This window comes from Metabacillus idriensis (assembly GCF_009674765.1).
Classification (GTDB): domain Bacteria; phylum Bacillota; class Bacilli; order Bacillales; family Bacillaceae; genus Bacillus_P; species Bacillus_P idriensis.
The window spans coordinates 57,672-115,342 of sequence record NZ_WKKF01000001.1 but is presented as its reverse complement, the minus strand read 5'-3'; the positions used below and the strand labels follow the sequence as shown (position 1 = coordinate 115,342).

56 protein-coding genes (2 of these 56 cut by a window edge) are annotated in these 57,671 nt (G+C 41.5%); 15 read left to right on the top strand and 41 right to left on the bottom strand.

Going from position 1 to position 57,671, the window contains the following annotated elements; all coding sequences use genetic code 11:
• Both GJU41_RS00640 and GJU41_RS00635 read right to left on the bottom strand, forming a co-directional pair.
• Positions 1-1,058: the 5' portion of an NAD(P)-binding domain-containing protein gene (locus GJU41_RS00640; RefSeq protein ID WP_154317826.1), read on the bottom strand. Its footprint begins 301 nt before the window's first position; the window shows 1,058 of its 1,359 coding nt (coding positions 1-1,058); its start codon is at positions 1,056-1,058; its stop codon lies off the left edge, out of view.
• A 69-nt stretch (positions 1,059-1,127) separates the two neighbouring features.
• Positions 1,128-1,574: a MarR family winged helix-turn-helix transcriptional regulator gene (locus tag GJU41_RS00635; protein WP_070877147.1), complete on the bottom strand. Its 447-nt coding sequence runs from the start codon at positions 1,572-1,574 to the stop codon at positions 1,128-1,130.
• Positions 1,575-1,904: 330 nt separating this feature from the next.
• On the opposite strand from GJU41_RS00635, the gene GJU41_RS00630 reads away from it, so the two are divergent.
• Both GJU41_RS00630 and GJU41_RS00625 read left to right on the top strand, forming a co-directional pair.
• Positions 1,905-2,228: a four-helix bundle copper-binding protein gene (locus tag GJU41_RS00630; RefSeq protein WP_070877148.1), complete on the top strand. Its 324-nt coding sequence runs from the start codon at positions 1,905-1,907 to the stop codon at positions 2,226-2,228.
• A gap of 35 nt (positions 2,229-2,263) precedes the next feature.
• A complete protein-coding gene (locus tag GJU41_RS00625) occupies positions 2,264-2,647 on the top strand; it encodes a DUF302 domain-containing protein (RefSeq protein WP_070877149.1) in 384 nt (127 codons plus the stop codon).
• 502 nt (positions 2,648-3,149) lie between these two features.
• Here GJU41_RS00625 and GJU41_RS00620 read toward each other — a convergent pair.
• From GJU41_RS00620 to hmpA, 3 genes are all read right to left on the bottom strand, one after another.
• Complete coding sequence (locus tag GJU41_RS00620) at positions 3,150-4,559, bottom strand: SpoVR family protein (RefSeq protein WP_170292686.1); 1,410 nt, start codon at positions 4,557-4,559, stop codon at positions 3,150-3,152.
• A gap of 347 nt (positions 4,560-4,906) precedes the next feature.
• Entirely contained in the window at positions 4,907-6,109 is a 1,203-nt protein-coding gene (locus GJU41_RS00615; RefSeq protein ID WP_070877151.1) for an MFS transporter, read from the bottom strand.
• A 119-nt stretch (positions 6,110-6,228) separates the two neighbouring features.
• Positions 6,229-7,443 carry an NO-inducible flavohemoprotein gene (gene hmpA, locus GJU41_RS00610; RefSeq protein ID WP_070877152.1) on the bottom strand — a complete coding sequence of 405 codons (1,215 nt, stop codon included), beginning with the start codon at positions 7,441-7,443 and terminating at the stop codon, positions 6,229-6,231.
• 188 nt (positions 7,444-7,631) lie between these two features.
• On the opposite strand from hmpA, the gene GJU41_RS00605 reads away from it, so the two are divergent.
• From GJU41_RS00605 to GJU41_RS00595, 3 genes are all read left to right on the top strand, one after another.
• A complete protein-coding gene (locus GJU41_RS00605) occupies positions 7,632-8,069 on the top strand; it encodes an Rrf2 family transcriptional regulator (RefSeq protein ID WP_070877153.1) in 438 nt (145 codons plus the stop codon).
• Between the two features lie 837 nt (positions 8,070-8,906).
• Entirely contained in the window at positions 8,907-10,826 is a 1,920-nt protein-coding gene (locus GJU41_RS00600) for an alpha/beta hydrolase (protein ID WP_154317825.1), read from the top strand.
• 91 nt (positions 10,827-10,917) lie between these two features.
• Positions 10,918-11,067, top strand: coding sequence for an STAS domain-containing protein (locus tag GJU41_RS00595; protein WP_154317824.1), 150 nt, complete (start codon positions 10,918-10,920; stop codon positions 11,065-11,067).
• A 44-nt stretch (positions 11,068-11,111) separates the two neighbouring features.
• Here the strand turns inward: GJU41_RS00595 and GJU41_RS00590 are convergent, their stop codons facing one another.
• The 11 genes from GJU41_RS00590 to GJU41_RS00540 form a co-directional block, all read right to left on the bottom strand.
• Positions 11,112-11,570 carry an arsenate reductase/protein-tyrosine-phosphatase family protein gene (locus GJU41_RS00590; RefSeq protein ID WP_070877155.1) on the bottom strand — a complete coding sequence of 153 codons (459 nt, stop codon included), beginning with the start codon at positions 11,568-11,570 and terminating at the stop codon, positions 11,112-11,114.
• A 154-nt stretch (positions 11,571-11,724) separates the two neighbouring features.
• Positions 11,725-12,861 carry an ADP-ribosylglycohydrolase family protein gene (locus GJU41_RS00585; protein ID WP_083328245.1) on the bottom strand — a complete coding sequence of 379 codons (1,137 nt, stop codon included), beginning with the start codon at positions 12,859-12,861 and terminating at the stop codon, positions 11,725-11,727.
• Entirely contained in the window at positions 12,842-13,900 is a 1,059-nt protein-coding gene (locus GJU41_RS00580) for a LacI family DNA-binding transcriptional regulator (protein WP_154317823.1), read from the bottom strand. The genes GJU41_RS00585 and GJU41_RS00580 overlap by 20 nt, the downstream gene beginning before the upstream one ends.
• Positions 13,901-13,920: 20 nt before the next feature.
• Positions 13,921-16,023 carry an ADP-ribosylglycohydrolase family protein gene (locus tag GJU41_RS00575; protein WP_083328247.1) on the bottom strand — a complete coding sequence of 701 codons (2,103 nt, stop codon included), beginning with the start codon at positions 16,021-16,023 and terminating at the stop codon, positions 13,921-13,923.
• A gap of 284 nt (positions 16,024-16,307) precedes the next feature.
• Positions 16,308-17,765 carry an extracellular solute-binding protein gene (locus tag GJU41_RS00570; protein WP_070877157.1) on the bottom strand — a complete coding sequence of 486 codons (1,458 nt, stop codon included), beginning with the start codon at positions 17,763-17,765 and terminating at the stop codon, positions 16,308-16,310.
• Positions 17,766-17,795: 30 nt separating this feature from the next.
• On the bottom strand, positions 17,796-18,674 hold the full coding sequence (locus GJU41_RS00565; protein ID WP_070877158.1) for a carbohydrate ABC transporter permease: 879 nt from the start codon (positions 18,672-18,674) through the stop codon (positions 17,796-17,798).
• A gap of 8 nt (positions 18,675-18,682) precedes the next feature.
• Positions 18,683-19,582 carry an ABC transporter permease gene (locus tag GJU41_RS00560; protein ID WP_070877159.1) on the bottom strand — a complete coding sequence of 300 codons (900 nt, stop codon included), beginning with the start codon at positions 19,580-19,582 and terminating at the stop codon, positions 18,683-18,685.
• Positions 19,575-20,477 (bottom strand): ribokinase, encoded by a 903-nt coding sequence (rbsK, locus tag GJU41_RS00555; protein ID WP_070877160.1) that lies wholly within the window; start codon positions 20,475-20,477, stop codon positions 19,575-19,577. The genes GJU41_RS00560 and rbsK overlap by 8 nt, the downstream gene beginning before the upstream one ends.
• Before the next feature lie 11 nt (positions 20,478-20,488).
• Positions 20,489-20,800 (bottom strand): DUF4387 domain-containing protein, encoded by a 312-nt coding sequence (locus GJU41_RS00550; protein WP_070877161.1) that lies wholly within the window; start codon positions 20,798-20,800, stop codon positions 20,489-20,491.
• Positions 20,797-22,152, bottom strand: coding sequence for an acyclic terpene utilization AtuA family protein (locus GJU41_RS00545; protein ID WP_070877162.1), 1,356 nt, complete (start codon positions 22,150-22,152; stop codon positions 20,797-20,799). Before GJU41_RS00545 ends, GJU41_RS00550 begins: the two co-directional genes overlap by 4 nt.
• A 348-nt stretch (positions 22,153-22,500) precedes the next feature.
• Positions 22,501-23,205 (bottom strand): DUF421 domain-containing protein, encoded by a 705-nt coding sequence (locus tag GJU41_RS00540; RefSeq protein WP_070877163.1) that lies wholly within the window; start codon positions 23,203-23,205, stop codon positions 22,501-22,503.
• 192 nt (positions 23,206-23,397) lie between these two features.
• Here GJU41_RS00540 and GJU41_RS00535 point away from each other — a divergent pair, with 192 nt between their 5' ends.
• Positions 23,398-23,649 carry a YhdB family protein gene (locus GJU41_RS00535; RefSeq protein WP_070877164.1) on the top strand — a complete coding sequence of 84 codons (252 nt, stop codon included), beginning with the start codon at positions 23,398-23,400 and terminating at the stop codon, positions 23,647-23,649.
• A gap of 52 nt (positions 23,650-23,701) precedes the next feature.
• Here GJU41_RS00535 and GJU41_RS00530 read toward each other — a convergent pair whose 3' ends face one another.
• From GJU41_RS00530 to GJU41_RS00480, 11 genes are all read right to left on the bottom strand, one after another.
• A complete protein-coding gene (locus GJU41_RS00530; RefSeq protein WP_070877165.1) occupies positions 23,702-24,229 on the bottom strand; it encodes an NADPH-dependent FMN reductase in 528 nt (175 codons plus the stop codon).
• 16 nt (positions 24,230-24,245) lie between these two features.
• The gene (locus GJU41_RS00525) at positions 24,246-24,887 is read right to left on the bottom strand and encodes a response regulator (RefSeq protein ID WP_070877166.1); all 642 of its coding nucleotides are present in this window, start codon (positions 24,885-24,887) and stop codon (positions 24,246-24,248) included.
• Between the two features lie 15 nt (positions 24,888-24,902).
• Positions 24,903-26,024, bottom strand: a complete 1,122-nt coding sequence (locus GJU41_RS00520; protein ID WP_154317821.1) for a GAF domain-containing sensor histidine kinase — start codon at positions 26,022-26,024, stop codon at positions 24,903-24,905.
• A gap of 304 nt (positions 26,025-26,328) precedes the next feature.
• Positions 26,329-28,059: a phospho-sugar mutase gene (locus tag GJU41_RS00515; protein WP_154317820.1), complete on the bottom strand. Its 1,731-nt coding sequence runs from the start codon at positions 28,057-28,059 to the stop codon at positions 26,329-26,331.
• Positions 28,060-28,304: 245 nt separating this feature from the next.
• The gene (locus GJU41_RS00510; protein ID WP_154317819.1) at positions 28,305-29,975 is read right to left on the bottom strand and encodes a glycerol-3-phosphate dehydrogenase/oxidase; all 1,671 of its coding nucleotides are present in this window, start codon (positions 29,973-29,975) and stop codon (positions 28,305-28,307) included.
• A 147-nt stretch (positions 29,976-30,122) separates the two neighbouring features.
• Positions 30,123-31,613: a glycerol kinase GlpK gene (glpK, locus tag GJU41_RS00505; RefSeq protein WP_070877170.1), complete on the bottom strand. Its 1,491-nt coding sequence runs from the start codon at positions 31,611-31,613 to the stop codon at positions 30,123-30,125.
• A 34-nt stretch (positions 31,614-31,647) separates the two neighbouring features.
• Positions 31,648-32,463 (bottom strand): MIP/aquaporin family protein, encoded by an 816-nt coding sequence (locus GJU41_RS00500; RefSeq protein WP_070877171.1) that lies wholly within the window; start codon positions 32,461-32,463, stop codon positions 31,648-31,650.
• Positions 32,464-32,634: 171 nt separating this feature from the next.
• Positions 32,635-33,195 (bottom strand): glycerol-3-phosphate responsive antiterminator, encoded by a 561-nt coding sequence (locus GJU41_RS00495; protein ID WP_154317818.1) that lies wholly within the window; start codon positions 33,193-33,195, stop codon positions 32,635-32,637.
• A 380-nt stretch (positions 33,196-33,575) separates the two neighbouring features.
• Positions 33,576-35,081, bottom strand: coding sequence for a GNAT family N-acetyltransferase (locus tag GJU41_RS00490; RefSeq protein ID WP_396653195.1), 1,506 nt, complete (start codon positions 35,079-35,081; stop codon positions 33,576-33,578).
• Between the two features lie 102 nt (positions 35,082-35,183).
• On the bottom strand, positions 35,184-35,846 hold the full coding sequence (locus GJU41_RS00485; RefSeq protein WP_070877174.1) for an HAD family hydrolase: 663 nt from the start codon (positions 35,844-35,846) through the stop codon (positions 35,184-35,186).
• 878 nt (positions 35,847-36,724) lie between these two features.
• Complete coding sequence (locus GJU41_RS00480; protein WP_070877220.1) at positions 36,725-37,120, bottom strand: CBS domain-containing protein; 396 nt, start codon at positions 37,118-37,120, stop codon at positions 36,725-36,727.
• A gap of 185 nt (positions 37,121-37,305) precedes the next feature.
• Between GJU41_RS00480 and GJU41_RS00475 the strand changes: the two genes are divergently transcribed.
• From GJU41_RS00475 to GJU41_RS00465, 3 genes are all read left to right on the top strand, one after another.
• Positions 37,306-37,896 (top strand): TetR/AcrR family transcriptional regulator, encoded by a 591-nt coding sequence (locus GJU41_RS00475; RefSeq protein ID WP_070877175.1) that lies wholly within the window; start codon positions 37,306-37,308, stop codon positions 37,894-37,896.
• A gap of 127 nt (positions 37,897-38,023) precedes the next feature.
• Positions 38,024-38,461 carry a disulfide oxidoreductase gene (locus GJU41_RS00470; RefSeq protein WP_170292685.1) on the top strand — a complete coding sequence of 146 codons (438 nt, stop codon included), beginning with the start codon at positions 38,024-38,026 and terminating at the stop codon, positions 38,459-38,461.
• A gap of 1 nt (position 38,462) precedes the next feature.
• On the top strand, positions 38,463-38,927 hold the full coding sequence (locus GJU41_RS00465; protein WP_154317817.1) for a thioredoxin family protein: 465 nt from the start codon (positions 38,463-38,465) through the stop codon (positions 38,925-38,927).
• Between the two features lie 149 nt (positions 38,928-39,076).
• On the opposite strand, the gene GJU41_RS00460 is transcribed toward GJU41_RS00465, so the two are convergent.
• Positions 39,077-39,478 carry a DUF5365 family protein gene (locus tag GJU41_RS00460; RefSeq protein WP_154317816.1) on the bottom strand — a complete coding sequence of 134 codons (402 nt, stop codon included), beginning with the start codon at positions 39,476-39,478 and terminating at the stop codon, positions 39,077-39,079.
• 158 nt (positions 39,479-39,636) lie between these two features.
• Here GJU41_RS00460 and GJU41_RS00455 point away from each other — a divergent pair, with 158 nt between their 5' ends.
• Positions 39,637-40,545: an RluA family pseudouridine synthase gene (locus GJU41_RS00455; protein ID WP_154317815.1), complete on the top strand. Its 909-nt coding sequence runs from the start codon at positions 39,637-39,639 to the stop codon at positions 40,543-40,545.
• A 175-nt stretch (positions 40,546-40,720) separates the two neighbouring features.
• On the opposite strand, the gene GJU41_RS00450 is transcribed toward GJU41_RS00455, so the two are convergent.
• The 3 genes from GJU41_RS00450 to GJU41_RS00440 all read right to left on the bottom strand — a co-directional run bounded on the left by GJU41_RS00450 (position 40,721) and on the right by GJU41_RS00440 (position 42,742).
• The gene (locus tag GJU41_RS00450) at positions 40,721-41,146 is read right to left on the bottom strand and encodes a GNAT family N-acetyltransferase (RefSeq protein ID WP_070877181.1); all 426 of its coding nucleotides are present in this window, start codon (positions 41,144-41,146) and stop codon (positions 40,721-40,723) included.
• Between the two features lie 20 nt (positions 41,147-41,166).
• Complete coding sequence (locus tag GJU41_RS00445) at positions 41,167-41,754, bottom strand: class D sortase (RefSeq protein ID WP_070877182.1); 588 nt, start codon at positions 41,752-41,754, stop codon at positions 41,167-41,169.
• A gap of 157 nt (positions 41,755-41,911) precedes the next feature.
• Positions 41,912-42,742: an aldo/keto reductase gene (locus tag GJU41_RS00440; protein WP_154317814.1), complete on the bottom strand. Its 831-nt coding sequence runs from the start codon at positions 42,740-42,742 to the stop codon at positions 41,912-41,914.
• 147 nt (positions 42,743-42,889) lie between these two features.
• Here GJU41_RS00440 and GJU41_RS00435 point away from each other — a divergent pair, with 147 nt between their 5' ends.
• The gene (locus GJU41_RS00435; protein WP_154317813.1) at positions 42,890-43,726 is read left to right on the top strand and encodes an EcsC family protein; all 837 of its coding nucleotides are present in this window, start codon (positions 42,890-42,892) and stop codon (positions 43,724-43,726) included.
• Between the two features lie 14 nt (positions 43,727-43,740).
• On the opposite strand, the gene GJU41_RS00430 is transcribed toward GJU41_RS00435, so the two are convergent.
• From GJU41_RS00430 to GJU41_RS00420, 3 genes are all read right to left on the bottom strand, one after another.
• Positions 43,741-44,142: a DoxX family protein gene (locus GJU41_RS00430; RefSeq protein WP_070877185.1), complete on the bottom strand. Its 402-nt coding sequence runs from the start codon at positions 44,140-44,142 to the stop codon at positions 43,741-43,743.
• Positions 44,143-44,544: 402 nt separating this feature from the next.
• Complete coding sequence (locus GJU41_RS00425; protein ID WP_154317812.1) at positions 44,545-46,467, bottom strand: S8 family serine peptidase; 1,923 nt, start codon at positions 46,465-46,467, stop codon at positions 44,545-44,547.
• 532 nt (positions 46,468-46,999) lie between these two features.
• Positions 47,000-47,590 (bottom strand): NAD(P)H-dependent oxidoreductase, encoded by a 591-nt coding sequence (locus GJU41_RS00420; RefSeq protein ID WP_070877187.1) that lies wholly within the window; start codon positions 47,588-47,590, stop codon positions 47,000-47,002.
• A gap of 172 nt (positions 47,591-47,762) precedes the next feature.
• Here GJU41_RS00420 and GJU41_RS00415 point away from each other — a divergent pair, with 172 nt between their 5' ends.
• Positions 47,763-48,530, top strand: coding sequence for an alpha/beta hydrolase (locus GJU41_RS00415; RefSeq protein WP_154317811.1), 768 nt, complete (start codon positions 47,763-47,765; stop codon positions 48,528-48,530).
• A gap of 175 nt (positions 48,531-48,705) precedes the next feature.
• Positions 48,706-48,882, top strand: a complete 177-nt coding sequence (locus GJU41_RS24560; protein ID WP_170292684.1) for a hypothetical protein — start codon at positions 48,706-48,708, stop codon at positions 48,880-48,882.
• Between the two features lie 165 nt (positions 48,883-49,047).
• Here GJU41_RS24560 and GJU41_RS00410 read toward each other — a convergent pair whose 3' ends face one another.
• The 5 genes from GJU41_RS00410 to GJU41_RS00390 form a co-directional block, all read right to left on the bottom strand.
• Entirely contained in the window at positions 49,048-49,599 is a 552-nt protein-coding gene (locus GJU41_RS00410) for a nitroreductase family protein (RefSeq protein ID WP_154317810.1), read from the bottom strand.
• A gap of 203 nt (positions 49,600-49,802) precedes the next feature.
• A complete protein-coding gene (locus GJU41_RS00405) occupies positions 49,803-50,801 on the bottom strand; it encodes an inorganic phosphate transporter (protein WP_070877190.1) in 999 nt (332 codons plus the stop codon).
• Between the two features lie 11 nt (positions 50,802-50,812).
• A complete protein-coding gene (locus GJU41_RS00400; RefSeq protein WP_070877191.1) occupies positions 50,813-51,433 on the bottom strand; it encodes a DUF47 domain-containing protein in 621 nt (206 codons plus the stop codon).
• 220 nt (positions 51,434-51,653) lie between these two features.
• On the bottom strand, positions 51,654-52,916 hold the full coding sequence (locus tag GJU41_RS00395) for a dicarboxylate/amino acid:cation symporter (RefSeq protein ID WP_070877192.1): 1,263 nt from the start codon (positions 52,914-52,916) through the stop codon (positions 51,654-51,656).
• A 189-nt stretch (positions 52,917-53,105) separates the two neighbouring features.
• Positions 53,106-54,134 carry a DctP family TRAP transporter solute-binding subunit gene (locus tag GJU41_RS00390; RefSeq protein WP_070877193.1) on the bottom strand — a complete coding sequence of 343 codons (1,029 nt, stop codon included), beginning with the start codon at positions 54,132-54,134 and terminating at the stop codon, positions 53,106-53,108.
• 106 nt (positions 54,135-54,240) lie between these two features.
• Between GJU41_RS00390 and GJU41_RS00385 the strand changes: the two genes are divergently transcribed.
• Complete coding sequence (locus tag GJU41_RS00385) at positions 54,241-55,818, top strand: ATP-binding protein (RefSeq protein WP_070877194.1); 1,578 nt, start codon at positions 54,241-54,243, stop codon at positions 55,816-55,818.
• The gene (locus GJU41_RS00380) at positions 55,818-56,510 is read left to right on the top strand and encodes a response regulator (RefSeq protein WP_154317809.1); all 693 of its coding nucleotides are present in this window, start codon (positions 55,818-55,820) and stop codon (positions 56,508-56,510) included. The genes GJU41_RS00385 and GJU41_RS00380 overlap by 1 nt, the downstream gene beginning before the upstream one ends.
• Before the next feature lie 229 nt (positions 56,511-56,739).
• Here the strand turns inward: GJU41_RS00380 and GJU41_RS00375 are convergent, their stop codons facing one another.
• Positions 56,740-57,462 (bottom strand): ThuA domain-containing protein, encoded by a 723-nt coding sequence (locus GJU41_RS00375; RefSeq protein WP_070877196.1) that lies wholly within the window; start codon positions 57,460-57,462, stop codon positions 56,740-56,742.
• Positions 57,463-57,553: 91 nt separating this feature from the next.
• On the bottom strand, positions 57,554-57,671 hold the 3' portion of the coding sequence (locus GJU41_RS00370) for a carbohydrate ABC transporter permease (protein WP_154317808.1). It continues 704 nt past the right edge of the window; the window shows 118 of its 822 coding nt (coding positions 705-822); its start codon lies off the right edge, out of view; its stop codon occupies positions 57,554-57,556.

Genomic DNA, 57,671 nt, shown 5'->3' with positions numbered 1-57,671 from the left:
GTACTCTCGGTTGAAGGATCGATTGATGTACGCAGTTCACTGACCATTGTAAAATCTGGACGGCTGCCTGTATTGACAATGACTTCATCTATTCCTGAAAGAGTCCGAATTTCCCCATTTTGTGTACCAATCATATCTATACCGTTTTCAGACCTTTTAAGGTTCTGAATCAAAAATGGCGTTTCTACTTTTATCATCTTTTGATCAACTAGCTGATGGATACGGCTGCCGAGTTCACCTCTTGCTGCCAGCGCATCTTTTTCTTCCCCGCCATAGGCATCTTCAACCCTTTTCCTTCTCATCACCCATATGATTTCTGTATCAGGATGAGATTCTTTCAGTTTTGCAAGTTCCAATAAAGCATTAATGGCTGAATGGCCCCCGCCAACAACTGCTGCTCTTTTATTTGCATACCGCTCTTTTTCTTTTCCAAGAATATCAGGAATGCCGTAAAAAATGTGATGGCGAAGGGATTTTTCATCATTCAGCCATATACCATTTGAAGTTGATGGATTTGGGTTGCCCCATGTTCCTGTTGCATCCAATACCGCTCTTGCCTCAAACGTTTGAAACTCGCCATTTTTTTCTGAGTAAATGATAAACGGGACCTTTTCACGATTTGTCGTTTTCATTTTATCGGCATCTTTTTTGCCGATGGATAAAACCTTTGTATTCAAATGGAAAAATGGCTGAATTTCAGGAAGGTTTGAGAGCGGCTGCAAATATTGTTCCACGAGATCCTTTCCGGTTGGCAGAGCAGCTGGATCAGGCTGAATCCAGTCATGTTTTTCAAGTAATGCTAAAGCCGCTTTATCAATGTTATATTGCCATGGTGAAAATAAGCGAACGTGTTCCCAGGTTAAAATATTTTCTCCGGCCTGCTGACCCGCTTCCAATAAGATAAAGGATTCTCCCCTGCTGACTAAATGAGCAGCTGCCGCAAGGCCTACAGGACCAGCTCCAATAATGGCGACTGGTAGTTTAGAGAGTGAATTCCCCTCAAGTTTTGCCGGAGTACAGCACTCGTTTACTTTCAGTGAAAACGTTAAATTTTTCATTAAAAATCCTCCTCAATAAATAATTATTTTAAAATTACTTGCATTATGCAAGTATTAATCAAAAAGAAATCACCCCATCGGAGTGCAGCATACGCTCGATTTTGCCATGGATGCGTTCAATAGCTTGATTGAGCGAATGACTGTTTCTTTTTCAAACTCATTCATGTGTGAAAAGACCTCATCCAAATAAGCATTCATCTGATGATCAATCGTTGCAGCAGCAAATTTCCCTTCAGTCGTAAGTGAAAGCACATGAACTCTTCGATCATCAGGATGCGGTGTCTTTTTAATTAAGTTCATCTTCACCAAAGATTGGATTTGACGGCTGAAAGTCGTTATATCTGTACCGAGAACGTCAGCTACTTGCTGAACGGACGGCTGATGCAGATGTTCAATTTCATAAAGAATGTGGCTCTGTATTAAAGAAATATCAATTCCCCCTGCAGTGCAGCAGTTTTTATTCAGTAAGCCAAAGCGGCGGGTCATGATCTGAAATAGTTCTCGAGTGTTTTCCATCTAATCACCTCATACTTTAGTTATACGCTTATTATTTGTAATTTGCAACTAATTTATTTGATATTTTTCAGTTTTTTTAAAAAATAATAAAGGCTACCCTTTCAAGGTTAACTTCATATAGACGGCGAGTTTCCATAGTTGATGAATATATGGAAGCACTTTTCGACATGGTTATATAACCTTATCGGAGTACTAAATAGCAATAATAACAATAAAATGTGCAGAATTCGTGCAGAATTAATAAGGTTTTTCAATAGTCCCATTTTTAAGTTTTATATAATTTTGAAAGGGAAAATAGTTTGCGTAAACAAATTTAAAGGAGATGGTTATATGCAAAAACACTATGAATGTATTAAAGCCTGTTTAGAATGTGTAGAAGCCTGTAACGTTTGTTTTGACAAGTGCCTATCAGAAGAAGATGTAAATATGATGAAAGAGTGCATTCGTCTAGATCGTGAGTGTGCAGACATTTGTGCTTTTGCAGCCCAAGCTATGATGCGAAACAGTCAATTCGCTCAGCAAATATGTCAATTGTGTGCAGATATATGTGAATCATGCGGAAATGAATGTCAGAAACATGATCATGATCATTGTCAAAAATGTGCAGAAGCATGTTTTAAATGTGCTGATGAATGCCGGAGAATGGCAGCATAATAATAACACCTATCAACTTTTTAGGGAGCGAGAGAATGTTTCATTATACTAAAACATTAAATGGCAGTGTCAATGATAATGTAAATGCGATTACTGAGCTGTTAGCAGATGAAGGCTTTGGAGTGTTGTGGAAGCTTGATTTAAAAGACAAGTTAAACGATAAAGGAGTTAATTTTTCTGAGGAAATTGCCATCTTAGAGGTTTGTAATCCTTTTGAAGCTAAAAAGGTATTAGAGGAAACGATACTGGCAAGTTATTTTCTGCCGTGTAAATTAATTGTTTATAGTGATGAAGGTTCTACAAAGATCGGAATGCCAAAGCCTACTTCACTTATTCAGCTGTTAGAGGATAAGAACCTTGAAGAGATAGCTTCAGATATCGAAGTGCGGTTAATTAAATGTATAGATCAGCTTTCTTAAGATCTGAACTTCTGCAGGTTCTCTTCTTATATCCAACCGTATGACACGCTGATTTAATTAGAAAAGACAAAAAGCTGCAAATATGCAGCTTTTATCTTTTCTAAAATACCAATGTATAGTAGATTGATTATGTTTTTTACTTAGGTTCTTTTCGTAAACTTTGTTGCTTTTAGACTAAATGATTAAAACCTAAAGTGGATTGTAGTGGAAGGCACTTGACCCCTGCGGGAAATAGAGGGAAATGGGAGACCCCACAGGCAGAGCCGTGGAGGCTCCCACCCTCCCCGCGGAAAGCAAGTGACTGGAACGGAAAGGAACGGACCACATTTACAATTAAAAAACAACAATCTATGCGAAAACAGACTTTACTTATTAGGATCTGAAAATAATCTTAAGGTCTTTGGCATTTCATATAGTCAAAAAAATGATATGCCATGATTTGTTTTTTCTAATGAATCCAAAACTGTGCATGAAAAAAAAAGCAGCGAAAGGCTGCTTTTTTTTACAAATACTTACGGTGAATCGCCTTCCCATCATAAGTAAACAAAACAGGCTTCCCTTCTAGAATCGACTCCATGTGCACGGTGCGTCCCCACAGCTGATGAATATACGGCAGCACTTTTTCAAGATATTTCAAATCCAGTTCAATATCTTCATACCAGTGCTTCAAGTACAATTCATTGTTTTTCAGGTAATCCCCATCATTCACTGTAATGTAAGGGAATCCTCCGTTTACACGCATATTGATTAACTGGTCACGGACATGTTCCCACTCTTTATCCACAACCTTGTAATCTCTTCCCTGCTTTTGGAACAGATACATGTCTTCTCTAGTAACGAGATCCTTCGTCATATAATTTCGGATGAACGATAAGTCAGATTCCACTTCACGCACTTCAAACATTTTTTCCCGGCCCGAGTTAGGCTCTACGCCGCGTCTTATCATGTCTTCTGTGGGATTGTTGTAGCGTTCTTCGATGTCTTCAAAGATTTTAAGTCCTAAATAATAAGGATTAATGCCGGTTCGTGACGGCTGCACTACACCTGCATTCAGCTTGGCAAATTCTATCGATTCATCTGTGGTGAGGTCAAGCTCTCTCAGGATGCGCTGATGCCAGAAGGATGCCCAGCCTTCGTTCATGATTTTTGTTTCGAGCTGCGGCCAGAAATAGAGCATTTCCTCGCGCATCATAGTTAAGATATCGCGCTGCCAGTCTTCCAGGTCTCTGCTGTATTCTTCTATAAACAGCAGGATGTCCTTTTCGGGGGATGGCGGAAACTTCTTATTCTTTTTTGGAGGAGCCCCTTTTGGTTTTTCCTTATCATCCAGTTTCCATAAATCATCATACGGAGAAGCCTTTTTAACATCCTCTTCCTCAGCATCTCCCATTGTCCAGGAAAGCTTTGGCCGCATGAGGGATGGATCAATATGCTCCTGAATCGCAAGCACGGCATCCAAGAATGTCTCTACCTCTGCCCTGCCATGATCAATTTCATATTGCTTAATCCGGTCGGCTGTGGCGGCCATGCTTTCTACCATATCGCGCTTCGTATTTTGAAACCGGCTGTTATTTTTGAAGAAATCACAGTGGGCCAGCACGTGGGCAACAATTAATTTATTTTGAATAAGAGAGTTGGTATCGAGCAAAAAAGCGTAGCATGGATCCGAATTGATGACCAATTCGTAGATTTTGCTTAATCCAAGGTCATAGTGAAGCTTCATTTTAAAGAATTGTTTTCCGAAGCTCCAGTGTGAAAAACGGGTTGGCATTCCGTAAGCACCAAATGTATAAATGATATCTGCAGGACAAATTTCATACCGCATCGGATAATAATCAAGTCCAAATCCATCGGCAATTTCCGTGATTTCCGCAATCGCATATTCCAGTGATTTCCGGTAAGCTTCGTTCACGCGTTTTCCCCCTATCTCGTCTTTAAGACAATGTATGAATGGCAGGCGGAAAAGATGAAGGAAATCCGTTCGGAAAGAGATGTTATCAATTTAATTTCCTGCAAAATAAAAAGGCATTCATAATCTTTGTAGCATTTAGATGGATCTGCGCTGCAGGCAATTGACTTCTGCGGGAAGATAGAGGGAAATGGAAGACCATGCAGGCATAGCGGAGGAGGATCCCAGCCGGACCGCGGAAAGCAAGTGACTGGAGCGGAAAGGAACGGGTACCCCAAAAAAACAACTATGCTAAAAAAAACATAAAAAAACATGAATCCTTATGCTGGATTCATGCTTTTCCTTCTATATTAAACCTGTTCAGGCTTCACATACATATTTTGTTTCAGCGTGCGTTTTTGCCAAATGATCGTCATAACAAACGTCACAACAAGAAAAGCAAGCCCGAGCACAAAAGGATACGTGATTTGTACATCATAAAGCATACCGGCAAGCGTTGGTCCAAGTATATTTCCGATGCTCATATAAGCATTATTCATTCCCATTGCAAATCCCTGTTCGTCTCCCGCCATTTTTGAGATCAGCGTATTAAGGACAGGACGCAGGATTGACGTTGCAAGGAAAATAAGCAGTGTAACACCAAAGAATAGAACATAGCTTGAAGCAAACAGCGAAAGGAAAAAACCAATTGCTGCTACGGCAAGGAATATGTTCAGAACCATTCCTTCACCAAATCGTCTTACAACACGATCTACTACAAATAGCTGGACAATCACACTGATGATGCCCGTAGATGTAATCATAAGAGCAATTTCCTGAGGCGTTGCATCGAATTGATTGTCTACAAAAAGGCCGAGCACTGATTCGTAAGCCATCAGGCCGAAGCTCATGACAAGAGTAATCACAAGAGGTACAAAATACGGCATGCGCACTGAGCGCACCATTTTCTTAGCCATTGATTCAGTATCTTCCGGCATAGCCACAGATGCATCCTTTGTTTCGCTTTCTTCAAGCACAACGATCGAGAAAATCACAGCTGCCAATGATACGATTGCTGAGATTAAAAACGGCATTTTCAGGCCGAAGTCTGCAAGAAATCCGCCGATTCCCGGGCCAATAACAATCCCGAGTGACATGGCGGCAGAAACAAAGCTGTTTCCTTTAGCCCGCTGATCCATCGATGTAATATCTGCTACATATGCAAAGATTGCTGGAACCAGCAAGGCTGCCCCAATTCCGCCAATCACACGGGAAGCATAAAGCCACCAAATCGAATCAACCGCGTAAAAAACAAACATGGACAGGGTTAATCCAATTAACCCGTAAATGATCATTTTTCTGCGGCCGTATTGATCTGCCCATTTTCCGGCTATTGGGGAAAAAATAAGCTGTGCTCCCGCAAAAATAGCGATCATTAATCCCGCTGCAGTACCGCCCTGATTAATGGATTCCAGGTAGGCCGGCAGAATGGGAATAATTATCCCAAAGCTTCCAATCGCAATAAACATGTTGATCATCAAAATAAACATTTTTTTCTTTTGTTCTGCTGACAAAATGACAGCCCCTCTTTCTATGGTTAACTATTGCGTGATTATATTTTTCAAATACTTAACCATGTTAAGTTGTTTGGCATCATTCTGTCAACGAGAAAGGATTGGAACTTTTTATGAACTTAAGAAACGGTTTGAGCGTCTGTTTTTAAGTCCATTGCCGGCCCAAAGAATTCATAATGAATCTTTTCTTTTTCCACTCCGAGAGAAAGCAGATTCTGAATCATGGCTTTCATGAACAGAACGGGTCCGCATACATAGAAATCTCCTTCTTTGTTCTCCAGAATACGATCCAAATCATCCTTTGAGATTAAGCCTTCTTTATAAAAACTTTGATCCGTGCAGTCCTGATTTGACGGGCTGCTGTAGAAGACAAACATTCTGCAGTTAGGCAGCTTCGCACATAATGAGGCTGTTTCTTTTACAAATGCATGTGTGCTGCTGTTTTGTGTTGCATGAATAAACGTTACTTCCCGCTCTGTCTGCTGGGTTGTAATCGTGCGCAGCATGCTCATAAATGGAGTGAGTCCTACTCCTCCGCTAATAAATGTGACAGGTGTTTGGGCAGCCTCATTTAATGTAAATTCACCGGCAGGAGCACTGATTTCGATCATATCTCCGACTGATAAATGATCATGAAGGTAGTTTGAGACCTTTCCTGCTTCCGTTTCGGGTCCGCGTTCCCGTTTTACTGAAATTCTTAGATGAGGCATCTCTTTGCTGCCTGACAAACTATATTGTCTGTTCATCGTATACTTTTCTCCAGGAATATTGACTCTTACGGAAATGTACTGGCCCGGTTTAAAAGCTGGAATTCCTTCAGGCGACTCTAAATAGAAAGAAGAAATCAATTCACTTTCCTTTTCAATGCGGACGACTTTGAAAGGCTTGAATCCAGTCCAATCTGCGCCATCATATAATTCTTTTTCCGCTTCGATAAATACTTCTGCAATGACGCCGTATGCTTCTGCCCAGGCATTTATGATTTCAGGCGTTGCGGCCTCTCCAAGAACTTGTTTGATGGCCTGAAGCAGATGTTCTCCAACGATTGGATAGTGTTCCGCTTTTACACCTAGACTTCTATGCTTATGAGCAATTTGTTTCACTGCCGGCAGAATCATATGAAGCTGATGAATGTGTTTTGCTGCTGCATATACCGTATTTGCAAGCGCCGTCTGCTGTCTTCCTTTTTTCTGATTGGCATGATTGAAAATATTAAGCAGCTCTGGATGGCTTTCAAATAGATTTTTGTAAAAACGCGATGTGATTTCTACACCTTTTTCTTCTAAAACTGGAACAGTAGATTGAATAATTTCGATTGTTTTTTGAGTAAGCATTTGGATGCTCCCCTTCTTTTTTAAAGTAGTATTTTAAATACATCTTTATCTTAAATCCAAAAATACTTTAAAGCAATATTTCAAATACATCTTTAAGAAATCTGACACAATTGAAATTTAACTTTTATTAAAATTTCAATTGCTGTGGTAAGATAGACGTACTTCATGTAGTGGGGCGATGGACGTTTATGAGATTAACCAACTATACAGATTATTCTTTGCGGGTGCTGATCTATCTGGCAACAAAGGAAAAAGATAATCTATCCAATATAAAAGAAATAGCAGAAGCCTATCAAATCTCAAAAAATCATTTAATGAAAGTAACTTATGAGCTTGGCAAGTTAAATGTAATCGAAACAATAAGAGGCCGGGGCGGCGGCATTCGGCTTGCGAAAGATCCTGCTGAGATCAACATCGGGTTCATTGTCCGGCAGACCGAAGACGACTTCAATCTTGTTGAATGCTTCGATCCAAAGAGCAATGCATGCACGATATCCCCTGCCTGTACATTAAAAGGGGTGCTGCACAAAGCGCTGCAGGCCTACTTTGAAGTGCTTGACTGCTATACGCTTGCAGATCTGGTTAAAAACAAATCGATGCTTGCCAGATTATTAAATAACACCTGAAGTGGGGCTGTCCATAAAGTCATTTTTTCTGACTTATTGGCAGCCCTTTCTTTTGGGACCTTGCCACATCAAAAGTGGCAGCACTACTGGGATTGACGCCAATGTTTAAGCTTTGGACCGTCAAAAGTGGTAGTACAACTGGGACTGACGCCACTTGTTAAGCTTTGAACCGTTAAAAGTGGTAGCACTCATAGGAATGACCCCACTTGTTAAGCTTTGAACCGTTAAAAGTGGTAGCACTCTTGGGAATGACGCCACTTTTTATGCTTCGAACCGTTAATAGTGGTAGCACTCATGGGAATGACGCCACTTGTTATTCTGTGAACCGTTAATAGTGGTAGCACTCATGGGAATGACGCCACTTGTTATTCTGTGAACCGTTAAAAGTGGTAGCACTCATGGGATTGACGCCACTTTTTAAGCTTTGAACCGTTAATAGTGGTAGTACTCATGGGGATGACGCCACTTGTTAATCTTTAAACCGTTAAAAGTGGTAGCACTCATGGGACTTACACCACTTTTTAAGCTTTGAACCGTTAATAGTGGTAGCACTCATGGGATTGACGCCACTTTTTAAGCTTTGGACCGTTTAAAGTGGTAGCACTTATGGGACTTACACCATTAGTTATTTTCACAGTAAAAACTGGCATAAAAAACATCTTTTTTATGCTTCATTTTAGAGATTTATTGAACAGCCCTTTTGTTGCAAAAGGAGTCTGAAGTCCGCCTTCTTTTTTTTCGGAATAGTTTGTAAATATATCCAGTATCTTATATGATCAAATCAGGAGAATTTAAATATGCTATAAAACGAGGAATATTTCAAAAGGAGGATCCAAAGTGGGGAACAAAAAAGTATGGCTTGTGCTTCTTTTTGTCTTTTTTTTGGTCAGCTTAACAAATCCCTCTTTCACTTCAGCCAAAAAGCCGCATGAGCCAGCAAGCAAAACAGCAGTAGAAATGATTACTTCAAAAGCATTATTAAAAGATCAGCGGCCAAAGCACCATAAGCTCACCTATAAGGTTTATCTTCCAAAAGGATATGATAAAAAACGGACAGAAGGATACCCGGTCGTTTATCTTCTGCATGGCAGCGGAGGAAATGAAAACAGCTGGGATGATTTTTTTGGAAAGCTTGACGAAATGATAGAAAATAAAGAAATCGAGCCGCTTATTGCCGTTGTCCCTGCAGCAGGCAATTCCTATTGGGTGAACTCTAAAAAGTACGGTCATTATGAAAGCGCTGTTATCAAGGACTTGATTCCGCATATCGATAAAAAATACAATTCTATCGCTGAACGCAGCGGAAGGTTCATTTCAGGCTATTCAATGGGCGGATACGGGGCCCTCAGATATTCAATGGTTTACCCTGATCTGTTTTCTGCAGCAACTCTATTAAGTCCGGCCATTCAAAACGCAGAGCCTCCCGCTACATCCGGGGCGGTTGAAAGAGGAAGTTTCGGAGAACCCTATGATCCTGCGCTATGGAATGCCAACAATTACCCTACGGCAATCAATAGTTATGTCAAACAGCCGTACCGTGTTCCAGTCTATATTGTAACAGGTGATGATGACTGGAATCATTTGAGTGAAAAGGAAGATCTGCCTCCTGATGCTTATAAATACAATATGGAGGTTCAGGCTGTTCAGCTCTATCAGGAGCTTCACAGAAAAAACCTTTTTGGCTTGGATTTTCCCAAGTGGGAAGATGTTCCTTCAAGTCCTGCTGAACTCAGGATCATTAACGGCGGCCATGGACTTGAGGTATGGCTGAAAGGATTTCAAGAAGGCTTAAAATATATGTTCGGAAAAGCTGAAAGCCCTGAATTTTCTCCAATTTATGATCCAGCAAGCTACAGCTCTGAAAAAAAAGGAACTGTGAATACTTATTCGTTTAATGCTCCTAGCCTTATTCAAGATGAAACGCCAGGTAATGATGAACTGAAGTATGTCGTTTATTTGCCTGAAGAATATGACCCGCATGCTGAAAAAAAATATCCCGTCCTCTACTTGCTGCACGGTTCTTTTGGAGATGAAAAAAGCTGGAACAAATTCTTTCCAATTTTAGATAAAATGATTGAGGAAAAAAAGATTGAACCCATCATTGCGGTTGCTCCAGTAACAGGCAACAGCTATTGGGTTGATTCGCTCAAGTATGGGAACATGGAATCGGCCGTCATCAACGATTTGATTCAAAAAATAGATCGTGATTTCCATACGATTTCTGACCGGAATGGCCGCGGGCTCGTTGGCTATTCAATGGGAGGATATGGAGCGCTGCGCTACTCGCTCGTTTACCCTCATCTGTTCGCCGGAACGTCGCTGTTAAGTCCGGCTTTACAGGCATTCGAGGCTCCTGAAACATCGGGTGCTGTGGAACGGGGTTCATTTGGAGATCCTTTTGAACCGGCCATTTGGAATTCGTTAAACTATCCTCAAGCTCTTGAATCATACGGACAGCAGCCTTTCGAGGTACCAATGTTTATTATGACCGGAGACGATGACTGGAATCATTTAAGTGAAAAAGAGGATCTTCCGGAGGACGCCTACAAATACAATATGGAAGTGCAGGCAGTCACCTCTTATCAATTTCTGCACAGATCGAATGTCTTTAATCGCCCTTTTGAGAAATGGGAACCAGTTCCGGGAAGCCCTGCTGAACTCAGAATATTAAACGGCGGCCACGGCATGTCTGTCTGGGCTGCAGGATTTGAACAGGGTTTGATCTATATGTTTGAAAATGGACTTCGAGCACAATAGTAAAAAGAACTGGCCTCACAGCCGAAATTAAACACGCTGATTGTCGATTTTTCGGGAGTATACAAGGTCGGGTGAGATGGTGGTGGACAGTTTGGAAAAGCTGATCCTTTCATTGGGTCTGATTGGAGTTAAACCCATTCTGACAGGGCTGAGAGCAGAGATGAGTTTAAGCATCATCAATGCGGGAGCGGCGATGGATAAAGTGGAAATTAGATCTACAGTCGAACACGTTTTAAGCTAATTTTATGTACGCTTGGCAACTGCCAAGCTTTTTTGCCGTGCACATTACATCACAGAAGCGGTATGATTCATCGGCTTTCCTTCAATCTTCTCGTAGAGGTTTTTCACTCTCATGGCAATGTCATCACAAAGTTCCTGATAATAGGCAAATTCTTCTTCGTCACTTTCGAATGTATACATGGACAAGTTTGGCAAATTCCATGAAAGAACATTGTTTCCTTCTTGTTGAACTGGCGGTGTTTTTTCCTGTTTATAATCATACATTTGAACAACAACTGATGCTCTATCTAAAAGCTCAAGGTCAATTTCATCCGATTCAAGGTCTTCAATGGACATATTCACTTCTTTCATGGCCTTCACGCAAGCAGGGTCAACTTCTGATGTGACAAGACCGGCACTTTCGATTTGCCATTTACTGGAGAACAGTTTTTTTGCCCAGGCTTCTGCTATTAAGCTCCTGCATGAGTTAAAATATGACAGAAAGTAAATGGTAGGTTTTCTCATCGCTGTACCTCTTTCCTTAGGTTTGTACTAATCTTTACCCCGTCTACATATAAACTACACATTTATTTACATCCATTTAGTGGATAACCCCCATAAAATTGGAACTGCCTAAGAATATTCAGCCGCAGCAAGCTTTCCGGCTGCGGCAATTTTATTACAAACCCATTCTTTTTATCCTCTTTTCAAAATAAGCTTTGTCATGTTTAATGATTGTCATGACCGTTTCATAAACTGTTTTTGATAAATCCTGGAACGATCGTTTATTAACAGCATCAAGTTCCTCCATAAGATCTTCAGGCAATGAGGATTTACCATTCAATGCTCCTGCGATCGCTCCGCCCATGCTTGCAATCGAATCTGAATCATGCCCATAATTCACACCTCCGATGATCGTCTTCATCGTATTTCCACCCGCTACCAAAAATAAAGCAAGAGCAATCGGCAATTCTTCAATAGAATGAATTCTGCTAGGGGTGTTTGCATTTCCTTTGCCCTGTTTTTTGCGGTCAGAAAAGGTTTTCACTGTATCGAAAGGCTCAATCGCACGTCTTAAATCCTCTCTTGCTTCGAGAACATCTAAATGGACAGCTGCAGCATCCAGCACCGATTCAATGGCAAGCTTTGTACCATCTTTAGCCAGGGTCCGGGAGACATTCAGGATACTTTGCACTGACGCATTTTCGCTCATGGCTTCAGCGACAGCTGCTGCCATTACACCCGCAGCTTCTCTGCCATAGCTTGTTTGATGGGCGCCGGCAAGATCAATCGCTTCTTGATAGGCACGTTCAGGATCTCCTGCGTTCATCATTCCGACCGGACTCATATACATGGCTGCCCCGCAGTTCACCATATTTCCGATGCCCGCTTCACGCGGATCTACATTGGCAAGCCTGTGCCTGAGAAAAAGATATTGTTCTGGATAATAAAGTCTTGTGATAACAGGAGCTTCCTTTCTCAGCTCAGGAATGTAGACCGTCTTCTCAGCTATTTCCTCCACTAATTCTTCCGCAATATCATAAGCAGTTAAATGTCTTTGCTTTCTTTCATATATCTTCAGCAGGGCTTCTACCATTAAAGTATCATCCGTTATGTGCCCGTTGCCCTTTTCAAGCGGCCTCATGTTGCCTGGTTCCTTCCATGCATCACTTGCCGGTTCACGAAATGCTGTGACAACCCCGAATTTTTTCCTGATCACTTCAGGAAGCAGCCCCTCCGTCGGAGAACCCATCGCATCCCCAATAGCGCCTCCATATAGAACACCTTCTATTTTCTCAAGCATCCGCTTCGTCATTGTCCCTCTCCTTCCCTCTTGTTTTCCCCTTAAAGCCAAGCGTAGAAGCTCTTGCCTGCAGTTTTAATTCAAGCTTCATTAAAAAATCATTCTCTTCTGCTTTTCCTTCAATCAATTGAATAAGCTTGTCTGCAGCAGCTACCCCTATTTCATAAACAGGCTGCTCAATCGTTGTGATCTCAGGCTCAACAAGCTTCGTGAGATCAATACCGTCAAACCCTGCAATCGCAATCTCATCAGGAATTTTTTTCCGAAGCGACTTCAGTATTTTTAAACAGCCGATCGCCATTAAATCATTTCCGAGAAAAAAACCATCTGCATCAGGGTGCTCTGTTATCGCTTCCCCAGTCAGCTTCTTCCCGCTTTCAAGACTGAAATCACCTTCATAATGAATCACAGGATGCTCTGGGGAAAACTGTTTTAAACTGTCTGTGTAGCCTCTCAGCCTTTCTTTAGATGGAATCAGCTGTTTCGGGCCTCCTATGTGGATAATCTTTCTGCATCCGACCTCAAACAGGTGGCAGACTGCAAGCTTTGCACCTTTATAATGATCAACTGCCACTGAATTTGTGGATGTCACATCGGCGGCACGGTCTACAATCACAAACGGAATCTTCTTTTCTTTCAGAAGCTTTATTGATTTCCCCTTGAGCTGATAGGGAGCGAAAATAAACCCGTCAATGTACATATTTTCAAAGCTTTCCCACATGGAAACACCCGTCATTTCATTAGAACTGGCAGGCACCAGAATCATTTTGTAGCCTTTGCGCCCTGCTTCTTTTTCAATGGCTTGAACTAACTGGGGAAAGAAAGGGTTGCTGATATCTGGAATGAATAAAGCAATTGTATTTGTTTTTTGTCTCGCAAGACCCCGTGCGATTTCATTTGGTTTATAGTCCAGCTCTTCCATGACAGACTGAATTCTTTTTTCTGTTACGTGACTGACGTATCCTTTTTTATTCAGATATCTGGAAATGGTGGCAACAGAAACATCCGCTTCCCTTGCCACATCCCGAATAGTTGCTTTCTTCTCCCTCAAGTGATTTCCCCCTGAATATCCTATAGTTCCTTCACTTCAATATCTGACAGAAGCGCTTCGCCTTTTCCGAGGACGGAAAATCCAAACATTCCCCGCTTAAAGCGATCATCTTCCGCCTGAAAAATCCGTATGCCGTTAATAAAAAACGTAATGACAATTCCTTTGCAGCACATCTCAAACCGGTACTCCACGCCCGAGGTCCACTTATATGGCACTTCGATCAATCTTTTTATTCCAAAATCAGTTAAAACCAATGAAACCTTATTTTCCCCATCAAATCCAGCTTTGTAATGACGGCAGATTCCTTCCGCTCTGAAAATCATCATGTGCTGATCACCGCTCATCGGCTGTACAGTTGCTGCAACCTTGTAGTCTTCGGAATAATAATTTCCTGTAAAAGAAGAGCACTCATCCTCAGACCTGCAACGCATTTTCCCTTGTTCCAGGCTTGCTTCACCTCTGTGATGGGCAAATGGTGTCACAGATTGAAACTCGAATGCCTGTTTGCTGAAATCAATTTTATAATTTGCCTTCCCTGATATGTGAAACTCATCAATGAACAGCTTTCCAAATGCCCGGTTCAGCAAGTGAGATGGACTTTCAATAATGACACCGACCTCATCGATGATCGCTCCATCTGTGTCAGGAAGAATAAACTCTATTTCGTTCCACTCTTGATTGATCAGCCGGAGTGGTTCAAGCTTAATGTCTTCATCGTTAAACGTGTTTCTGACATACGGAGTGACAAAGAAATCCTCACCCTGCCACTTGTCACAATAAATCTGCATGCTGACCTGCTGGCCGCTGCAGGCTTTAGGGGCAAAAGTCGGTTTGTATTTCTCATCATGAAAGTCTTTTCTCCTGTGAAAAGGTTTATAGAATACCTTGCTTGCATCGCCTTCTATCATCCGGTCAATGAATATCTCCAATGAACCCTTGGTTTCATAACCGGTTTGACTGCTATGTTTTATAAATGTCTTGAAAGGAAAATTCGTTTGAAATCCGTGCGTAGATCCTGGAAGGGTAAAGTCGAAATAGATTTGACCTTCTTTGAAGCTTTTCAGCAATCGGCTTGGAGCCGTCTGCTTTGAAACCCTATAGCCGAGCAGAGCAAGTTCTTTTGCAAATGTAGGAATATCCATGATGTTCAAATAGCCTGAGACACTTGACAGCACAATAAAGTCATTGATCGGCTTCCTGTAATGCTGCGGTATTTTCCAGATTCCATTCCATACTCCCGCAATCGTCCCGATCTTGCCTGCATTGCAATCTGTATCCCAGCCGCACATGGCGGCAATTTCAATCGTTCTATCAAAACTTCCATTTCCATATAAAAGCGCAAGAATGCAAACACCTGCGTTAGGGATGATATGACAGACCCCTGGATATTTATCGTACCCCCAATTTTCCTCTAAAAATGTTCTGCAGGCTCTGAAATCTTCAGGATGCTCCCAATGAAAATCCATCACCTCGTTTACGACTTTGGCGTAGGTGCTGTCATCAGGAATTGTTTTTAGCGCATTTGCTATTATTGCCGGGATGCTCTCTGCATGAAAGGCTTCCGCAATGCATGCAGCAATGAATCTGGCTCCGTAAATCCCATTTTTGTCATGCGAAACACTCGCGGCCTTTGCTGCATAATCAGCCGCCTTCGCTGGGTTTCCCGGAAAAAGAAGCCCCCATGTATCGACAAAGATCTGTCCGCCAATCTGTTCCGCAAGCGTTAAGCCATTTTGACCAGCAGATCCAGAACGCGGCGGCATAATTCCTTTTTTCAAATTCAGATAGGCTGTATGCTCTGTGCTGATGCCTTCTCCGCCCCACCAGAACATGCCGATTCCTTCGCGGGTGTAGTTCAGCCATGCGCGTCCGACATCTTCGGCCCTAAGCTCACGGTCAGCAGCATCATCATAAAGAGCCCTGATAAAAAATGCGGGTCCGTTCGCATCATCATCAGCTGAGAAGACTTTATAGTCTTTAAGATATCCCTTTATATCTCCAAACACATCTTGAATTCTCTCAAAAGTCCATTCAAGAGGCTCAACAGGCGCTCCAAGCCTTATTCCAATATTCATTCCAAGAAACCCTGCATACACACGCTCAAGATAATCTTCAGGAATCAACCGCCATTCCCCTCTCCCATTTCAGTTTCGCTGCAATTCCTGCTGTTCTTTCTAACTTACGTGGGGGGACAGGCTATCATTCTATCTTTTTATTAGAAAAGCGGAATCGGCCGTTTAGCTCCGACAGACAGATAAGTCTCAGACAGTGAAGGCGCTTTTTGCCTTTGCTGGCTGAGACGTTCTGGCCGAGGAGTTGGGCGATGGAGCTGGACATTAATGCGGAAACGATATCCTTCTCTGTTTAAACAAAGAGAGATCCCGAATTCAGAATCTCTCTCTTTTATCTATTTCAATTGCTTGTTTGCGTATTCTGTAATCTCTTTTCCGCCTGCAGCATTCCATTCTTTCACGAATGCATCAAAATCCTCAAGCGGGCGCTTTCCTGTAATGATATCTGTTGCATATTCTTTATACAGGTTCTCCATTGCATCCCAATTGGCAATATACTCTTCAGGCAAAATAAAGAGGTTATCTTCCTGGTAGAATTCATTGACCATTTTCAAAGATTCTTCTGCAGCTCCTCCGAGAAGCGGCTTTTCAAGGGGCATTTCAGGTTTAAACTCAGATGGCTCCCAGAATCTCGCAAACCATTGCTCATAGTACGTGTTTGTAAGATCGATCTTTCCGTCTTCTACTTTATAGTGCTCCCCTTCAAAACCAAGGCGGTCAATCATCTGTCCTTTTGGGCTTGCCAGGTAATCAAGGATTTTAAAAGCGAGCTTCTTTTTATCTGATTGCGAGGAAATGGCTACCCCTCTTGCTTCTTTTGTAACATCTGTTGCGCCAAATCCCTGTCCTTCTCCTTTAGCAGGCGGCAGGACCTTGACTCCTGTGTTTTCACCATTTGTCTGCATCATTTTCCCATTGTAAATATCAATGACTTTGCCGGCTGTACCGACAATCACGCCTGCTTCTCCGTCATAAAAAGCTTTTTCCTTTGTATCCCATTCTTTCGTGATATAGCCTGGGTCAAGAAGACCTTCTTTGTATAATTTTTGATAGAATGCAAGCTTCTCTTTTTCCTGATTCGATATTTTATAGTACTCATATTTGCCGCCGCTGTTTAACCATGATGAAGTAATGCCAAACGACATATTGAAAATAGCATTCAGCTCTTCAAGATCTCCTGCTGCCGTAAAAGCATAAGCAGGTTTTCCCTCTCCGCCCGGAGGATTCGTTTTTAATTCTTTAAAGAAATTGTAGTAATTATCAATTGTCGGATCAGCAACCAGTGCTTTTGATGTTTCCATTTTTTCAAACCAGTCGCCTCTGATTACTGGTGTTTTCTGAGAAAGAGGCTTCACCCACAATAAGTACGGATAATTTTCAAGCCTCTTTTTGTTCCACGGTTCAAGACTGTCCTTTAAATACTTCGATTTTTCAAGATGAGGCGTTAAATCTTCAAGCAAATCCTGATCTGCAATTTGCTGGTCTCCTCCCTGAAAATAAATCATGTCGGGAATATCGCCGCTCAGAAGCAGCAAATTCAATTTTTCAGCATAATTTCCCTGAGGCATTTCAACAAGCTCAAATTTCACATTCAGCTTCTCATCATTCTTCAGCCCCTTTTCAAGCGCTTCAAAATAAGCAACTGAAGCAGGATTCGATGGGTTTTCATCCTTCATCACAATGCGGATCGTTGTAGAGCCATCCTCATTTTTCTCTGACGTTTCCGTTTTTTCCGAGCAGCCTGCAGCAAATGCAAATAGACTTGCAAGCATAATCAGCATAAGTTTCTTCATTGCCATTCTCCTTTTTATAATGAATTTGCCTTAATCCTTTACTCCGCCCTCTAATGCACCCTTTGCATAAAACTTCAGAATGAAGGGATACATAATTAAAAGGGGAACGATGGCAAGCATAATCGTGCCTGCCTGAAGAGATCCAAAATCAAGATTGGCCACACTTTTGTACTCTAAAAGTGTTTGTACTCCGACCAGTGAGGCATTATCCCGTTCAACTACGAATTGTCTGAGCACGAGCTGCAGAGGCCATTTTCCCGGGTCTGTCAAATAAATGGACGCCCGGAAAAATTCGTTCCAATGAAAGACGGCGTAAAATAAACCAAGTGTTGCAAGTGCAGGCTTTGACAGCGGCAGCATAATTCTGAAAAAAATATTCAAGTGACCTGCACCGTCGATTCTTGCTGCTTCAAGAATACTTTCAGGTACATCTTCAAAAAATCGCATCATAATAAACAAGTAATAGACATTGATGGCTTTATAGAGAATAAGAGATAAATAGGAATCAAGCAGACCAAGATCCTTTACCACTAAATATTCAGGTATCAGTCCAGGCTCAAACACCATGATCAAAATCAGGATTACCATAAAAAACTTTCTGCCGACAAGTCTTTTTCTTGTTAAAACATAGGCGGCGAGTGCAGTAAGAAGCAGATTCAGCAAAGTTCCCGCCACGGTGATAAAAATAGAATTGAACAAACTTTTTACAATAAGCGGATTTGAAAGCAGAATTTGATAATTGATCAGCGAAAACCCTTTCGGAATCAGCGACAGCCCCGTCATTTTATGAGCATTTTCTGGCGCTGTGAGGGACAAGGCAAGCAGATTCACAATCGGAATAATCATTGTAAGGGTGATTAAAAATAGACTTGAGTAAAGCAGGATTTTGGACAGTTTAAATTTTTTCATAGAATCCCTCACCAGACCCCTTTCCCGGTCAGCCGTTTCGCAAGGAAATGAGTGCCGAATATAAGAACGACCCCGATCGCTCCTTTAAATAGACTCGCAGCTGTAGCGTAGGCATACTGACCGTTCAGAATTCCAATTCTGTATACATATGTATCCAGAATATCAACAACGCTGATGACGGAATCATTCATAAAGTTAATCACCTGATCAAAGCCTGCATTCATAAAGAAGCCTAAATTCAGAATAAATACCGTTATAATCGTATTGCTCATTTCAGGCAGGGTAATATACCTCATTTGCTGAAGACTTGATGCTCCGTCCATCCTTGCTGCTTCATAAAGAGAAGGACTGATTTTCATAATTGCCGCTAAATAGATAATCGAATCCCAGCCTGCGCTTCTCCACATTTCAGAAAAAACAAGCACCCAGCGGATTTGATCCTTACTTGTCATGTAGTCAAGCGACGGCATCTGAAAGAAATTCCGGATCACGTTCACTCCGCCGTCTACAGGACTCAGCAGACTGATCCAGACACCGGCAATAACGACCCATGACAGAAAATGGGGCAAATAAACGATCGACTGAACATATTTCCTGTAAGGCATATTTCTGACTTCATTGATGAGAAGAGATAGAATAATCGGAATCGGAAAAACAAAAATGATTTTCATCGTGCTGATGATGATTGTATTTTTCAGAACAGAAAAAAACGCCGGTGAATCAAACAGGACATGAAAATGCTTCATGCCGACCCACACATTGTCTCCAATAATCCTGTAGTCCTGAAAGGCAAGCTTCATGCCGATCAAGGGCACAATATGGAAAACGGCAAAGTACAGGAGAGCAGGGAAAATCATGATGTATAGAACCCAGTCTTTGCGCATGAGCCCTAATTTTTGCTTAATCATCACTAGAAACCCTGCTGCAATATTCCTGCACCTCTGCTGCAGTCGGCATCCCGCTCTGAGCCCCTCTCTTTTCAACGCTCAAGCCTGCAGCAATTGCTGCAAATTGAATGCATTCTTTAAGCGGCTTTCTTTGTGAAATGGCGAAAGAAAATGCGCCTGCAAACGTATCTCCTGCACCTGTTGAGTCAACTGGATTGACTTTGATGGCCGGAACGGTTTCTATTTCCTGACCGGTAAAGTAGGTGATGCCTTGTTCTCCTTTTGTTATCAGGAGTTTATTAGCGTGCTTTTTTAAAGCCTCTGCTTCTTCATACTTGCCGTTAAAAATAATTTCTGCTTCATGTTCATTTGGCAGTAAGTAGGTGCAATGGGTGATTACCTCTTCAGATAAAGGCACTGCCGGGGCAGGATTGAGAATGATCTTTTTTCCGTACTTGGCAAGCTCTTTAACGATGTATTCAATTGCGTCCATCGGAATCTCCATTGAAATTAAGATAACTTCTGCTTCTAAGAGATTATTTATCTTTCCCTGCAAATAACCTTCATCCGTTTTTGAATTTGCACCTGGAACAACGATAATTCTGTTTTGTGCATCGCAGATTTCAATCATTGCACAGCCTGTTGACGCTTCGGATTGCTTCTGAATGTTTGAAATACCTACATCATTAATTGATAATCGATCCAGAAGAAAATTTCCGTGCTGATCGTCTCCCACTGTTCCAAACAGGTTGACTGAGCCGCCTAACCTTGCAGCTGCAGTTGCCTGATTTGAGCCTTTTCCGCCGGGGAAAATGTTAAACTCCTTGCCCATAACGGTTTCTCCCATTTTTGGAGAGATATCTGTTACGGCGACCAGGTCGATATTTAAACTGCCAATGACCGCTATTTTATTCATAAACAAATCTCCTAATCTATTTCAAGGTTCATTAAAGGGGCATGCTGCTGCGCGCCATACACATCCCGGTCGAATACAGATCCAGACGAATGGCTTCTATAAAAGGTAATTTTAAATCCCAGCGCCTGATCAAAAAATACGATATGCTTCAGCTGCTCTTCTTTGAGACGATAGAGCATGCAAATAGCGGCCTCCGTGATTTTGTTTGAATGCTTTACATGAAAATAATCTTCACTTTTGCTGAATAAAACATCCAGGGTAATTTCAAATGGTCCGGAGTTTTTGCTTCTGAGCACCTTTGAGTATTCTCCTAATGTTGTCATAGAACCTCCAGCTGAAACGGCATCTCGCTTTTTTTCAGTTTCATAAGATGATAGATTGAAAATTCATAAACAGGACCAAACTCAATATCGCTCGGAGCAAAAGGAAAGGCCAGATTTCCAGCTGTGGACTTTCTTCCCTCATAGCCGTAATGCAAAAATGTGGAGCGCAGCGTTGCACAAATGCTGCTTGCAGCTTCTTGCGTGTCTGCGACAACCTCAAATACAAGACCTATTTCGTGGCCTGAAAAGGGTTCACTCTCATTCTCTCCCAAAACGGCATTTTTGCCATAATGGTAGAAGTTGATTTGATAAGAATGTTCAGGGATATCTTTGTAATGACCGGTTACTTCTTCTTTTACAGCAGCTTCAATTTTTTCGATATTTTTAATCAAAATCGGATCGCGAATACCTGCAAGGACAAATGTTCTGTATGCTTTCACTCTCGCACCTTCAAGCTTCACATGATAATCTTTTGTAAGAACATATTTGCTGCCTGATACTTCAACTGAGCCCTCTCCTGCGTCTTTAAATTTACACTGAGATAAGTCCAGTAAAAATCCAGGTCCATGGAGTATATAGGGGTGATCTTTTTCATAAAAGGTATGAGCTGCCACGCTTGTTGTACTGCATTTTCGGATTGGATTTAAAGCCTGAACAGTAAATGAGCTCTCTTTAATCGTACCGAGAATACAATCCTTCGTCGTTCCAGGCTCTGCGCATAAAGCGCCGCACTCCAATATTTTTCCTAAATGATAGGAAAGACCAGCATCCATACCGTTAAAAATACCAACAGCAGCAAAAGGAGATGGATCAAACGCTCTTCCGCAGACGACAAGATCACACTTCTGATGAAGAGCTTCTAAAATCGGTTCATGTCCCATCTGGGCGACAATTGAATGAGTTTCAGCTAAAGAATGAGGTGTTAAATCCGGAACATTCGGACTCATTTTCCCGATTCTTCCCTCATTTAAAGCCTGACTGATGTACGCGTTATCAAAATCTGCCCAAATGACCCCAACTTTAGGCTTCGCTTTCCTATTCGACAGGATTTCATCGATTATATCCAACGTCCATTCAACATGAGGCTTTGCACCTGCTCCTCCCGCCGAACCGATGATAAGCGGAATGTGAGTCTCCAAAGCGGCGGAAATGAGGATCTCCAAATCTTTTTTGGCAGCCCTCTTCGAAACGATGCCGACACCTGCCCCTAATTTATGAGGACCTGCATCTGTTGAACCGGCATCCACAACAATCGCATGAGGCTTCTTTTTCATGCCATTCTTGAAGCTCTCAATCGGAAAGCCGTATCCAAGCATGCCGCATGGCGACAAAATCCGGATTTCTTTGCTCATGCCATCCCCCTTAAAATCAATTTTTTCATGCACTACCAAATATATGTAACCGGTTACATATTATTAGTAAAACCTAATGGATTTTTATGGGTATGTCAATGTTTTTTCTAAATTTTGTCTATTATTTAGGCTCATTTCGTAATGATTGTTGCTTTCGACTAAATGTTAAAACAATAAGTGGATTGTGGCGGATAAACTTGACTCCTGCGGGAAAATAGAGGGAAATGGGAGACACCGCAGGCATGCCGAGGAGGCTCCCAGCCGGACCGCGGAAAGGAACGGACAACATTTATAATTGGAAATAATTTATGCGCAACAGCCTTTATTAAACCTATTTTTAAGGAGATCTTATGAATAAAGAAACACCCTCAGGCTGCCTTGCTGATCAAGTGTACCGAGCAGAATTTCATTCACTTTTTTCTGATGAACAATTTTCAGTTCAGAAACCAGCCATTCTTCATTTTTTCCCAAACGAAGAAGTTCATTTTTATTTATGCTGCCTTCTCTGATAATGGTGGCAGGAAGATCAAAGGGTGATGGAGTTAAATTTAAATCAAGATTCGTAACCGTTTGATGATCCGCTTTTAAAAAACAGGAAATCCTGCCGTCTGATTCGAAAAGGGCTTTTGCAACCTTTTCAGGATCTTCAATTTGCTGCTTTCTAAGCTCAGAAAGCAAATCTTCAATGGTTAATCTTGCTTTTTTTAAGCCTCTGTAAGAGATCTTGCCATTTGTGATTAAAGGAAAAGCAGGCGGATCAAGAAAGATGCGAAACGCATGCCACTTCAGGCTGATTAAAACGCCCGCTGAATACAAACTAATTAAAACGGCCATCGTGATCATTGAACCTTTTAAACCAAGTCCTTCGTCAGAAAGCGGATGTGCCATGATATTGCCAATGATAAGGGCAATCACGAAATCAAGCAGCCTAAGCTGGGCAATCGATCTCTGACCCATGACTTTAGCAGACAAAGCTAAAAAGAAAAAAGCAATCACAGCTCTCAGAATCCATTGGATGGATGTAAGCGTTTCCTGACCGTGAAAAAAATCCATTCTTTCCACTTCCCAATAAGGTGATTAATCATTATTCTTCTCCTTATCAAGGATGTTTATGAGCCGATCAGAGAACAATTATCCCGGGGAAACACTTCCAAGCCGATAAATAAAGGCCCTCCAACTTTTACACAGAAAATCATCGCTCATTTCACACAAAATAAACGTATCTCCTTCAAGGGAGGAATGTTTGTGGAGACAGTCGATTACGACAAAGCATTGTATTATACACACCGATCACAGTGGGATAACCTGCTGATTCTGATGGTGCGCACAAAAGATGATCTGCTCTCAAAACGAATTGAGCAGTTCCTGCACGCTTATAATTTTGAAAATAACTACGGAGAAGTCGAAAAGAAATTATACTCACTCCTTCGATATATCGATCACGCAGTAGAAACAGGCCATGAGCTGGAAGATGCAGAGTATGCGTATCTGACTTAGAAGTGCCGTTTTCAAAAGCAAGAAAATGGAGCGGGATCTCATCCCCTCCATTTTACTTTTGCTTTTGCATATAAAATTCTACATACATTTTAAGTTCCTCGACCAGCTGGCCAACAAGCACTGCTGAGTCTTCAAGCAGTTTTTTGTTTTCATAATCAAAGCAGATTGGATCAAGGGCAAGCTGTTTTGGAATGGCATTAGCATATACGCCTCTCATCACAGTCCTCATATTGTTCAGAGCATTGATTCCGCCTTTTCCGCCGCCGGCAACAGCAATCAAGCCAACCGGTTTATGTGCAAAATGGGAACTTCCTAAATAATCCAGGGCATTTTTTAATGCACCGCTCATGCCGCTGTGATATTCAGGTGATAATAAAATGATGCCGTCAGCTGCTTTTACCTTGTTTTTCAATTCCTGAACAGCTTCAATCTTTTCCTGTTCTTCCTCTCCATCAAATATAGGGAGATTCAGTACACTTATATCGATATACTCTGCTCCGTATTTTTCAGCAATAAATGCTGAGGCGAGCCGGGTTCTGCCTTTTTTCCTCGGGCTTCCGTTAATAACAAGCAAGTTCATTTTCATTCTTCCTCTCTTATTTGTCCAAGCCATTCTTCACTGCATACAGGGCAGCTTGTGTCCGGTCAGCAAGGGACAGCTTGGATAGAATATTTGACACATGTGTTTTGACGGTCTTTTCTGTGATATATAGTGAAGCGGCAATTTCCTTATTGCTTTTGCCTTTTGCAATCTCCTTCAATACATCATTTTCCCGATTCGTAAGCGGTGTCAACAGCTTTTCATCTTTTTGATTCCTTTGCATCAAATGGGACATGACGTGAGATGTGACTTTAGGATGAAGCTTGCTTTCTCCTTTCAGAACCTCCCTGACCATATGAACTAGTTCATCAGGTTCGACATCCTTGAGCTGATAGCCTGATGCTCCAGCCTGAATAGCCGGAATCACATGGTCCTGATCGGCGTAGCTCGTTAAAATAATAATTTTTATCTGTTCGTTGAATGTCCGGATTTCCTTCGTTGCATCTACTCCGTTCATGATTGGCATAGAGAGGTCCATTAATATCACGTCCGGCATCAGCGTGCGGACCATCTTCACAGCCTCTTCGCCATTTTCTGCTTCTCCGACAATCTCAATATCTTTTTGGGTAGAAAGGAAAAAATGAAGGCCTCTTCGGACCACTTTATGATCGTCGGCAATTAACAGGCGGATCCCCATGTTCTTGTCCCCCTTTTAAATTGGTATTTTCACTTCGATTTCGGTGCCTTTATTTAATCCGGCAGTTATCTGGAATGTACCATTTAATTTTTTCGCCCGATTTTTCATTCCCTGAAGCCCTAAAGAAGGCAGAGGAACTTTTTCATTGTAGGAAAACCCTGCTCCCTGATCTCTAATCGACATGGTTACCTCATTTTTCGATCTGTGTATACGGATGGCTGCAGATTTGGTTTGTGCATGCTTTTTGCAATTGTTTAACGCTTCCTGACCGATTCTCCACAGCGCTTCCTCTGTGTCACACGGCAGCGTTTGAACGCCCTGAATATCCGTCTCAAGCTCAAGGCCCAGTATTTTTGCGTAATTCAGCAGTGCTGATGCAATCCCATTTTCCAGTCCCTGCGGCCTTAGCTGCCAGATTAAAGCCCTCATTTCGGCAAGAGCCTCCTGTGAAAGATCTTGAACATACGTCAGCATTTCTTTCATCTTTTGATCTTCTGTCATTTCCTTTGACCCTCTTGCCGTCAGCATAATGGAAAAGAGGAGCTGATTGACGGAATCATGCAGATCCTGCGCCAGCCGGTTACGCTCTGCAATGAGAGCCAGATGCTGTTCGTTTTCGACAAGTTTCATGCGTTTCATAGCAGTACCTATTTGAAAGGCAACAGCCTCAAGCAGGGCAAGCTCTTCTGTTGTGAAATGAGTTTTATTTGGAGAAGCTACATTTAGTAAGCCGATCTTTTCGTTCCCTGTTCGGAGCGGAACAGTAGCATGATGGGTAATCTCATTTGTTTCACCCCAATCAAATTGCTCCGCGTCTTCTAATCGTTTGCAGTTGATAATATTCGCCGCCTTGTTTAAACGGCCGTCTGCAAATTTATCGATGCACCAGCAATCTCCTCTGCACATTGCTTTTTTACAATCTCTTTCCAGGGCAGGCGGAAGCTTGTGGTCTGCAGCCAGTCGATACTCCTTATCTGCATCAATGAGAAAAATCCATCCTGTTTCCAGTCCAGTTACGTGAAGAAGCTTCTTCAAAACGTCATCAAGCATTTGATCCAGATCATTAGACTGATTCAGCGTTTCTGCGATCGTCTTCAGTGTCTGCAGTTCCAAAATGCGCTTTTCATCATTAGCCATATTTTTCTCCCTCACCATGTTTATATTGATAGTATATCAGCGTTTCTCCTTTTGCTGCCTTCTCAATGTGACTGATTTTTTCTCATACTTTAGATGGAGATTTTTTTCAAATCGCATTTTAAGCAATAAAACCGATAAAATGCCTGAATATCTTGAATGCGCGTGCTCCACATTTCCACACCGAAAAAAAACCGCTGAATAAGCGGCTTTTATATAATCGGATATTGCTGATTCCCTTTACGATGCCTCTTGATGCATTAAAAAAGCTGAAAAAGGTTCGCCTTTTTCAGCTGCATTTTATCTATTAGATTAATTCGTTTACTTTTTTCATAAGAGCAGAAGTAAGAGCTTCAAGCTTTTGTTCGCTGTCCGCAAGTGTTTCGCCTTTTACCCCAAAGTAGAATTTCGCTTTCGGCTCTGTTCCGGATGGACGCAGGCAGAACCAAGATCCATCTTCTAAATAGTACTTCAGAACGTTGGATGGCGGCAGCGTGATTTCTTCTGTCGTTTTAGCTTCTGCGTCGAAGCGGGTTCCTGCTTTGTAGTCCTCAATCGTAACAACTTTTTTATCTCCCATCATCTCAGGAGGATTGCTGCGGAATGAAGCTAAAATGCTTTGAATCTGTTCTGCACCGTCTTTCCCTTTAAGGGTCAATGATTCAAGACCTTCACGGTAATAGCCATATTGTTCAAAAATTTCGAGTAATCCTTCATAAAGCGTTTTGCCTTGTTTTTTATAATAAGCTGCTACTTCAACAGCTAAAATTGCTGCTTGTACAGCATCTTTATCACGGGCGAAGTCTCCAATCAGATAGCCGTAGCTCTCTTCATAGCCAAATTGGAAGGTATACTGGCCAGTGCGCTCATATTCATTGATTTTTTCCCCGATGAACTTAAAACCTGTCAGTGTATCGATTGTATCTAAACCGAAAGAAGCTGCTACATCTCTTCCGATTTCTGACGTTACAATTGTTTTCAGGACCACACCATTATCAGGCAGAATGCCCTTATCTTTTTTCTGCGAAAGTAAATAGTGAAGAAGAATGGCACCTGTTTGGTTGCCCGTTAAAACGACATATTCCCCTTCTAAATTCTTCACGGCGATTCCAAGACGGTCTGCATCAGGATCTGTTGCAATCAATAAGTCCGCATTGGTTTTCTTTCCGTCACGGATCGCGTATTCAAATGCAGCATGCTCCTCAGGGTTAGGAGACTTGACTGTGCTGAAGTTTGGATCAGGCAGCTCCTGCTCTGATACAACGGTTACATTTTTATAGCCAAGTGCTTCAAATCCGCGGCGAACAGGTTTATTTGCTGTACCGTGAAGAGGAGTAAAGACTATATTCAAATCAACTTCTTTAGATAGTTCCGGATTCACAGAGATCGTGACAAGCTTGTCTGTATAAGCAGTGTCGATTTCTTCCCCGATCATTTTAATAAGACCTGCAGCTTTTAATTCTGCTTCATCCTTTACCTGGATACTTAGTTCATCCTCAATTGCGTTTACTTTGGCGATGACTTCATCTGCTGCTGCAGGAGGCAATTGACCGCCGTCTTCGCCGTATACTTTATAGCCGTTATATTCAGGAGGATTGTGGCTTGCTGTGACGACAATGCCAGAGAAAGCATTTAAATACCGTACTGCAAACGACAGTTCTGGTGTCGGGCGCAATTCTTCAAAGACATATGTTTGAATGCCATGGCTTGCAAGGGTTTTTGCCGCTTCCATTGCAAATTCGGGTGATTTGTGGCGGGAATCATACGCAATCGCCACTCCGCGTTTTTTCGCATCTTCACCGAAGGAATCAATATAAAGCGCCAGGCCTTCAGATGCTTTTCGGACAGTATACAAGTTCATGCGGTTAATTCCAGGTCCAATTTCGCCGCGCATGCCGCCTGTTCCAAATTCTAAGTTTTTGTAAACGCAATCCTCGCGCGCTTTATCATTATCTTCTAAATCTGATAAAAGAAGTCTTAATTCTGAATCTAAATCTGTTTTGCTGGTCCAGCGCTGATAGCTTTTTTCAAAACTCATAACGTACCTCCAATAATTTTAGATTATAAGTGTTACTTATTCATTTCTTCATTTTTTAGACAATTCCTGCCTAAATTCGTATGTAAATAATAGAAATCAGTCGATTCCATGGCTTATTTTAACACATATTGGGACTTGCTGATATTTTAATTTTGTTAAAAAAAATCAATTTCAAAATAATAAAATCCAAAGAAAAACGGCAGCCAATTTTGCTTTCAAATCGGCTGCCGTACTCGATTCTTTTATCAGTTTGCTTTTCTTACCTCATCAGGCACAACTGCGTCATGCAGATGCGTTTGAAGCTTATCAACGTGCTGCTGCTTTTGTTCAGGAGTCCATTTAAATTTTTCAGCCATATAATTTGTGACTCCTTCCTGGTACGTTCTTGCCCAGTTAATATCAAAGTACACTGCACCCGTTCTTCTGACAAAGAAGTCTGAAGGAGCAGCTGTCATTTCCTCTGTCATTGCATAGTCAATCTCAGCAAGGATGTAAACGGGCAATCCATATCTTTGTGCAAGCGGTTTTAACATCTCCACTCTCTCAAACAGCGCATCTGCATTTGATCCGTATCGTCTTGATAAATGTTTCGCCTGCATTTCAGTCAGTCCAAGAGACATGCCTTGTTCTGTTTTTGTTTTGACAAACGTTTTAAGACTTGCTGAACCGCCTACATGACCGCCTGAAATTGGCATGTTTCTTGTTTTGCATGCACCAAAATCCTTTAGTCCGGCTTCTTTGAAATCTTTTACAATGAAATCAATAATGTGCTCGGCCATTTTTCTGTAGCCTGTCAGTTTTCCGCCTGCAATCGTGATGAGCCCGGTTTCTGATGTCCAGATCTCATCTTTCCTTGAGATTTCAGAAGGATCTTTGCCGTCTTCATGAATAAGCGGACGAATACCGGCCCAGCTTGATTCAGCATCCTCTGCACGGATAGAGAGATCCGGGAACATATAGTTGATGGATTCGATCACATAGTCTCTGTCTTTTACAGTCATTCGCGGATTTTTCGGATCTTCCTTATAGACTGTATCTGTAGTGCCAACATAGGTTTTGCCGTCGCGAGGTATAGCAAATACCATCCGTTTATCAGGCGTATCAAAATATATGGCTTGTTTTAACGGGAACTTGCTTTGATCAAAGACTAAATGAATTCCTTTTGTCATCTGCAGGGATTTTCCATTTTTGGACTTATCCATTTCTCTAAGCTGATCGACCCAAGGACCTGCTGCATTGATGATTTTCTTAGCATACACATCATATTTTTTTCCGGAAATCGTATCTACGATATGAACACCGATGACTTTGCCTTTTTCGTAAATAAACCCGTCCGCTTTTGCGTAGTTGACTGCGTCAGCACCGAAGCGTACAGCTTCTTTCATGACTTCGATTGTCAGTCTTGCATCATCAGTTCTGTATTCCACATAATACCCGCCGCCTTTAAGTCCCTGTTTTTTCACTAGCGGCTCTTTCGCAAGTGTTTCTTTGGCGCTTAGCATCTTTCTTCTTTCACCGCGTTTAACAGCTGCAAGAAAATCATAGACACGAAGGCCGATGGATGTTGAAAATGGTCCGAATGTGCCACCTTTATGCATTGGGAGCAGCATCCACTCTGGAGTTGTTACATGGGGTCCGTTTTCATATACAATGGCTCTTTCTTTTCCGACCTCTGCCACCATTTTAACTTCAAATTGCTTGAGGTAGCGCAGTCCGCCGTGCACAAGCTTAGTCGATCTGCTTGAAGTTCCCGCTGCAAAGTCCTGCATTTCAACAAGACCGATTTTCATTCCTCTAGAAGCAGCATCAAGCGCGATGCCAGATCCTGTAATTCCTCCGCCAATAACAAATACATCGTACGTTTCACGGGTCATTTTATTTAAGATATCGTGTCTTTTATCGCTAGAAAAAGTCATTAGATATTCCTCCTAATATTTTCCAGAAGGGATTAAAAAAGAGACCACAACAAGCTAGTGCAGCAATAAATGCCTGCCCTAGTGTTGTGGCCTCTCCCAATCTCCAACCGTTCTATTAACTTGATGTTAGTATATCACAAGTAGTGTTTATTTAAAAGCCTGAGCTGCTTTTACCGCTTTTTTCCATCCGCCGTATAATTCATCGCGGACTGCATCTTCCATTTCTGGTTCAAACTGCTTGTCTAATTTCCATTGCTTTGTAATATTCGATTTATCTTCCCAGAAGCCTACAGCAAGACCTGCAAGATAGGCTGCACCAAGGGCAGTTGTTTCATTTACTTCAGGACGCTCAACCGGCACTCCCAGCATGTTGCTCTGGAAATCCATGAGGAAATTATTTTTAACAGCTCCGCCGTCAACGCGAAGAGTTTTTAACGAAATGCCTGAATCAGCTTCCATAGCTGTCAGAACATCCTTCGTTTGATAAGCAAGTGATTCAAGTGTAGCACGGACAAAGTGCTCTTTTGACGTGCCGCGTGTTAAACCGAAAACAGCTCCCCTCACGTCACTGTCCCAGTAAGGTGTACCGAGCCCTACAAATGCAGGTACAACATAGACGCCGTCCGTTGACTCAACACGATCAGCATATCGCTCGCTGTCCTTCGCATCTTTAAACATGCGGAGTCCGTCACGCAGCCACTGAATCGCTGAACCCGCTACGAAAATACTTCCTTCAAGCGCATACTCGACTTTGCCGTCAACACCCCACGCAATTGTCGTTAACAGGCCATTTTCAGAATGGATTGCCTTTTCGCCTGTATTCATCAGCATGAAGCAGCCTGTGCCATACGTATTTTTAGCCATTCCTTCTTCAAAGCATGCTTGTCCAAATAATGCTGACTGCTGATCTCCTGCAGCCCCTGCAATAGGCACAGAATGACCGAAGAAGTGATACTCAATTGTATTTGCATACACTTCTGATGAAGGCTTAACTTCTGGAAGCATTGATTTTGGAACGGTTAAATAGTCTAATAGCTCCTCGTCCCACTTTAATTCATGAATGTTATACATTAATGTGCGGGAAGCATTTGAATAATCGGTTACATGCGCTTTTCCGCCTGAAAGCTTCCAGATCAGCCACGTATCAATCGTTCCAAATAAAAGATCGCCTTTTTCAGCTTTTTCTCTTGCCCCGTCGACATTATCTAAAATCCATTTCACTTTTGTGCCGGAGAAATAAGCATCAATTAATAAGCCTGTCTTTTCTCTGAACGTATCGTTGTAGCCTTTTTCTTTCAATTCTTCGCAAATGCCGGCCGTTTGTCTTGATTGCCATACAATTGCATTGTATACAGGCTGTGATGTGTTCTTATCCCAGACAACGGCTGTCTCACGCTGATTCGTGATTCCGATGCCGGCGATTTGCTCTGGTTTTACATTCGTTTCTGATAAACAAGTAGCGATTACAGCTAAAATAGATCCCCAGATTTCATTTGCATTATGCTCTACCCAGCCTGGCTTAGGGAAATACTGTTTAAATTCTTTTTGAGCAATGTGAACAATTTCACCTTGTTTGTTAAATAAAATGGCTCTTGAACTAGTCGTTCCTTGATCTAACGATAAAATGTACTTTTCCATGATAAGTCCCCCTAAGAATTAATAGACTGCTGATTTAATAGGCTGCTGATCTTTGTGTTGATTGTTTTTTAGTCATTGCAAAGACAAGTGAAAGCATGAAGACTAATGCTGCTGCTACATACCAAAAGGAATTATTCATAGTACCTTTAAACACGTAATTGTAAAAGACTGCGGCAAACGAGCCTCCCGCTAACGGCGCAACAACTGGTATCCATGCATATTTCCAGTTCGAACTCCCTTTTCCTGCTATCGGAAGCACAAAATGTGCAAGTCTCGGTCCAAGGTCACGAGCCGGGTTAATGGCATATCCAGTTGTACCTCCAAGCGATAAACCGATTGCAACAACAAGGAAACCTACGATAAGCGGATTTAAGCCTTCTGTAAATGTGTTCGCTCCGATTGCAAGCAATGTGAGCACAAAAATAAATGTTCCTAATGCTTCACTGATAAAGTTGGCAAAGTAATTTGGAATGGCAGGGCTTGTTGAAAAAACACTGAGCTTTGCCCCTTGATCTTCTGTTTCTTTCCAGTGCGGCAAGTACTGCAAGTATACCAGTACTGCTCCAAGGAATGCTCCAAGCATCTGGGCAACAATGTATCCTGGCACTAGGCTCCATTCAAAAGATCCTGAAAAGGCAAGCGCAAAGGTTACTGCAGGATTCAAATGCGCACCGCTTATTCCGCCGACTGCATAAACAGCCATTGCAACGCCGAATCCCCATCCCATCGTGATAACAATCCAGCCTGACTGATGAGCAAATGACTTTTTCAAGCTGACGCCGGCACAGACGCCTCCTCCAAAAACAATCAATATCATTGTACCTATTACTTCTCCCCAAAAAGCCGTCATGTTTATTTCCTCCATTCTTATAAATGTGAGATAGGTTTTAAGAATAAAAAAATCCACAGCAAATGACTTTACACAAAAGTAAAGAACTGCTGTGGATCTCCGTTTCTCCATCACATTTATTAACTTGCCTTTATGGTACATGCTAATGAAAGCGGTGTCAACAGAAAAATATTATATTTTTTGATAATTTTTCCATAAATCCATTTCTGATGATGTAACGGCTGTAGCTCCTGCCTGAATGGCTTTATGCACCTCTTCTGATGTTTTCACAAACCCGCCGGCAAAGATTGGAATACCTGTTTTCTTTTTTATCTCTTCGATTAAACTTGGGACAAGTCCCGGAAGAACCTCAATATAGTCAGGCTGTGTCCTTTTAATCAAATCAAGGCTTTTTTCCAGTGCACTCGAATCAAGCAGAAACAGCCTCTGAATCGCATAGATTCCGCGCTGCTTTGCTTTTGCGATCACATTGGACCGTGTCGAAATTAATCCTGCAGGCTTTACCTCCTGGCAAATAAACTCGGCTGCATATTCATCGTGCTTCAGTCCCTGAATCAGATCGACGTGGATCAGCATTTTCTTGTTTGAAGAATTAGCAAGCCGGACAATATTCCGCACCTGGCCGAGGTGCGTATCAAGAAGCACGCCGTATGTATAAGGACTTTCGAGAAAACGTTCAAACTGCTTCATATTGCGGATTGCAGGAAGTATCTGCTGGCCTTCAAAACTCATAAATAATCCTCCTTCCATTTATTAGTTAATTTTATAGATAAATGCATACAAGGAATGTACTATATACAGGATGACAACTCAAGAAGAATTCTATAGTTAATGGATGTTGGGGCTCGAATTTCCGATGGAAAAGTCTATTTTGAGCCGGATAATCCGTTTGGGTGCGGGACCTTTAGATAGAGGGGGGACACTTTCGCGTTGCTATCTCCAGTTAATTACATTGCTTTTTATATTAATCAAAAAAAAGAGACAAAGAACAGTCTTTGTCTCCGTATGCGGATCGATTAGTCTTAAAATCTGAATTTACGATAAGTAGTTCTGCTTTTTCGATATAAAATACCCAAAAACCGACAAAAAATCTCTTATTTTCGATAAGAACCTTAATGCTTTCTATATCGAATTCCATACACGTCATGTCTGCGGTCTTTCAGCTGTCTGACCGTTCCGGACTGGCGCTGCCTGCGGAGAATTTCAAGGTCCACATCTCCGATTACAACCATTTCGATGTTGGGATTGCACTCGCCGACGATGCCGTCTCTTGCAAATTCAAAATCCGACGGTGCAAAGATAGCAGATTGCGCGTACTGAATATCCATATTTTCTGTTTGAGGGAGATTCCCGACTGTGCCTGAAATGACCGTATAAATCTGATTCTCCACCGCACGCGCCTGTGAGCAATAGCGGACACGCAGATAGCCCTGGCGATCTTCTGTACAAAATGGCGTAAAAATAATTTTAGCGCCTTTCTCAGTAGCAATGCGTGCAAGCTCGGGGAATTCAATGTCATAGCAGATTTGAATCGCAACCTTGCCGCAGTCTGTATCAAAGACTTTAACATCATCCCCTCTGCTGATTCCCCACCATTTGCGTTCATTTGGCGTGATATGAATTTTATATTGCTTTTCAATTGTGCCGTCTCTGCGGAAAAGATAAGCAACGTTAAAGATTTTTCCGTTATCTTCCTCTACAAAGTGAGATCCGCCAACGATATTGACATTGTATTTCACTGCAAGCTCTGTAAAAAGACTAATGTACTCTTCTGTATACTCAGTCAGCCTGCGGATCGCTCTGCTTGGTGATTTCTCATCCAAAAAGGACATTAACTGAGTTGTGAGCAATTCCGGGAATACAGCAAAATCAGCAGATGCATCTGATGCAACGTCTGTATAATATTCCACCTGATTCGCAAACTCTTCAAACGAATTAATTTGCTTCATTTGATATTGAACAACACATATCCGCACCGGTAAAGCCGTCTTGTAGTAGCGTTTCGTATTTGGCAGATAGTCGACATTGTTCCATTCCATCAGCGTGGCATATTTGCCTGAAGCACGGTCATCGGGTAAATAGTTTGGATTGATCCTCATAAGCGTAAATCCGTTCAGCAGCTGAAACGAAAGAACGGGATCGTAAATTTTGTGATGGATGACCTCCTGCACATACTGTCGCGGAGACATTTCATTTTCGAACTTATGATAATTAGGGATTCTCCCCCCGATAATGATGCTTTTAAGATTTAGGCGTCTCGCAAGATCCTTTCTTGCTTCATAAAGCCTGTGGCCGATTTTCATCCGGCGGTATTCAGGATGGACCATCACTTCAATTCCGTACATATTGTAGCCGTCAGGATTATGGTTTGATATATAGCCATTATCCGTAATATCATCCCAAGTGTGACGGTCATCATATTCATCAAAGTTTATGATCAGACTTGAACATGAACCAATAATCTTTCCTTCGAATTCAGCACAGAACTGGCCTTCCTGAAAATGCTCCAAATGACTTTCAAGATGCTCTCTTTCCCATGGAGCCATGCCAGGGAAGCATAAAGCCTGCATCGCCAGTATTTCATCTATGTCTTTCTCTTCAATATTTCTGATAATCATTTTTTTCTCGAATTTGGATAAATCAATTGTATCAGTCAAAAGAATCGCTCCTTTATGTAGTAACAGCAATTTATTCCCTCAATAGACTTCTCTGAAACATTTTCAGTTTCTTGACTCAATTATCGAGATGACTTTTTCAAGCTCCATTTCCGCCATCGATTCTAAACGGTGATCAGTTTCCCCAAACTCTAAATGAACAGTTACACTGTTTGGAACAATGGTGCAGTACATGCCTGCTTTTTTAGCGGCAAGTGCTCCGTTTGCGGAATCTTCAAAAGCGAGACACTCGCTTGGCTTAACACCGAGGCATTTAGCTGCTTCTATGTACAATGCAGGATCCGGTTTAACGAATTCAACATGATTGGAGGTGCGGATACACTCAAAATAATCAATTAAATCCAAGCTTTTTAAATAGGATGATACCCATTCATAGCTTGAACTTGATGCCAGGCCGATTTTCAGACCCAATTCCTTTGCAGCCATTAAATAATCCTCTACACCCGGTCTTGCCGCTTCAGCTGATATTCTCTTTTCAAACTTCTCTTTTTGAAGGCGTGTTAAATGATCATGATCGATTGATCTTCCAGTTTGTTCTTCCAAGTAAACAAATGGGTTGAAATCAGATGACGTTCCTATCACTTTACCCCATACTGACATGGGCAATTCACTGCCCTGTTCTTTAAAAATTTCCTGGAGAACTTCATATTCATGCGTTTCGGTGTCAAGAATCAATCCGTCAAAATCAAAGATAATCGCTTTAATCATGCATCTTCCCCCTGTCATTATTATGTTCATTATATAACGGAAAAAGAAAACAAGAAAAGCGCAAGCGCCCGTTTAGCAGAGGCATGACAGATAAGGATCCGAAAGTATTGGATTTTTTTTCCGATGCTATCGAATCCTTTCTGGCCGAGTAGCATAAGCGATTCCGCTCGCCATCGAAGCGCAAAATTTTATACTTTCTTATCTTTTAAAAAGGCTCTTTTTGTAAACTTTGTTGCTAGGATATGTTTTAAACCATAAGTGGATTGCAGCGGATAAACTTGACTCCCGCGGGAAACAGAGGGAAATGGTTGATTCCATTTTGCAGCACGTCTTTCTGGGTTTTTGTCTCATACAGCACGGTTGACTCCATTTTGCAGCCTGCATTCTGGATTTCTGTCCTCATACTGCGTGGTTGATTCCTTTTTGCAGCCGCCTTTCTGGGTTTTTGTCCTCATACAGCGCATTTGATTCCATTTTGCAGCCGCCTTTCTGGGTTTTTGTCCTCATACTGCTTGGTTGATTCCATTTTGCAGCCGTCTTTCTGGATTTTTGTCCTCATACAGCGTGGTTGATTCCTTTTTGCAGCCTGCATTCTGGATTTTTGTCCCCATACAGCGCGGTTGACTCCATTTTGGAGCCGCCTTTCTGGATTTCTGTCCTCATCATACAGGGCATTTGACTCCATTTTGCAGCCTGCATTCTGGATTTCTGTCCTCATACAACCCGCATGCAAGCGGGGAGGCTCCCAGCAGGGCCGCAGAAAGCAAGTTCCTGCAACGGAAAGTAACGGACAACATTTATACTCGAAAACAACAATCTATGCGAAAACAGCCTTTAAAAAAGAAAGCACCTGCTCGTTATCGCAGGTGCCTCCCTTATTAGTGCTGTTCAGAAATGTTAGTCAGCGCTTGGCCTGCAGCTTCATTAGACATTTGATCAGTTGCAAGGTCACCCAGTGCAACATAACCCACAAGCTGATTATTTTCAACGATCGGCAAGCGGCGGATCTGATTTGATGACATCAGCTGCGCTGCTTCTTCGCTGCTCATGTCAGGTGTTCCCGTCACAAGGTTTGAAGACATAACATCTGCCACTTTTGTATCATTGGACATACCGTGTGCTGTTGAACGGAGCGTGATATCACGATCTGTAATGACTCCTTTTACCTGTCCTCCATCCACAACTGGAATGGAACCAATATTTTGGCTGCTCATCAATTCTGCAGCCTCCTGAATGCTTTGTGAAGAGGAAATCGTAACAAGATCTTTCGTCATACTTTCTCTAATAGATGAATTCAACTTAAAACAGCTCCTTTCAGCTAATAGTATGTGCAGGAAGACCGCTTTTTCTCTTAGAAAATGTGACCTTTTTACACATTTAAAACCATGTTCTGAAGCAGTCGGATTTGTTATTTGTATTCACCCCTCTTTTTCATTAAGATAAGGAAGAGGTGTTCTGAATGAACGGTTTTGAAAGACGAAAGCAGACTAAAATGGAGCAAATTCAAAAAGCGGCGTTTCAGCTTTTTTCACAATATGGAATAAATAAAGTAAACATACAGGAAATCGCAGCGGCTGCGAATGTTTCCCAGGTAACCATCTATAATTATTTCGGCAGCAAAGATGCGTTAGCGATACAGGTCATTAAAAGTTTTTTTCAGGAACAGATTGATTTCTATACGGACTTATTTAAAATGAACATTCCTTTTCAGGAAAAAATGGAAAAGCTCGTTGAACAAAAAATTGCCCATTCAAAGGCAATCGGTCCTGAACTTTTAGAATATATGATGGCTGACGAAGGAGAAATAAAGCAAATCATGACGGACTTTACGGTCAATCAATCCATGCCTCTTTTCAAAAGCTTTATTGAAAGCGGAAAAAAAGAAGGGCATATCAGAGATGAACTTTCATTTGAAACGATTATGTTTTACTTTAATATGTTTGCTTCAGAGGTATATAAACACCCGGAATTTATTTTGGACCATAAAGACAGAAATAAAATGACGAAAGAATTTCTGCATTTATTTTTTTATGGTCTAACAGGAAAATAAACATGGAAGGAGCTGCAAATAGCGGGCTTCTTTTTTCGATTTTGTGCTGTCTGAATGTTTGATTTTACAAGACTCTGATCGAGGACTATAATATGTAGTGTAAACTCATGAATGGAGAGGCGATAGTGTGTCAGAGAAACTCAAAAAAGACATAGAGAATCAATTATTTATTGCATGGGCGGCTTCATTCATCTCGATGCTTGGGAGCTTATATTTCTCAGAAATCATGAAATTCATTCCTTGTGAGCTCTGCTGGTATCAGCGGATCTTAATGTATCCGCTAGTCGTCATTCTTGGAATTGCGATCTATAAAAAAGATTACCAAATTGCGTTTTATTCCATGATTTTGTCAGCGATTGGCGGCACGATTTCCATTTATCATTATGCCGTTCAAAAAATTGACTTTGTAGGCGAAAATTCGGCATCCTGCGGCATTGTTCCCTGCACAGGAGAATACATCAACTGGCTCGGATTTATTACGATTCCATTTCTCGCACTGATCGGCTTTACCGTTATTTTTGCAGCAAGCTTGAATATTTACAGAAAAATGAAAGTAGGTCGTTAATATGAAAAAGCTTTTAATATTTGCAGGTATTTTTATCGTATTGTTTGGCGGTCTGGCATTTGTAACGAACTATCAGCAAACAGAAAAGGCGGAAGGCAATCCATACGGCAAGGACAAGCTGAATCCTGCTACCGTTGACCAGCTTGATGATCCAAATTATCAAAACATCATTCTTCCTGAAGAAGTAGATGAAAAGATGGATAAAAAAGAGGATTTTGTCGTTTACTACTTCAGCCCAACTTGTGAACACTGCAAAAGAACAACTCCTGAATTAATGCCTGCTGCAGAAGAAACAGGAGTAGAAATCGGTCAATTCAACCTGCTTGAATTTGAAGACGGCTGGCAGCAGTATGGAATCGAAGCTACGCCAACACTTGTACGCTACCAGGATGGAAAAGAAGTCGATCGTGTAGAAGGATATAATGATGGAGCTTATTTTAAAGATTTGCTGAGTAAATGGAAATAAGAAAAGCGAATCTGTGTTTTGGACAGGCAGATCTGCTCGAAGCAGCGATAAATCCAGGTTTTATCGGTAAAAATCACGCTTTAATCAACGAAATCCATGTTCTATCAACATTAATAAAAAGAAGGGTACACAGCCGTGCACCCTTCTTTTTATACGATCCACTTATTTGCCGGCTTCCCGTACTTGCTGACTTCTTCAGCCTTCTCTTTTGAAGAAAGAAAATGATCAAATGTAAGGGGAAATTGATAGCCGTACTGTTTTAAGATATTGATGTTCCGGTCATAAAGATTCCTGTGTTCCTCTTCTGATTGCTGATCCAAATGATTGAGCAATGCCGTCAGCGCTTGAAGACTGGACATGATCTGAAAGGCTTCTTTTAGTGTGCCATTATACTGCATTTCTTCTGTTTGAGGCTTTAGGACTGAAAGCTCATCCAGCTGATCAATGGTTTCATCTGAAAAGTACTGCGGGAACACTTCTTCATACATATTTTCAATCAGTTCTTCAATGTACTGCTCCTGCTCTTCGGTTGAAGCAAAAACAATTCTCAAATTAATTCACCTCTTTGCTGCGTTCGGGCTTTTCTCTTACTGCTAGAATAACATAGCTCTATTGCCCGAAGGAGAGGTAAGTGTTTCCGTTTCTAGCTTGGACATCCAATTAGCATCTTTAGTATACTTGGAGGACTACTGATAGATAGGGGATTGCAATGAAAATTAGAGGAGAATGGATGGAATTTCCGGTAAAGAAAGATTGGGCAGGAATTTCCCTCCAGCAAATGCTGAGAGAAAAAATGAAGGCGCCAAAGACACTTGTTCATAAGTGGCGTATGGACCGCGAAGTAAAAGTGAATGATGCAGATCCAAACTGGACGTCGCCATTAATCGAAAAAGACTCCGTTATGATTCGTTTATTTCAGGATGAAGAATTTGATATCACTCCCGAATACATGGAGCTTGATTTATTATTCGAGGACGAACATTTTCTTATTATCAATAAACCTGCCGGAATGGATACACATCCGAATGACCCCGGTCAAACTGGCACGCTCGCTAATGGAATCGCCTTTCATTTTCAGATGCAGGGAATGTCCAGAAAAATAAGGCATATTCACAGATTGGATCACGATACCTCTGGTGCGATTGTTTTTGCCAAACATGCCTTATCACATGCTATCCTGGACCGCCTCCTTGAAGAAAGGCTGATCAAAAGGACTTATACGGCCATCGTACAAGGGAAAATGAAGCAGAAAAAAGGACAGATTGACCAGCCAATCGGAAAAGACCGCCATCATCCGGTCCGCCGCAGAGTATCCCCGGGCGGCCAGCCTGCACTAACTCATTTTAAAACGGAAGATTATAATACCCGATTTGATGTATCTCTTGTCAAGCTTCAGCTCGACACAGGCCGCACCCATCAGATTCGTGTCCATTTGAGCCATATTGGCTATCCGATTTCGGGGGATGACTTATATGGCGGGAACAAAAACCTGATTGACCGCCAAGCTCTGCATGCATCAGAAATAACAGTTATGCATCCTTTTACAGATGAAAAAGTGACTGTAAGCGCGGACTTCCCTGATGATATGAAAAGATTAATAATTAAGCTGGAGTTTTAATGGGCCAAATTCTGAGGTTTGTGAAAATACTTTCCACATCACCAGATTTACTTGCCGAAAAAGAACCATTACTTTCCAAAATAGAAGATTTACTTGAGGAATCGATCACTTTACTATCTTTTTCCAAATGTCTCCTAATACAAAGAAAATGCCTCGAAAAATCCGGGGCATTCTTTTATAATTTCTTATTGAACACATGACTGACGCGCTCAAAACCCATCTTTTCTTCATAAAAACGGTGTGCATCAATCCGCTGATTTCCTGAGCTCAGCGTAATTATGCCGCAGCCGGCTTCTTTCGCAAGTTTTTCCACATAGTTTAACAGCTGTTCGCCAAACCCGCGTGACCGAGATTCTCCGTCTGTCACTAAATCATACACATAAATATGCTTATCGTTATAGAAATTTGTCAGTTCGATAATACCTGCTAATGCCTTAACCTGTTCATCTTCATAAAGTCCGATTAATCGGTATCCCTGCTTCCTCATTGGTTCGAGCAGCTTAAGGTACTCTTCCTCGCTGAGCTGTGTACGCAATTGAGACATAACCGGATAAGCTTTTTTAAAGTTTTCTTCCCCTGCAATCTCCCGAATGTCAATCATGGAAAAATCTCCTCCCGCTGCTAATTTACTTTTTCAGCATAAATAATGTAGCGCTCAGGCGCATTTCCGACAAAACTAAAAGGATAGCATGTCGTTAAGATCAGCTCTTCTTTTTCATTTTGCAGCGTGATCACACTCATGTCATCTGCATCGACAATTTTAGTCGACTTTATTTTGTACTCAAATTCCCCATAGGGCAGGAGTATGGTTAATGGATCGCCAATTTCCAGGTCTCCCGCTTTACGGAACACAGTATCTCTGTGCCCTGACAGGACAATCTGGCCGCTTTCATTCGGATAGTAGCTTCCCTTGTAGTGACCTACTCCCTTTTCCAGATCATCCGGGTCGGTTCCTTCTACAATCGGAAGCTCTGCGTCCAGGCGATCAATCTTAAGAATTCCTACTGCATTCCCAATCTCAGGCTCATACCTCTTCTCGGGTGTTGGAGAAGGCATTTTCTTTTCATCTGCTGACCTTATCGCAGCTTGAGCATCCGCCAATGACTGGTTTGTTTTAACATTGGTTTGAACAATCTGCCATACACCATAACCTGTAAAAAGAAGGCCAGCAACTATTAACAAAAGCGAAAAGAATTTGAATGCATTCATAGATCAGGCATTTCTCCTTTTTAAAAATAATCCGTACAATTTATCACTCTGATTATACCAAATATAACAAAATTGCACAGCTGAATTTTCCAGAAACAGACAAAGCAAAAAAACAGGCTATCCTTAGAGGACAGCCTGTTTTATGACTTACTCTCAATTAAAAATCAAAATTATCCGGATCTGGACCTACACGTTCGTCGCGGTTTAATCCATCGATTTGCTCCATCTCTTCTTGTGATAGTTCAAAGTCGAAGATTGAAGCATTATCGTAGATGCGGTGCTCTTTTACAGACTTGGGAATCGTAACAACTTCATTCTGCAGATCCCAGCGCAAGATGACTTGAGCTACAGATTTCCCGTGCTTTTCAGCAATTTCTGTTAATGTTTCGTCATCAAGAAGTTTTCCCTGCATAAGCGGTGACCAAGCTTCAAGCTGAATGCTGTGCTGCTTGCAGAAAGCCTGAAGTTCTTTTTGAGTTAAACGCGGGTGATATTCCACTTGGTTAACCATCGGTACAATCTCAGCATCCTTGATTACGTCTTCAAGATGGTGAATTTGGAAATTGCTCACACCGATTGCTTTTACTTTTCCTTCTTTGTAAAGCGTCTCAAGCGCTCTCCATGTATCTTTATACTTGCCTTCTACCGGCCAGTGAACAAGATATAAATCCAAGTATTCCAAGCCAAGCTTCTTCATGCTCTCATCGAAAGCTTTTAATGTTGACTCATATCCTTGGTCTGCGTTCCACACTTTCGTTGTAATGAAAAGCTCTTCACGTGGAACGCCGCTTTCTTTAATTCCTTGGCCTACACCTTCTTCATTTCCGTAGACAGCAGCAGTATCAATGCTTTTATAGCCTGCTTCAATTGCCCATTTCACAGAATTGACAACCTCAGATCCTTCTTCTACTTTAAATACGCCAAGGCCGAACCAGGGCATTTTAACGCCATTATGTAACACAGTTGTGTCCTGAAGATTTTTCGCCATGATAGTTTCCCCTTTCTGCTTATCAGATTACCTTCATTATCTGATAAAATTCTGTAAAATCCAAAAAATATGCCTCATTTTTTCTATTCCCATGTTCTTTTGCTAAAATATAAGAAGATTGTCATGTGAAAGGGTGCGGTTTGTGAAATGGAAACGAAAGAGGAGCTCCTCAGTCAATTAAAGGAAATTGAAAAATGGGAAGATGATCAGAAGGGCTTATTTTTCTGGGAAAAAATCAGCCGGATTCCCTTTAAATTATTAGATAAGCTTACACCTGCTTTTATTCAGAAGAAAATCGGTGTTCTGCTTGATGAACTCGGAAGCTTCATTCAAAGCGGCGGCAAGTATTTAACGCAGAAAAACGGCATTTTGAAAAAAGTTCAGCTCCTCGTTCCTAGTGAGAAGGTAAGTACAATCGATGATATGAAACGTGTGCCCATAAAAGTCATGAACCTTGTAAGCGGAGATCTAAGGACAAATCGCGGGAATGTCGCTACAGTTCAAGGTGCGACAACAGGATTCGGAGGAATTTTCACACTCGCAGTCGACATCCCAGTGCTGCTTGGACTTTCCTTAAAAACGCTGCAGGAGATTGCCATTGCTTATGGATATGATCCTGAAGACAAGGAAGAGCGGATTTTTATCGTTAAGTGCCTGCAGTTTGCATCAGCAGATATTGTCGGCAAACAAGCGATATTAAATGAATTGTCAGGCTATTATAACCGCAGCATGGAGTCTGCCGAAATGATGTCAAAGCTACAGGGCTGGCGTGAAGTGGTTTATACGTACCGCGACCATTTCGGGCTGAAAAAACTGCTGCAAATGGTGCCCGTTGCCGGCATGCTGTTCGGTGCGTATACAAATCGTTCGATGGTAAAGGATATTGCTGAAACGGGGATTATGTTATATCAGAAAAGAAGAATTCTTGAGAGGCTGGAGACTGATCCAGTCATGATCATAGAAGAAAAAGGAACTCAGCGATGAGTTCCTTTTTTAGATTAAAAGAATAATGCATCAAGTGAATAAGCGCCTGCACCTGTTAAAGCTACGCCTATGGCTACAGCAAGCAAAGTCAGGTTGAATTCATATCCATTTTGAGCAGCCCAGAAACCGTTCGGGGCATGAACTTTCACGATCGCTACAAGCATTGTGCCGGCTAATGCAGCTCCTGCAAGCGGAGTAAGAAAGCCTGCGGCAAAAAACGCTCCGCCGGCAAACTCAGCAAGCCCTGCGAGGACAGCCATTGCTACTCCAGGCTTGATGCCAATCGATTCAAAGAATCCCCCTGTGCCTTTAATGCCATGACCTCCAAATGAACCAAACAGTTTTTGAGCTCCATGAGCCATGAACGAAAGTCCAATCACTAAACGAATAAGTAAAAGTCCTAAATCTAATAACATTGTCATCATCCTTCTTTCAATTATTTTTAATTCGAGATATATCCTTAAAAAAATTTACTCTTTCATATATATGCAGTCTCCTACGAGAAAATACTTTTAATTAAAATATCTTGAATTCAAAGTAATTATATTCTTATTTTCACTTTCTGTCAACCTCTTATTTTTATAATCTTTCGTTCTGAAAATAGAACAAATTTGGATATCTGAAGAGATACAGTTCAAACAAATGGGAAACAACGTAACATTTTCTCTCCCTTTTCTGAAATATTGGAGCATGGTTGTCATTGAATATTAGAGAAGAGCAGGCGTTATGAACGAGCAGTGTTGCGCTTCCGCTTGCCGTCAGTGTACCTATAAATTAAAACGAGCCGATTCTGCATGAAGCGGCTCGTTTTATATGTTCTATTGTACTACTGCAAAAGAGAAATCCTGAGTGCCTGACGGAACGTTGTAAGCCTGTACTTCAATCGTATAAGCCCCAGCTTCCGCATTTGGCAAAATAACCGTTTCTACATTGTTTCTTCCATCCCATTCGCTGTTGTAAGGAGAAGTAAAATCATTTCCTGTGTACGTTTTTCCGCTAGGTGATTTTATGACAAGATCCAAATCATTGACGAGTGAAACAGATGCGGATGGATTTCCCGGATAATCTGTCCAGGCCAGCGCAATTCTAAGCGGCTTGCCGCTTGCAGCATTAAATGTATAAGCGGCTTTTTCATTTGTTCTCAGTGCTTTTGATTCGTTTGTAAATGCAGCATTGACTGATTTGTCTAGAGTTACTCTGCCCCATCCCTGATTTCCGCTTGGATAGCCTAGCCCAAGGTCCTTTGCACCTGCAATCAGAACGGCTTTAATAAGGGAAGGCTTAGGTGTAATTCCTTTATTTTTTATAAAGTGCTCACGCAATAGTGCAACATTTCCCGCTACAAGGGGAGTCGCCATTGACGTTCCGCCCATATAAGCATATTTGCTGTTATAATTCGCCCAGAAAGATGAATCTGGCGCCAATGAAGATCGGGTCGATAATATAAATGTTCCAGGTGCGACGATATCAGGCTTCACCCTCCCATCCGAAGTAAGTCCTCTTGATGAAAAAGCAGCGATTTGATTACTATTATCCGCATATGTTCCGAAAGACGGACGGTTATTTTCAGAAGCCCCGACAGTAATCGCATTTTTAGCTGTTCCAGGCGTGTTCAGTGTTTTGGCATTCGGTCCTTCATTGCCTGCTGCAAACAGCACGGTCATATCATCGTTATTATAAACATATTCATCCACTTGCTTTGATTCTGTTGTATACGCACCTGCAACTGGCGCACCCCAGGAATTCGTATGGACTCTCGCCCCTGCATTGTATGCCTGTGAGAAAAGAGTATTAAGATTGCTTGGCAATCCTCCAAGGCCTCCGCCTGCATCCATAATCGACTGAAATACGAGTCCGGCTTTAGGAGCCATCCCCTTGAACTGTGCGTCTCCAAGCACAGAGCCTGCCACATGAGTTCCATGACCGTTAGGATCACTTGCGTTGTTTGTCCGTCCTAATGCATATAGAGCTTTGATCTTTCCGCCCTGGAATGCCTCGTGCATAGAAGCATCGTTTCTGCCTGTATCAAGCCCTGTGTCTGCAACCGCAACTGTCTGGCCTGCACCTGAAAGTCCAAATGTGCTGCTCGCTGTATTTACCTTCATGATGCCGGCAGCCACATCATTGTTAAGCTGGAACGTATTTTCTTTTGCTATAAAAAGTGTATCTTCATGAGAAGCATATTCGATGATTTCTGTAAGATTTTTCTTCACTGCTTTTTTCTTCGATTTGTCGACGTGTTTTAATTCAACATCAAAGAGCTTGCTGTATCCAGATTCAAAAAGAGCCGGATCTAATTTATATAAAGGCAGGTATGCTTTTACAGACGCAATTCCCTTTCCCTTTTTTAAAGAACGAACGGTTTTTGGATCCGCCTTCACCACAAATGCATAATCAGGTACATACTCAATGATTTTAGCACCTGCTCCTGTGATGGATAAACGGTCTGCTTCCGTTACTGGACCGCTTAACTGCACGACATAAAGCGTGTTTTTAGAACTTGTCTGCTCAAGCTTCTTCAGCACATTCTTGGGAATCTTGCTGATATAGCTCTCCATTTTGAACATGGCTTTTCCTCCGGACCGATTATGTCCGCTGAATGATGCTTGTCCAGCTTCCGTCAGTTTCAGTTCCTGAAGCTGCTGCGGGGCAGCATCCGCCTGAACATTCGGCATAAATACAACACATCCAGCTATACAAAGTGTCGTCATAAAAGCGGTCAACTTAACGCCTTTTCCCAAACCCACCAGCTCCTCAAGGTTCCATGATTAGAAGATTTTTCACTTTCTTCTATACTCTACTAATCTATCACACTAGTATAGATTGTTGTATTGGGAAAAAGACCTCTAAATATCTAAATGATCACTGCACTTTGAAAAGGTTTTCTCACATATGAAATCAAACTCCTGCCACTGTTGAATGAATATCTCATTAGCCTTTAGGTAGATCACCTTTTCAGTTTCTGAGGCTGTCTTCTCATAGATTGTTGTTTTTGTTATAATTTCGCGCAGCAAAATCGGTTTGACACTCGAACTTCGGGATCCTTGTCCGTTTCTTTACGCTGCAGGCACATGCTTTCCGCGTGAGGAGCCTCCTCGGCTTCTGGCTTCGCCTGCTGTGTCTGCCCTCCTCTCTTTTTCCTGGAGGAGTCAAGTGCCTTCCCCTTCTAAAGCAACAACTTTACGAGACCTTTTTTTTTGAACTTTGTGTCCGCCGAAAGCTCTATAAGTTCACATAAAAAAGATCTTCCCATCACTGCAGGAAGATCTTTTTTCATTGTGTTTTTCCAATCATTTCAACAACTTCTCTTACTTCTTGCAGTATCATTTGCCGGGTTTCTTCATCAACATATTGCACAGAATATATGAACTTATGTGCAAGCGTTTCGATTCCGCAAAAATTCATGATGCCAATATCAAACGCAGTCTGCATTGCCATGGTCAATTGCGGCGGCTTTAACAATTTTTCAGGCTGCCCCGTAGTCTGGAAAATCAGCGCCTGTTTTTCTTTCAGCAAGCCCTCAGGCCCTTCATCAGCATATCGAAAAGCAAAACCGTTGGTGAATACTCTGTCAAAATACCCTTTTAAAATAGCAGGCATCCCTATCCACCATGTCGGAAAAACAAAGACCAGAATATCTGCCCATATGATTTCTCTCTGTTCCGCCTGAATATCAGCCGGAATTTTATCCTGATAAAAGGATGTATAATCGTCCTCTGTCAGAATCGGATCAAACTTCATTTGATACAGATCCCTTTTTCTAACCTGAAATTCTTTGCTTATAAATTCTTTTTCCACTGCATCACATATCGCTGCATTAAAGCTTTCGGGATTAGGATGAGCATAAATTATCAATACATTCATTTCATTCTCCTAAAATCGCTTTTTTATTATTGTTTGCGGAGAATGGAAATATTATGATTTTTCATGGTATTTTTATGTAAAGCAGTTAACGTATTTGTTATTATTTCATGCTATATTCTGAAATTTCCACTATAATATCGATACTATTTGCCAGTAGAGGAGTGTACAAACCATGATTGAAAAATTCAAAGTAATCATCACAACACTTGGACGTGAAAGACAAATTACCGTCTATTTGCCTGAAAACTACGCAATCAGTTCTAAAGCTTATCCGGTCCTCTATATGCACGATGGACAAAATTTATTTGAAGACAGAGATGCAAGTTTTGGTGTCAGCTGGGGCATAAAGGATTACCTTGAGCAGAGCGGCCTGGAGCTGATTGTCGTTGGCATTGACTGTAATCATTCAGGATACAATCGATTTAACGAATATGGTCCGTGGATCAACAAAGACCTTGCAGGGGACCTGGCTGGACAGGACGTTAACCTTGGAGGTGAAGGTGAAGCGTACATCGACTTCATCGCCTGGGAACTAAAACCGCTGATTGACAGCAAGTATCGAACACTCCCTGGTGGAACTTCGATGGCAGGCAGTTCAATGGGCGGTTTAATTTCTACATATGCAGCATGCAAATATCCTCATATCTTCAAAAAAATTGCTTCTCTTTCATCTGCTTACTGGTTTAACCAGCATGAGATTGAAACACTGATAAAAGACAGTGATTTGTCAGCAATTAAAAAGTTTTATATGGATGTCGGCACAAAAGAAATAACGGCATCCATTCATCATCAGGATTATATTGATTCCAGTGACGATGTGTATGCGATTCTTAAAGGAAAAATTGGCGATTGCCGCTATGAAGTAATCGAAGATGCCGAACACAATGAAGTAGCCTGGAGAAAGAGAGTGCCGGAGATTTTTACGTATTTGTACTCATAATTTTAGGCTCTTTTTGGTAAATTTTCTTGCTTGAGCTAGTCCGTTAAAAATCAAGAAGGCCCTCACGCAGTAAGGAAGTGCCCCAAAACCGAGTTTGCAGCACCAAGAAGGCCCTCCCCCAGTATGGAAGTGCGCCAAAACCGAGTTTGCAGCACCAAGAAGGCCCTTCCCCAGTATGGAAGTGCGCCAAAACCGAGTTTGCAGCACAAGAAGTCTTACGCCATCTAAAATAGCGCTGTATCTCAAAATTCGAAGAAAAGAGCACGACCGAAAACTTGATGTGTGTCCAATCACACAAGGCAAAGCAACAATCAATGAGAACATTGCCTACAATAAAAACGCATGGACATAGAATCCATGCGTTTTTATTGTAGGCAATCTTGATTAGATTATTTTCGAAACTCCGGATTTGTTTGCGAAATCATATAAATTATTAGCGAAACTGCACTCCTATGATTATTCTGCTTATAACAACAATAATCGACATTCTTTATTGTCCGAAATAACGACATTCCTCTTAAAATGAAGTCAGTTTTTCCAATGCATTGGTCCGCTTTCTATCTTTCACATGCTGAGCAGGATCAAAATAGCCAAGCTGCAGAATGCCGATGATTTTTTCGCCATTTTGAACTCCGATGGCACGGCGGAATTTCGGATCATATATGTAATTTGGCGTCTTCCAGACCATCCCTAGTTCTTTTTCCCAGCCAAGCAGCTGCAAATTTTGAATAAGACTGCTTATTGCAGCAAAATCCTCTTCCCAAATTTTCTGGCGGGGATCTTCAGGCATAATGGCAACTAAAAATGCAGGAACATCTGCAAGTTTTGATCTCACTTTTTCATGTGTTTTTGCTTCGCAGCAAGCAAGAACAGTCTGAATCAAAGCTTCCCGCCGCTCTTCGCTTACAAATAAGAACCTCCAAGGCTCTCTAAGCCCATGATTAGGCGCCCAGACAGCGTTATTAAGCAGGGTGACAACATCTTCTTCCTTGACCTCGAGAGGCAGGTAATTTGATTTGATTGAAATTCTTTCCCGTATTACAGCCGAAATGGATTGTTGCTGAATCATCTTTCATCCTCCAATTGATAACGATTTTCACTATCATCTACAAGCAATAGTATCACTCCGAGTTTTTTTCGTCAATTAATTGAAGAAGAGAAATGGTCTTCATTTTGCTAGGTATGTTGATGTTCTATCATGCGCTCTCTGAGCGTTTAATGAAACTATAATTTCCCAAATTAAAAACCCTTCAATTAAGAAGGGCTTGATCATTAAAAGAACAGATTTAAAATAAAATAGGAAATCGCTGCTAATGTAGCAGAAATCGGCAAGGTGATGAACCATGTGATGATCATCGTTTTAGCCGTTCCCCATTTTACACCTTTAATTCGGTGGGCAGAGCCTACACCAAGGATTGAAGATGAAATAACGTGTGTTGTACTTACTGGCAAATGAATAATAGAAGCGCCAAAGATAACCGCTGCTCCTGTTAAATCAGCTGCTACACCGTTAACTGGGCGAATCTTCATGATCTTTCCGCCAACGGTTTTAATGATTTTCCAGCCGCCGACACTCGTTCCAAGTCCCATTGCAAGGGCACATGAGAATTGAACCCACCATTGAATATCTGTAGAATCTTGAAGATTCCCTGCAATCAGAGCCATTGTGATGATCCCCATCGCTTTTTGAGCATCATTCGTACCGTGAGTGTAAGATTGCAAAGCAGCAGTTGCTACTTGAATCGCACGGAAATTTCTGTTTGTTTTTGTAAGATTATTGTTTTTAAAAACGACTTTAAAAATGCTGTAAACAATATAACCGATTATAAATGCCAAGATCGGTGAAATGATAAGGGCCTGAAGGATTTTCAAGAATCCTGAATAGTTTAATGAACTAAATCCTGCCGCTGCAATCGCAGCACCAGCGATTGAACCAATAATTGCATGGGAAGAACTGCTTGGAATCCCATAATACCAAGTAATCAAATTCCACGTGATAGCTGCAATCAGTGCAGCTAAGATAACAACAGATCCATTTTGCAGGGTAAATGGATCAACAATATCCTTTGTAATTGTCTTTGCCACGCCTGTGAATGTCATGGCACCGACGAAGTTCATGACAGATGCAAGGATAATTGCCTGTCTTGGTTTAAGGGCTTTCGTTGATACGGATGTTGCAATCGCATTCGCTGTATCATGAAATCCGTTAATAAAGTCAAATGCCAAGGCAAAAATAACAATAAGAATGGTAAGAATTAATATAGTATCCATAATATCGCCTCTTACGCGTTCTTCATGATGATAGTCTCAAGTGTGTTGGCAACACCCTGACAGCTATCAGCAATTTCTTCAAGTGTTTCATAGATCTCTTTATATTGAATAATTTTAATTGGGTCTTTTTCGATTGCAAATAAATTTTTCACAGCTGTACGCAAGTAATTATCACAGTTTGACTCAAGTTCTTTTAAACGGATTGCATGAGTGCGGATATCGCTCAGCTTTTTATTAGAAAGCAGCTCAATTGATTTAGCGATTTCGATTGTACACTCATTAATTGTGTCAACGAACTTTACCATGTAGTCAGTCGGCTGTGTAACAGAATACATTTCAAACAGTGCCGCAGAATGTTCGATGCCATCTAAAACATCGTCCATGATCATTGCGAGCTGAAGAATGTCTTCGCGCTCAATCGGAGTAATGAATGCTTTGTTCAGTTCCATGATGATGGTATGAACAAACGTGTCACCCTTTGACTCATAATCCTTAATTGTCTCTGAGAAAACTTTCAGATCGTTGGCATTTTTGATTTTGAAATCAACAAAATACTGCCCAGTTTCTTTTAAGTTCTCAGATATTTGACTTAACATTTCAGAAAACTTATCTTTTCTTCTTTTGATAGCCATTGCTTATTCCTCCAAGGAGCCATATATTTTTTATTTTCTCTCTTTATTTGCAACTTAAAAAGTATATACGTTAATGTCGAATCCGAAAAGACTTTGTCGTTAATTTTAACAATTTCTTTACAAAGTATTAATATTAGTAAAATATTTCTATGGTATTGATTTCTATATAAATTTACACAATCTTAAAAAAACATAAAAAAAAGCGGAAACTCCGCTTTTTTTACTTAGCAATTGAGATTTTTGCAGGTTCTGCATGTTCAGCAGGAGGATGAAACTCATCTTCCATTTTAGATACAACAACCGTTGCCACACCATTTCCAATCAGATTTGTGATCGCACGGGCTTCAGACATAAAACGATCCACTCCGAGCAGTAAGGCGATGCCTTCAACCGGAATCATCGGGAATGCAGCAAGCGTGGCTGCCAATGTAATAAATCCGGATCCGGTTACTCCTGCCGCCCCTTTAGATGTAAGCATCAGAATGCCAAGAAGGGTCAGCTGCTGCCAAATACTGAGGTCTACTCCGTATGCCTGTGCAATAAACATCGCTGCCATGGATAAATAGATTGAAGTGCCATCCAAGTTAAAGGAGTAGCCTGTCGGAATAACAAGTCCAACAACAGATTTAGAACATCCGTATTTCTCCATTTTCTCCATCATCTTCGGAAGTGCGGATTCTGATGAAGAAGTTCCGAGAACAAGCAAGATCTCTTCTTTAATATATGCGATAAATTTGATGATGCTGAATCCATAATATTTTGCAATCGCTCCTAAAATAAAAATGATAAATAGGAACATCGTGATATAAACAGAACCCATTAATTTACCGAGAGCAACAAGCGAGCCGAGTCCAAATTGCCCAATTGTGTAAGCCATCGCGCCGAATGCCGCAAATGGAGAAACTTTCATGATCATGTTGACAACACCGAAGAAGATATCTGTCAGCCTTTCAAACAAAACGACAACCGGTTTTGCTTTTTCGCCAACCGCTGCCATTGAAATACCAAACAGAACGGCAAAGAATAAGATTGGGAGCAGTTCTCCCTCAGCCATCGCACCTACAACATTCTCAGGAATAATGCCGACAATAAAGTCAACGAATCCGTGACTTGTTTCCTCAGCCTGCTCTGTATACTGGGATACATCTCCACCCTCAACTTTATCTGTGTTGAAGCCGTCACCAGGCTTTACAATTCCTACTACGATAATTCCGATTGCAAGTGCAAAGGTCGTCACAATTTCAAAATACAGAAGAGCCTTGCCTCCGATTCTTCCAACCTTTTTCAAGTCACCCATGCTTCCAATACCAATAACAACCGTAAAAAAGATAATTGGCGCAATCACCATTTTAATCATTTTGATAAAAACATCTGCTAATACCTTCAGCTCAATTCCGAAGCTTGGAAACAAAAAGCCGACTGCAATCCCTAAAATAATCCCGATAATTACCTGAACCGTCAAATTCTTAAAATTAATTTTCATAGTATCCTCCGTCCTATTATTGATAGCGCTTTCAAGAATACCTTTATATTAACTGATAATTTCGACACCACTCCGTTTTGGTATTATTGTTCTTTTTGGTCTTTTTGGTCACTAGAAAAGCGGAGGCGCTACGTCTCTCTGAATACCTCATTAATAGAAAAACCGCTGCACCAATGCAGCGGCCAATTTTTATCGCTCGTTTCGAATGTCATCAATCCAATTGTCCCCATATTCAGAGGAATACGCCTCATAAAGCGGCATAAAAACTTCCTGCCATTTATCTTTTTCAGCTTCACTTAGCTCATGTATTTTCATCTTGGAATTTTGTTTCATTCTTCTCAGCTGTGAGTCATTCATGTTTTTTGATTCCTCAAGCATCCACTCTGTCGTTTCATTCATGGCTTTTTGAATTTGAGTTTGCAGTTCGGGTTCCAGGCTGTTCCAGAACTCTTCATTCATTAAAACCGAATAGCCTAAATAGCCGTGGTTTGAAACCGTCATGTCTTTTTGCAGACGATAAAATCCTTTTGAATAAATATTTGAAATTGTGTTTTCCTGTCCATCAAATTCATTGCCTTCCAATGCGATGTATACATCATTGAAGGAAGCAGCTTTTGGAATGGCACGGAGAAGTTCAAACTGTTTAGCAATTGTATCACTTGGCATAATTCTAAAGCGCTGTCCTGAAAAATCCTCAGGAGCAATCAATGCGCCGCTGCTGCTTGTCATTTGCTTAAAGCCATTCCCCCACAAAGCAAGGCCCTTAATATTTTCACGTTCAAGTTTGCCGAGCATCCGTTCTCCAACTTCTCCTGTATAAACGTTTTTTACATGCTGCTCATCCTGAAAAATAAAAGGCAAATCAAGCACCTGCCATTCAGGGATGACCTCCGTCATTTTTGAATAAGAAGGAGCAATCATTTGGACGTCGCCCTTTTTCAATGCCTGCAGTTCTTTTTCATCTGAATACATAATTTCATTTGGAAAAACTTCCACTTTTATTTTTCCATCTGTCCGGTTCGCGATAATCTCAGCAAATTTTTCTGCCGCCAGTCCCTTAGGTGTATTTTCAGCTACCACATGACTGAACTTAATCACAATTTGGTCATTCAAACCAGTCTGTTCATCGTCATCTTCAATTTCGTGCATGGGATCATGTGAAAAAACTGCCACTAAAATGAGCACAGTTAATAGACTTGCACTAATAAACCATTTCATACTATCCACCGTTTCAATCAATTTTTTAGTAGATTCATTGTATCATGAGATTTTGGCGCATGTTACAATGAAAGATATTTTATTTTTCAGAATAATGAGGAACTATATGAGACGTATATCAATCTTATGGAAAATTGCAGGCTTAATCTTTTTTATATTGGGTTTTTCTCTTTTTCTGGCAGGAATTGTTTTAATCGGCAATTACATAAGCGGAAAAGAAGAAGAATTAAAGGCGCGCTCTTTCGTTACAGCCCAGACGATCGCTGAACTTCCTGAAGTGAAGGAAGCCCTTGAAAGCAGGGAGAATGATCTTAACAAAGTGATTGACCGCCTAAGAATCATCAACAACGCAAATTATATTGTCGTCTTAAATATGGATCGCGAACGGCTGACACATCCCGTACATGACAGGATAGGAACCCGCTCACAGGGGAACGATGAAGGGCCTGCCTTTGCAGAACACTCCTATACCTCTAAAGCAAATGGAGAAATCGGGACGGTCATGCGTGCATTTGTCCCTGTAATGAACGATGAACATGAGCAAATTGGAGTCGTTCTTGCCGGATACAAACTTCCGGTCTTTCTTGAAGTGCTGCAAAGCCTTGCGTTTGAAATTTTCATCACAGCAAGTCTCTCTTTGCTGTTTGGAGGCTGGGGCGCCTGGATACTGGCCAGTCAAATAAAAAGGCAGATGTTTCACCTCGAGCCGCATGAAATTGCAAGGCTGCTGGTAGAACGCACCGAAACCTTCAATGCCATGCACGAAGGTGTAATAGCTATAGATACAAATGAAAAGATTACGATTTTTAATAATAAAGCCATGAAAATGATGCGGATTAACGGTGATGTGATTGGCAAATCCATTAGAGAAGTCATCCCTGATACGGCCTTGCCTGAAATTCTCAAGCTTGATCATGCGATTTACAGCAAAGAACTTAATGTCGGCAACCTCAACATTTTGAGCAACCGGGTTCCAATTAAAGTAAGCGGCGAGACGGTGGGAGCAGTGGCCATCTTTCAGGACCGGACTGAAGTGAAGAAAATGGCAGAAGAATTAACAGGCGTTCGAGCCTTTGTAAACGCTTTACGTGTTCAAAATCATGAATACAATAATAAACTCCATACAATCGCAGGTCTGATACAGCTGGGAAACCACGAAAAAGCGCTGCAATTTGTCTTTCAAACGACTGAAGAGCAAGAAGAGCTGATACAATTTTTGAGTAAAAACATCAGAGATGAGAGTCTTGCCGGCCTGCTGCTCAGTAAAATACGCCGCGGAACAGAACTTGGAATCAGTGTGGAAATTGACCGCAACAGCCAGTTTAAAAGATTTCCAGCCAATCTTGATCATCATGATTTTGTTCTGATTCTCGGAAACTTGATTGAAAATGCGTTTGATTCTTTTAAACACCATCAAGGTCCCTTCCCTCATATTTTTATCAGCATCGAACAGGATGCAGAAATACTGACACTTTTAGTTGAGGATAATGGAAGCGGAATAAAAGAAGGCGACCGCCCTCGTATTTTTGAACAGGGCTTTTCTACAAAGGGAGGCAGTGACCGGGGAATAGGGCTGCATTTAGTCAATCAGCTTATTCAGCAGGCAAAGGGCACAATCCTAGTGGAGTCTGAAGAAGGAGCAGGAACAAGCTTTACAGTTACTTTTTTTATGGAGGAGATATGATGCCGGTCAAACCAGTTTCCGTACTTCTGATTGAAGATGATTTAATGGTTCAGGAGGTGAATCGGGAGTTTTTAGAGAGAGTGGAAGGCTTTGAGGTTATTGGCATTGCATCAAATGGCGCTGATGGCCTTGAGCTTGTGAGAAAGCTTGCTCCTGATCTGATTTTGATTGATATGTACATGCCCAAGATGAATGGACTTGAGACTATTCAAGCCATTCGGGCTGAAGGCCATTCGGCTGATATTATTGCGATAACCGCAGCAAGCGATATGGAAACAGTCCGAAATGTTCTGCTCCACGGGGCCGTTGATTATTTAATGAAGCCATTTAAATTCGAGCGGCTGAAGCAGTCACTTGAAAACTATTCCGCCTACCGCAGCAAACTGAAAGATAAAACACAGCTGACACAAAAAGAATTGGATTCGATCAGGTTTCAAAAAGAAGATCTTGATGAGAGAAAGGATTTGCCAAAAGGCTTGCATGAGGTGACTCTCCATAAAATTCTCACCTTTCTCAAAGATCAAAGCGCTCCTGTTTCAGCTGAGAATGTAGCATCAAGCGTCGGAATCGCCAGAGTAACAGCGCGGCGATATCTTGAACACCTTGAACGGGAAGGCAAATTAGAGATGGATATCCATTATGGCGGAATCGGAAGACCTGTTAACAAGTATCTTATCTCAGGAAGAGCATAGTTACCCTTGGGCACTCAAAACAGGGTTTCTTGGACGGTTTTAAGGACTCATGGCTGCTCTGTTAGAGTACTCATAGGTGGCGGTAAATCCTCCCCTTCCCAAAAGCATTGAGCTCGGAAGCGCTAGAATCGTACCACGTTATACCGTTTTTCGATTTCATAGGGTCCCATTTCATCAAAATAACCAAAAAAGGGTACGAAATTGCTGTGCAATTTCGTACCCTTTTTCATTATGATTTAACAGTAATTTTCTCAAGCGGCTGAGCATTTCCGTAAACCGGATATTCGCGTTTTGTCGGCGCAGCCCATTTTGCTGCATTGACTAATACTTTTTGAATTTCTTTGTTGTGGTAAGTCGGGTATGTTTCGTGTCCTGGGCGGAAGTAGAAAATCTTTCCGTTGCCTCTTTGATATGTGCAGCCTGAACGGAATACTTCTCCGCCTTCAAACCAGCTGACAAATACTAATTGATCAGGAGCCGGGATATCAAAGTGCTCTCCGTACATTTCTTCTTTTTCAATTTCGATGTATTCGCCGATTCCTTCAGTAATTGGATGAGAAGGATCAACAACCCATAGACGCTCTTTGTCGTCAGCTTCGCGCCATTTAAGGTCGCAAGATGTACCCATCAGCTTTTTGAAGATTTTTGAGAAGTGGCCTGAGTGAAGAACAACTAAGCCCATTCCTTCAAGTACACGTTTTTGAACACGTTCAACGATTTCGTCAGAAACCTCATCATGTGCCAGATGGCCCCACCAGAAAAGAACATCTGTCTCGCTTAATACTTCTTCTGTTAACCCGTGCTCAGGCTGATCCAATGTAGCAGTCGCAGCATCAATGCCGTTTTCTTTTAAGAAGTTAGCTATAGCGCCGTGGATGCCTTCAGGATAAATTTCTGCAACTACCGGATTTTTTTGTTCATGGCGGTTTTCGTTCCAAACTGTAATTTTCATTGTAAAATCTCCCTATAGTAAATTATTTTTAATATTTAAGCTAATCTTTCTATTTCAATATACAATAATCCAGCCTATTAATTAAGCCATATTATTTAATTGACCCTTTCATGACCCCGCTGATGATCCATTTTTGTGCAAAAACATAGACAATAATCATCGGAATCAGTGCAAGCAGATACGAGGCAAATGCCAGGTTATAATCTGTG

Excerpts from the sequence above, each read along its gene's own strand:
- hmpA (WP_070877152.1), bottom strand. The coding sequence starts at position 7,443 with ATGCTTACTCAAAAAACAATCGAAATTATTCAATCTACTGTTCCAGTT.
- GJU41_RS00410 (WP_154317810.1), bottom strand. The coding sequence starts at position 49,599 with ATGATTCAGCAACAATCCATTTCGGCTGTAATACGGGAAAGAATTTCA.
- GJU41_RS00500 (WP_070877171.1), bottom strand. The coding sequence starts at position 32,463 with ATGACGGCTTTTTGGGGAGAAGTAATAGGTACAATGATATTGATTGTT.
- GJU41_RS00520 (WP_154317821.1), bottom strand. The coding sequence starts at position 26,024 with ATGGCTAATGATGAAAAGCGCATTTTGGAACTGCAGACACTGAAGACG.
- GJU41_RS00480 (WP_070877220.1), bottom strand. The coding sequence starts at position 37,120 with ATGACGAAAGATCTTGTTACGATTTCCTCTTCACAAAGCATTCAGGAG.
- GJU41_RS24560 (WP_170292684.1), top strand. The coding sequence starts at position 48,706 with ATGGAAGTGCGCCAAAACCGAGTTTGCAGCACAAGAAGTCTTACGCCA.
- GJU41_RS00510 (WP_154317819.1), bottom strand. The coding sequence starts at position 29,975 with ATGACTTTTTCTAGCGATAAAAGACACGATATCTTAAATAAAATGACC.
- GJU41_RS00585 (WP_083328245.1), bottom strand. The coding sequence starts at position 12,861 with ATGACGAAGCGGATGCTTGAGAAAATAGAAGGTGTTCTATATGGAGGC.
- GJU41_RS00415 (WP_154317811.1), top strand. The coding sequence starts at position 47,763 with ATGATTGAAAAATTCAAAGTAATCATCACAACACTTGGACGTGAAAGA.
- GJU41_RS00570 (WP_070877157.1), bottom strand. The coding sequence starts at position 17,765 with ATGAAGAAACTTATGCTGATTATGCTTGCAAGTCTATTTGCATTTGCT.
- GJU41_RS00430 (WP_070877185.1), bottom strand. The coding sequence starts at position 44,142 with ATGTTATTAGATTTAGGACTTTTACTTATTCGTTTAGTGATTGGACTT.
- GJU41_RS00495 (WP_154317818.1), bottom strand. The coding sequence starts at position 33,195 with ATGAGTTTTGAAGGCCAGCAGATACTTCCTGCAATCCGCAATATGAAG.
- GJU41_RS00550 (WP_070877161.1), bottom strand. The coding sequence starts at position 20,800 with ATGACAACATTAGGAGAATACTCAAAGGTGCTCAGAAGCAAAAACTCC.
- GJU41_RS00525 (WP_070877166.1), bottom strand. The coding sequence starts at position 24,887 with ATGGGGATCCGCCTGTTAATTGCCGACGATCATAAAGTGGTCCGAAGA.
- GJU41_RS00540 (WP_070877163.1), bottom strand. The coding sequence starts at position 23,205 with ATGGATTTTTTTCACGGTCAGGAAACGCTTACATCCATCCAATGGATT.
- GJU41_RS00560 (WP_070877159.1), bottom strand. The coding sequence starts at position 19,582 with ATGATTAAGCAAAAATTAGGGCTCATGCGCAAAGACTGGGTTCTATAC.
- GJU41_RS00490 (WP_396653195.1), bottom strand. The coding sequence starts at position 35,081 with ATGATTATCAGAAATATTGAAGAGAAAGACATAGATGAAATACTGGCG.
- GJU41_RS00485 (WP_070877174.1), bottom strand. The coding sequence starts at position 35,846 with ATGATTAAAGCGATTATCTTTGATTTTGACGGATTGATTCTTGACACC.
- GJU41_RS00530 (WP_070877165.1), bottom strand. The coding sequence starts at position 24,229 with ATGAACTTGCTTGTTATTAACGGAAGCCCGAGGAAAAAAGGCAGAACC.
- GJU41_RS00455 (WP_154317815.1), top strand. The coding sequence starts at position 39,637 with ATGAAAATTAGAGGAGAATGGATGGAATTTCCGGTAAAGAAAGATTGG.
- GJU41_RS00375 (WP_070877196.1), bottom strand. The coding sequence starts at position 57,462 with ATGAAAATTACAGTTTGGAACGAAAACCGCCATGAACAAAAAAATCCG.
- GJU41_RS00465 (WP_154317817.1), top strand. The coding sequence starts at position 38,463 with ATGAAAAAGCTTTTAATATTTGCAGGTATTTTTATCGTATTGTTTGGC.
- GJU41_RS00590 (WP_070877155.1), bottom strand. The coding sequence starts at position 11,570 with ATGAGAAAACCTACCATTTACTTTCTGTCATATTTTAACTCATGCAGG.
- GJU41_RS00390 (WP_070877193.1), bottom strand. The coding sequence starts at position 54,134 with ATGAAATGGTTTATTAGTGCAAGTCTATTAACTGTGCTCATTTTAGTG.
- GJU41_RS00445 (WP_070877182.1), bottom strand. The coding sequence starts at position 41,754 with ATGAATGCATTCAAATTCTTTTCGCTTTTGTTAATAGTTGCTGGCCTT.
- glpK (WP_070877170.1), bottom strand. The coding sequence starts at position 31,613 with ATGGAAAAGTACATTTTATCGTTAGATCAAGGAACGACTAGTTCAAGA.
- GJU41_RS00565 (WP_070877158.1), bottom strand. The coding sequence starts at position 18,674 with ATGAAAAAATTTAAACTGTCCAAAATCCTGCTTTACTCAAGTCTATTT.
- GJU41_RS00515 (WP_154317820.1), bottom strand. The coding sequence starts at position 28,059 with ATGAGTTTTGAAAAAAGCTATCAGCGCTGGACCAGCAAAACAGATTTA.
- GJU41_RS00440 (WP_154317814.1), bottom strand. The coding sequence starts at position 42,742 with ATGGCGAAAAATCTTCAGGACACAACTGTGTTACATAATGGCGTTAAA.
- GJU41_RS00545 (WP_070877162.1), bottom strand. The coding sequence starts at position 22,152 with ATGAGCAAAGAAATCCGGATTTTGTCGCCATGCGGCATGCTTGGATAC.
- GJU41_RS00635 (WP_070877147.1), bottom strand. The coding sequence starts at position 1,574 with ATGGAAAACACTCGAGAACTATTTCAGATCATGACCCGCCGCTTTGGC.
- GJU41_RS00435 (WP_154317813.1), top strand. The coding sequence starts at position 42,890 with ATGGAAACGAAAGAGGAGCTCCTCAGTCAATTAAAGGAAATTGAAAAA.
- GJU41_RS00450 (WP_070877181.1), bottom strand. The coding sequence starts at position 41,146 with ATGATTGACATTCGGGAGATTGCAGGGGAAGAAAACTTTAAAAAAGCT.
- GJU41_RS00405 (WP_070877190.1), bottom strand. The coding sequence starts at position 50,801 with ATGGATACTATATTAATTCTTACCATTCTTATTGTTATTTTTGCCTTG.
- GJU41_RS00400 (WP_070877191.1), bottom strand. The coding sequence starts at position 51,433 with ATGGCTATCAAAAGAAGAAAAGATAAGTTTTCTGAAATGTTAAGTCAA.
- GJU41_RS00385 (WP_070877194.1), top strand. The coding sequence starts at position 54,241 with ATGAGACGTATATCAATCTTATGGAAAATTGCAGGCTTAATCTTTTTT.
- GJU41_RS00475 (WP_070877175.1), top strand. The coding sequence starts at position 37,306 with ATGAACGGTTTTGAAAGACGAAAGCAGACTAAAATGGAGCAAATTCAA.
- GJU41_RS00420 (WP_070877187.1), bottom strand. The coding sequence starts at position 47,590 with ATGAATGTATTGATAATTTATGCTCATCCTAATCCCGAAAGCTTTAAT.
- GJU41_RS00395 (WP_070877192.1), bottom strand. The coding sequence starts at position 52,916 with ATGAAAATTAATTTTAAGAATTTGACGGTTCAGGTAATTATCGGGATT.
- rbsK (WP_070877160.1), bottom strand. The coding sequence starts at position 20,477 with ATGAATAAAATAGCGGTCATTGGCAGTTTAAATATCGACCTGGTCGCC.
- GJU41_RS00625 (WP_070877149.1), top strand. The coding sequence starts at position 2,264 with ATGTTTCATTATACTAAAACATTAAATGGCAGTGTCAATGATAATGTA.
- GJU41_RS00630 (WP_070877148.1), top strand. The coding sequence starts at position 1,905 with ATGCAAAAACACTATGAATGTATTAAAGCCTGTTTAGAATGTGTAGAA.
- GJU41_RS00605 (WP_070877153.1), top strand. The coding sequence starts at position 7,632 with ATGAGATTAACCAACTATACAGATTATTCTTTGCGGGTGCTGATCTAT.
- GJU41_RS00380 (WP_154317809.1), top strand. The coding sequence starts at position 55,818 with ATGCCGGTCAAACCAGTTTCCGTACTTCTGATTGAAGATGATTTAATG.